47 protein-coding genes, 1 tRNA gene and 1 riboswitch (1 of these 49 cut by a window edge) are annotated in these 57,056 nt (G+C 71.7%); of the genes, 18 read left to right on the plus strand and 30 right to left on the minus strand.

Going from position 1 to position 57,056, the window contains the following annotated elements:
* Positions 1-526: 526 nt before the first annotated feature.
* The 3 genes from ACIP6U_RS02290 to ACIP6U_RS02300 form a co-directional block, all read right to left on the minus strand.
* A complete protein-coding gene (locus tag ACIP6U_RS02290; RefSeq protein ID WP_401711657.1) occupies positions 527-883 on the minus strand; it encodes a GNAT family N-acetyltransferase in 357 nt (118 codons plus the stop codon).
* Between the two features lie 156 nt (positions 884-1,039).
* On the minus strand, positions 1,040-1,612 hold the full coding sequence (locus tag ACIP6U_RS02295; RefSeq protein ID WP_401711659.1) for a hypothetical protein: 573 nt from the start codon (positions 1,610-1,612) through the stop codon (positions 1,040-1,042).
* 196 nt (positions 1,613-1,808) lie between these two features.
* Positions 1,809-3,707, minus strand: coding sequence for an ABC transporter ATP-binding protein (locus ACIP6U_RS02300; RefSeq protein WP_401712883.1), 1,899 nt, complete (start codon positions 3,705-3,707; stop codon positions 1,809-1,811).
* 207 nt (positions 3,708-3,914) lie between these two features.
* Between ACIP6U_RS02300 and ACIP6U_RS02305 the strand changes: the two genes are divergently transcribed.
* On the plus strand, positions 3,915-4,895 hold the full coding sequence (locus ACIP6U_RS02305) for a YbhN family protein (RefSeq protein WP_401711662.1): 981 nt from the start codon (positions 3,915-3,917) through the stop codon (positions 4,893-4,895).
* 25 nt (positions 4,896-4,920) lie between these two features.
* Here ACIP6U_RS02305 and ACIP6U_RS02310 read toward each other — a convergent pair whose 3' ends face one another.
* The 4 genes from ACIP6U_RS02310 to ACIP6U_RS02325 all read right to left on the minus strand — a co-directional run bounded on the left by ACIP6U_RS02310 (position 4,921) and on the right by ACIP6U_RS02325 (position 10,048).
* On the minus strand, positions 4,921-5,634 hold the full coding sequence (locus ACIP6U_RS02310) for an SDR family oxidoreductase (protein ID WP_401711665.1): 714 nt from the start codon (positions 5,632-5,634) through the stop codon (positions 4,921-4,923).
* A gap of 145 nt (positions 5,635-5,779) precedes the next feature.
* Complete coding sequence (locus ACIP6U_RS02315) at positions 5,780-6,994, minus strand: NAD(P)/FAD-dependent oxidoreductase (RefSeq protein ID WP_401711668.1); 1,215 nt, start codon at positions 6,992-6,994, stop codon at positions 5,780-5,782.
* A 214-nt stretch (positions 6,995-7,208) separates the two neighbouring features.
* On the minus strand, positions 7,209-8,612 hold the full coding sequence (locus ACIP6U_RS02320) for an FAD-dependent oxidoreductase (RefSeq protein ID WP_401711670.1): 1,404 nt from the start codon (positions 8,610-8,612) through the stop codon (positions 7,209-7,211).
* Complete coding sequence (locus tag ACIP6U_RS02325) at positions 8,609-10,048, minus strand: FGGY family carbohydrate kinase (protein ID WP_401712886.1); 1,440 nt, start codon at positions 10,046-10,048, stop codon at positions 8,609-8,611. Before ACIP6U_RS02325 ends, ACIP6U_RS02320 begins: the two co-directional genes overlap by 4 nt.
* Before the next feature lie 379 nt (positions 10,049-10,427).
* Between ACIP6U_RS02325 and ACIP6U_RS02330 the strand changes: the two genes are divergently transcribed.
* The 3 genes from ACIP6U_RS02330 to ACIP6U_RS02340 all read left to right on the plus strand — a co-directional run bounded on the left by ACIP6U_RS02330 (position 10,428) and on the right by ACIP6U_RS02340 (position 14,202).
* Entirely contained in the window at positions 10,428-11,417 is a 990-nt protein-coding gene (locus ACIP6U_RS02330; protein ID WP_401711673.1) for a hypothetical protein, read from the plus strand.
* A gap of 26 nt (positions 11,418-11,443) precedes the next feature.
* Positions 11,444-12,958 (plus strand): amino acid permease, encoded by a 1,515-nt coding sequence (locus ACIP6U_RS02335; RefSeq protein ID WP_401711676.1) that lies wholly within the window; start codon positions 11,444-11,446, stop codon positions 12,956-12,958.
* A 149-nt stretch (positions 12,959-13,107) separates the two neighbouring features.
* Complete coding sequence (locus ACIP6U_RS02340; RefSeq protein ID WP_401711679.1) at positions 13,108-14,202, plus strand: mechanosensitive ion channel family protein; 1,095 nt, start codon at positions 13,108-13,110, stop codon at positions 14,200-14,202.
* Positions 14,203-14,212: 10 nt separating this feature from the next.
* Here the strand turns inward: ACIP6U_RS02340 and ACIP6U_RS02345 are convergent, their stop codons facing one another.
* On the minus strand, positions 14,213-15,763 hold the full coding sequence (locus tag ACIP6U_RS02345) for a M1 family metallopeptidase (RefSeq protein ID WP_401711682.1): 1,551 nt from the start codon (positions 15,761-15,763) through the stop codon (positions 14,213-14,215).
* Positions 15,764-16,037: 274 nt separating this feature from the next.
* Between ACIP6U_RS02345 and ACIP6U_RS02350 the strand changes: the two genes are divergently transcribed.
* From ACIP6U_RS02350 to ACIP6U_RS02360, 3 genes are all read left to right on the plus strand, one after another.
* The gene (locus tag ACIP6U_RS02350; protein WP_401711685.1) at positions 16,038-18,254 is read left to right on the plus strand and encodes an NADP-dependent isocitrate dehydrogenase; all 2,217 of its coding nucleotides are present in this window, start codon (positions 16,038-16,040) and stop codon (positions 18,252-18,254) included.
* Positions 18,255-18,604: 350 nt separating this feature from the next.
* A complete protein-coding gene (locus ACIP6U_RS02355) occupies positions 18,605-19,963 on the plus strand; it encodes a bifunctional o-acetylhomoserine/o-acetylserine sulfhydrylase (RefSeq protein WP_401711688.1) in 1,359 nt (452 codons plus the stop codon).
* Positions 19,964-21,121 carry a homoserine O-acetyltransferase gene (locus tag ACIP6U_RS02360; RefSeq protein ID WP_401711690.1) on the plus strand — a complete coding sequence of 386 codons (1,158 nt, stop codon included), beginning with the start codon at positions 19,964-19,966 and terminating at the stop codon, positions 21,119-21,121.
* A 64-nt stretch (positions 21,122-21,185) separates the two neighbouring features.
* On the opposite strand, the gene ACIP6U_RS02365 is transcribed toward ACIP6U_RS02360, so the two are convergent.
* Positions 21,186-21,527 (minus strand): DUF5713 family protein, encoded by a 342-nt coding sequence (locus ACIP6U_RS02365; RefSeq protein WP_401711693.1) that lies wholly within the window; start codon positions 21,525-21,527, stop codon positions 21,186-21,188.
* A 68-nt stretch (positions 21,528-21,595) separates the two neighbouring features.
* Here ACIP6U_RS02365 and ACIP6U_RS02370 point away from each other — a divergent pair, with 68 nt between their 5' ends.
* Positions 21,596-22,441, plus strand: a complete 846-nt coding sequence (locus ACIP6U_RS02370) for an N-formylglutamate amidohydrolase (protein WP_401711696.1) — start codon at positions 21,596-21,598, stop codon at positions 22,439-22,441.
* Positions 22,442-22,522: 81 nt separating this feature from the next.
* Positions 22,523-23,746: a cytochrome P450 gene (locus ACIP6U_RS02375; protein WP_401711700.1), complete on the plus strand. Its 1,224-nt coding sequence runs from the start codon at positions 22,523-22,525 to the stop codon at positions 23,744-23,746.
* Positions 23,747-23,824: 78 nt separating this feature from the next.
* Here ACIP6U_RS02375 and ACIP6U_RS02380 read toward each other — a convergent pair whose 3' ends face one another.
* The 3 genes from ACIP6U_RS02380 to ACIP6U_RS02390 form a co-directional block, all read right to left on the minus strand.
* Positions 23,825-24,313 carry a hypothetical protein gene (locus ACIP6U_RS02380; RefSeq protein WP_401712888.1) on the minus strand — a complete coding sequence of 163 codons (489 nt, stop codon included), beginning with the start codon at positions 24,311-24,313 and terminating at the stop codon, positions 23,825-23,827.
* A 32-nt stretch (positions 24,314-24,345) separates the two neighbouring features.
* Complete coding sequence (locus ACIP6U_RS02385) at positions 24,346-24,921, minus strand: RNA polymerase sigma factor (protein ID WP_401711703.1); 576 nt, start codon at positions 24,919-24,921, stop codon at positions 24,346-24,348.
* Between the two features lie 80 nt (positions 24,922-25,001).
* On the minus strand, positions 25,002-26,417 hold the full coding sequence (locus ACIP6U_RS02390; RefSeq protein WP_401711706.1) for a S8/S53 family peptidase: 1,416 nt from the start codon (positions 26,415-26,417) through the stop codon (positions 25,002-25,004).
* Positions 26,418-26,567: 150 nt separating this feature from the next.
* On the opposite strand from ACIP6U_RS02390, the gene ACIP6U_RS02395 reads away from it, so the two are divergent.
* Positions 26,568-29,132 (plus strand): CHAT domain-containing protein, encoded by a 2,565-nt coding sequence (locus ACIP6U_RS02395; RefSeq protein WP_401712890.1) that lies wholly within the window; start codon positions 26,568-26,570, stop codon positions 29,130-29,132.
* Between the two features lie 147 nt (positions 29,133-29,279).
* Here ACIP6U_RS02395 and ACIP6U_RS02400 read toward each other — a convergent pair whose 3' ends face one another.
* Complete coding sequence (locus ACIP6U_RS02400; protein WP_401711708.1) at positions 29,280-31,130, minus strand: LuxR C-terminal-related transcriptional regulator; 1,851 nt, start codon at positions 31,128-31,130, stop codon at positions 29,280-29,282.
* A gap of 95 nt (positions 31,131-31,225) precedes the next feature.
* Here ACIP6U_RS02400 and ACIP6U_RS02405 point away from each other — a divergent pair, with 95 nt between their 5' ends.
* Both ACIP6U_RS02405 and ACIP6U_RS02410 read left to right on the plus strand, forming a co-directional pair.
* The gene (locus ACIP6U_RS02405; protein ID WP_401711711.1) at positions 31,226-32,311 is read left to right on the plus strand and encodes a M12 family metallopeptidase; all 1,086 of its coding nucleotides are present in this window, start codon (positions 31,226-31,228) and stop codon (positions 32,309-32,311) included.
* Between the two features lie 299 nt (positions 32,312-32,610).
* On the plus strand, positions 32,611-33,144 hold the full coding sequence (locus ACIP6U_RS02410; RefSeq protein WP_401711714.1) for a VOC family protein: 534 nt from the start codon (positions 32,611-32,613) through the stop codon (positions 33,142-33,144).
* A gap of 71 nt (positions 33,145-33,215) precedes the next feature.
* Here ACIP6U_RS02410 and ACIP6U_RS02415 read toward each other — a convergent pair whose 3' ends face one another.
* From ACIP6U_RS02415 to ACIP6U_RS02470, 12 genes are all read right to left on the minus strand, one after another.
* Entirely contained in the window at positions 33,216-34,340 is a 1,125-nt protein-coding gene (locus tag ACIP6U_RS02415) for an MsnO8 family LLM class oxidoreductase (RefSeq protein WP_401711717.1), read from the minus strand.
* Positions 34,333-35,427, minus strand: coding sequence for an LLM class flavin-dependent oxidoreductase (locus ACIP6U_RS02420; RefSeq protein ID WP_401711719.1), 1,095 nt, complete (start codon positions 35,425-35,427; stop codon positions 34,333-34,335). The genes ACIP6U_RS02415 and ACIP6U_RS02420 overlap by 8 nt, the downstream gene beginning before the upstream one ends.
* A complete protein-coding gene (locus ACIP6U_RS02425; RefSeq protein WP_401711722.1) occupies positions 35,424-36,797 on the minus strand; it encodes an NtaA/DmoA family FMN-dependent monooxygenase in 1,374 nt (457 codons plus the stop codon). Before ACIP6U_RS02425 ends, ACIP6U_RS02420 begins: the two co-directional genes overlap by 4 nt.
* Before the next feature lie 22 nt (positions 36,798-36,819).
* Positions 36,820-38,028, minus strand: coding sequence for an LLM class flavin-dependent oxidoreductase (locus ACIP6U_RS02430; RefSeq protein ID WP_401711725.1), 1,209 nt, complete (start codon positions 38,026-38,028; stop codon positions 36,820-36,822).
* 76 nt (positions 38,029-38,104) lie between these two features.
* Positions 38,105-38,194: a putative leader peptide gene (locus ACIP6U_RS02435; protein WP_401711728.1), complete on the minus strand. Its 90-nt coding sequence runs from the start codon at positions 38,192-38,194 to the stop codon at positions 38,105-38,107.
* Positions 38,195-38,241: 47 nt separating this feature from the next.
* Entirely contained in the window at positions 38,242-38,979 is a 738-nt protein-coding gene (locus ACIP6U_RS02440; protein WP_401711730.1) for a GNAT family N-acetyltransferase, read from the minus strand.
* A gap of 80 nt (positions 38,980-39,059) precedes the next feature.
* Positions 39,060-40,088 carry an ABC transporter substrate-binding protein gene (locus tag ACIP6U_RS02445; RefSeq protein WP_401711732.1) on the minus strand — a complete coding sequence of 343 codons (1,029 nt, stop codon included), beginning with the start codon at positions 40,086-40,088 and terminating at the stop codon, positions 39,060-39,062.
* Positions 40,089-40,140: 52 nt separating this feature from the next.
* Positions 40,141-40,938: an amino acid ABC transporter ATP-binding protein gene (locus tag ACIP6U_RS02450; protein WP_401711735.1), complete on the minus strand. Its 798-nt coding sequence runs from the start codon at positions 40,936-40,938 to the stop codon at positions 40,141-40,143.
* On the minus strand, positions 40,935-41,915 hold the full coding sequence (locus tag ACIP6U_RS02455) for an amino acid ABC transporter permease (protein WP_401711738.1): 981 nt from the start codon (positions 41,913-41,915) through the stop codon (positions 40,935-40,937). The genes ACIP6U_RS02450 and ACIP6U_RS02455 overlap by 4 nt, the downstream gene beginning before the upstream one ends.
* 338 nt (positions 41,916-42,253) lie before the next feature.
* A riboswitch (SAM riboswitch) is annotated at positions 42,254-42,363 on the minus strand.
* Between the two features lie 97 nt (positions 42,364-42,460).
* Complete coding sequence (locus ACIP6U_RS02460) at positions 42,461-43,324, minus strand: glutathione S-transferase C-terminal domain-containing protein (protein WP_401711741.1); 864 nt, start codon at positions 43,322-43,324, stop codon at positions 42,461-42,463.
* A 154-nt stretch (positions 43,325-43,478) separates the two neighbouring features.
* Complete coding sequence (locus tag ACIP6U_RS02465) at positions 43,479-43,589, minus strand: putative leader peptide (RefSeq protein WP_401711743.1); 111 nt, start codon at positions 43,587-43,589, stop codon at positions 43,479-43,481.
* 133 nt (positions 43,590-43,722) lie between these two features.
* Positions 43,723-45,570, minus strand: coding sequence for an ABC transporter ATP-binding protein (locus ACIP6U_RS02470; RefSeq protein ID WP_401711744.1), 1,848 nt, complete (start codon positions 45,568-45,570; stop codon positions 43,723-43,725).
* Positions 45,571-45,770: 200 nt separating this feature from the next.
* On the opposite strand from ACIP6U_RS02470, the gene ACIP6U_RS02475 reads away from it, so the two are divergent.
* Complete coding sequence (locus ACIP6U_RS02475; protein ID WP_401712893.1) at positions 45,771-46,775, plus strand: glycoside hydrolase family 43 protein; 1,005 nt, start codon at positions 45,771-45,773, stop codon at positions 46,773-46,775.
* 23 nt (positions 46,776-46,798) lie between these two features.
* The gene (locus ACIP6U_RS02480; protein ID WP_401712896.1) at positions 46,799-47,749 is read left to right on the plus strand and encodes an amidohydrolase; all 951 of its coding nucleotides are present in this window, start codon (positions 46,799-46,801) and stop codon (positions 47,747-47,749) included.
* 38 nt (positions 47,750-47,787) lie between these two features.
* Here ACIP6U_RS02480 and ACIP6U_RS02485 read toward each other — a convergent pair whose 3' ends face one another.
* Both ACIP6U_RS02485 and ACIP6U_RS02490 read right to left on the minus strand, forming a co-directional pair.
* The gene (locus ACIP6U_RS02485; protein WP_401711747.1) at positions 47,788-48,639 is read right to left on the minus strand and encodes an oxidoreductase; all 852 of its coding nucleotides are present in this window, start codon (positions 48,637-48,639) and stop codon (positions 47,788-47,790) included.
* A 62-nt stretch (positions 48,640-48,701) separates the two neighbouring features.
* Positions 48,702-50,150, minus strand: coding sequence for an aldehyde dehydrogenase (locus tag ACIP6U_RS02490; protein WP_401711750.1), 1,449 nt, complete (start codon positions 50,148-50,150; stop codon positions 48,702-48,704).
* Positions 50,151-50,285: 135 nt separating this feature from the next.
* Between ACIP6U_RS02490 and ACIP6U_RS02495 the strand changes: the two genes are divergently transcribed.
* Positions 50,286-50,825, plus strand: coding sequence for a TetR/AcrR family transcriptional regulator (locus ACIP6U_RS02495; protein WP_401711753.1), 540 nt, complete (start codon positions 50,286-50,288; stop codon positions 50,823-50,825).
* Between the two features lie 98 nt (positions 50,826-50,923).
* Positions 50,924-51,841, plus strand: a complete 918-nt coding sequence (locus tag ACIP6U_RS02500) for an SDR family NAD(P)-dependent oxidoreductase (protein ID WP_401711756.1) — start codon at positions 50,924-50,926, stop codon at positions 51,839-51,841.
* A gap of 40 nt (positions 51,842-51,881) precedes the next feature.
* Here ACIP6U_RS02500 and ACIP6U_RS02505 read toward each other — a convergent pair whose 3' ends face one another.
* The gene (locus ACIP6U_RS02505) at positions 51,882-53,174 is read right to left on the minus strand and encodes an MFS transporter (protein WP_401711759.1); all 1,293 of its coding nucleotides are present in this window, start codon (positions 53,172-53,174) and stop codon (positions 51,882-51,884) included.
* 245 nt (positions 53,175-53,419) lie between these two features.
* Positions 53,420-54,766 carry an alpha/beta hydrolase-fold protein gene (locus tag ACIP6U_RS02510; protein WP_401711762.1) on the minus strand — a complete coding sequence of 449 codons (1,347 nt, stop codon included), beginning with the start codon at positions 54,764-54,766 and terminating at the stop codon, positions 53,420-53,422.
* A 270-nt stretch (positions 54,767-55,036) separates the two neighbouring features.
* Here ACIP6U_RS02510 and ACIP6U_RS02515 point away from each other — a divergent pair, with 270 nt between their 5' ends.
* Complete coding sequence (locus ACIP6U_RS02515) at positions 55,037-56,425, plus strand: hypothetical protein (protein ID WP_401711765.1); 1,389 nt, start codon at positions 55,037-55,039, stop codon at positions 56,423-56,425.
* A gap of 82 nt (positions 56,426-56,507) precedes the next feature.
* Here ACIP6U_RS02515 and ACIP6U_RS02520 read toward each other — a convergent pair.
* A tRNA-Pro gene (locus ACIP6U_RS02520) sits at positions 56,508-56,581 on the minus strand.
* 165 nt (positions 56,582-56,746) lie between these two features.
* Between ACIP6U_RS02520 and ACIP6U_RS02525 the strand changes: the two genes are divergently transcribed.
* On the plus strand, positions 56,747-57,056 hold the 5' portion of the coding sequence (locus ACIP6U_RS02525; RefSeq protein ID WP_401711768.1) for an excalibur calcium-binding domain-containing protein. 173 nt of this gene lie beyond the right edge of the window; 310 of the gene's 483 nt are visible here — the first part of the coding sequence; it begins with the start codon at positions 56,747-56,749; its stop codon lies beyond the right edge, outside the window.

The raw sequence follows: 57,056 nt of genomic DNA on the forward strand, positions 1-57,056 counted from the left end.
CAAATGGACGGCGGTTCCCCCCCGCTGGGGGGGGGCCACCGCGCTGTGGTCACCGCGTCCCGCGCGCGCGCGGCGCCAAGGGGTAAAACAATCGGCGCGGGTGGACGCACCCCCTCCCGGGGCGCCCCACCACCGTCTTTTCGTGCGTGTCCGCTCAGGTCAGCGGTGGGCCCGGCTCCGGGGTCGGCAGCGGTTCCGGGGCCGGCATCGGGTCCGGGCGGACCGGATCGGGGGTCGGGGCCGGGCCCGGAGGTGCCGGTGCCGGAGGCGGCGGGGTGGGGGTCGGCGGCGGCGGGTTCGGCGTGGGGGCCGGGCCGGGAGGAGCCGGCTCGGGGCCCGGGGAAGGGTACGGGTCCGGCACGGGGGCCGGACCGGGTGTGGGGCTGGGGTAGGGCTCGGTCATCGAGGCCTCCTCGGTGCGTGCGGGTGGATGTCTGCTCTGGACTACTCCCCCGCGTACCCGACACCCGCCTTCACACTCGCGCTCCCGTGTGACGGTACGAGGACCAAGTGGGCCGAGGGGCGGTCAGAACCGTCCGGGGTGCGCCACCAGCCACTCCTTCGCCGCGCGCAGCAGCTCCGGGTCGGACTGCGGGGCGACCTCGGGGTGACGGGCGGCCCATTTGACGACGTACGGGCAGAGCGGGGCGACGACGATTCGCTCGCGCTCGGCGATGGCGTACACCTCGCGTGCGAGCTGGCCCGCGATGCCCTTTCCCTCGTGGGCCGGCTCCACGATCGTGTGGACCGGGACCAGGGCGCGCTCGGGGGACTCGAGGACGAAGTACTGGATGTGGCCGACGACTTCGCCGTCCGCGCCGCCGTCGCCGAAGGCCTCCAGGCGGCCCGCCGTCCGGTCGTCGCGGATCTCGATGTCGCTCATGAACACGCTCCTGGGAATCGGCGGATCAGGCCGGTACGGCCGGCGTCGGTCTCCCGAGCGTAACGGACGATGATCACTCGATCACAAGGAATCCGCGATGGGCGACGGCCGCCCGGCGAGGGGTCCCGCCGGGCGGCCGTCGTCGCCGAGGTCCCGCTACTGAGCCGGGCTCCCCGGTGCGGGAAGCGCGGGCAGGGGCGGGAGCGCCGGCAGCGGCGGCACCGCGCTGCCCAGGACGCCGGTGACCAGGGAGAGCACCGGCGACAACAGGCCGGTGACCGCGCCCAGTACCGCGCCCAGGTCGAGGGAGGACAGCGCCGAGACCAGCTTGTCGACCGCCGACTGGAGCTGGGCCACGGCGTCGGAGATCGGGTCGGCGGCCAGGGCCGTCGCGCCGGCGGGGGCGGCGGGCCGCTCCTGCACGCGCTGCCTGAGCGAGGCGTACGCGGTCTCGACGGCCTTGGTGTACGCGGCGGCCTCCGTCGCGTCGAGCGGTCGGCCGGTGCGGTCGGTGAGGTCGCTCAGCACGCCGAGCAGGGGGTCGGCCGCGGCGGTACCGCGGACCTCCCGCAGGTCGTCGAGCCATACGCCGAGGTCCTGCGCCCCGGCGGCCGTGGACGCCCCGGGGACGGACGACTGCGCGGAGGCGGTGCCGACGACGGGGCCGAAGACCAGCGCGGCGCAGAGGAGGGACGGCAGGAGCAGTCCACGGGAAACCAGGGGGGACATGCACATTCCTTTCGGGGGCTGTCAGGTGCAGCTCTCTAGGGCTCACCGTGAGAACCCCGTCGGCACCCCGCAACCGGCCGCGCGCCGGGCTCCCCGCCCCCTTGTGCCTTCGAGAAAGCGCCTACCTGCGGGTTCTCGCCCACGCACACCGTCTTCCGTACCGCCCGCGCGTTCGGCCGTCAGGGTACGGGCCCCCTCACGCGGCCGCCTCACGAGAGGTGTCCGCGACCGCGTCCTCGGGCTGCCGCTCGAACTGGGTCCGGTACAGCTCGGCGTACCGTCCGCCGGCCGTCAGCAGCTCGTCGTGCGTGCCGCGTTCCACGATCCGGCCCGACTCGACGACCAGGATCTGGTCGGCCGAGCGGACGGTGGAGAGGCGGTGGGCGATGACCACCGCGGTGCGGCCTGACAGTGCCTCGGCCAGGGCTTCCTGGACGGCGGCCTCCGAGGTGTTGTCGAGATGGGCGGTGGCCTCGTCGAGGATGACCACGCGCTGACGGGCCAGCAGCAGCCGGGCGATGGTCATGCGTTGGCGTTCGCCGCCGGAGAGCCGGTAGCCGCGCTCGCCGACCACCGTGTCGAGGCCGTCGGGCAGGGACCGGACGAGGTCGTCGAGGCGGGAACGGCGCAGGGCGTCCCACAGGTCCGCCTCGGTCGCGCCGGGCCTGGCCAGTTGGAGGTTGGCGCGGACGGTGTCGTGGAAGAGGTGGCCGTCCTGGGTGACCATGCCGAGCGTGGAGCGCAGGGAGGCGCCGGTCAGGTCGCGGACGTCGGTGCCGCCGATGCGTACGGCGCCCTCGTCGACGTCGTACAGGCGCGGCAGGAGTTGGGCGATGGTCGACTTGCCCGCGCCGGAGGAGCCGACGAGCGCCACGGTCCGGCCGGGTTCGGCGCGGAAGGAGATGCCGTGCAGGACCTCGGCGCCGCCGCGGGTGTCGAGGGAGGCGACCTCCTCCAGGGAGGCGAGCGAGACCTTGTCGGCGGACGGGTAGCCGAAGCGGACGTTCTCGAACTCGACGGCGACCGGGCCCTCGGGCACCTCGCGGGCGGTCGGTTTGTCGGTGATCAGGGGCTCCAGGTCCAGTACTTCGAAGACGCGCTCGAAGCTGACCAGTGCGCTCATCACCTCGACCCGGGCGCCGGCCAGCGAGGTGAGCGGTGCGTACAGACGGGTCAGAAGGAGGGCGAGGGAGACGACCGCGCCCGGCTCCAGGGTGCCGCGCAGGGCGAACCAGCCGCCCAGGCCGTAGACCAGGGCGAGCGCCAGGGAGGAGACGAGGGTGAGGGCGGTGATGAACGCCGACTGGGCGGTCGCGGTGCGGACGCCGACGTCACGGACCCGGCGGGCGCGGGCCGCGAACTCCTCGGACTCCTCCTCCGGGCGCCCGAAGAGCTTGACGAGGGTGGCGCCGGGGGCCGAGAAGCGCTCGGTCATCCGGGTGCCCATCGCCGCGTTGAGCGTGGCCGCCTCGCGCTGCATGCCGGCCATGCGGCTGCCCATGCGCCGGGCCGGGATCACGAACACCGGGAGCAGCGCGAGCGCGAGGAGGGTGATCTGCCAGGACAGGGTGAGCATGACGGCGAGGGTCAGCAGCAGCGTGACCAGGTTGCTGACCACTCCGGACAGGGTGTTGCTGAACGCGCGTTGGGCGCCGATGACGTCGTTGTTGAGACGGGAGACGAGCGCACCCGTACGAGTACGTGTGAAGAACGCGACGGGCATGCGCTGCACATGATCGAACACAGCCGTCCGCAGATCGAGGATGAGCCCTTCCCCCAGGGTCGCCGAGAGCCTTCGGCCGAGGATGCCGAGCGCCGCCTCCAGAACCGCCATCAAGGCGATGAGCAGGGCGAGGCGTACGACCGTGCCCTCGTCGCCGCCCGACACGATCGCGTCCACGACGCGTCCGGCCAGGACGGGGGTGGCGACGGCGAGCAGTGCGGTCACCACCCCGAGCACCACGAACCGGGCGATGCGCGCCCGGTGCGGACGGGCGTAGGCGCCGATGCGGCGCAGGGTGGCGCGGGCGAAGGGGCGGCTCTCCTGTTGGGCGTTCATGACACTCTGCAGCTGTGTCCACGCCGTGGTCTCCATGCTCATGGGAGAGAACGTAGAACCTCAAGCATCGTTGAGGTCAAGGCGCCTTCAAAGCCACCGCTCCCCAGGAACCCCCACGCCCCCCATTCCCTCAAGGACTCCAAGGACCCCATGACAGCCCCTCCCCAGCCGCTGTCCGCCTGTAAGCCTCTGGCCGTGATTCAGCCACCCGCCGTTGGCGCGGTGCGGAGACCCTCTTCAGATGTGACCACGGTTCAGCTCCCCGAAGGACCACTCCCCGAAGGACGATTCCCCCGACGCGTCCCGGTCCGCCAGATCCTGTGTCTGCTTCCGCTCCTGCTGGTCGTCGCCGTCGCCGTGCAGCACTGGTCGGTACTGGCCGAGGGCTTCGGCCATCTCCGGGAGGCCCAGTTGCCCTGGCTGCTGGCCGCGGTCGGCGCCACCTGTCTGACCTGGGTGGCGGCCGCCTTCACCCGGCAGGGCGCGGTCGTCGACCGGCTGCCCCGACGGCGGCTGCTCGCCACGCAGTTCGCGGCCGGCTCCGCCAACCACCTCCTGCCCACCGGCCTCGGCGCGAGCGCCGTCAACCTGCGGTTCATGTCGGTCTGCGGGATCCCGCTCGCCCGCTCATCGGCCGCGCTCGCCCTGTATCTGCTGGCGGAGTGCGTCGCCAGGGTGGGCCTGCTGGTCGCCCTGCTGCTGGTGTTCCCGGATGCGCTGCGGTTCGGCGAGCTGCTGCCCGAGGGCGCGATCGGCCCGCTGCTGATCGCCGTCGGCGGCGTACTGCTCGTGGCGGGTACGGTGTTCGCGTTCGTACGACGGCTGCGGGCGGCCGCGCTGTCCTTCCTCCGTACCGCGCTGGGCGAACTGCGCTCGGTGCACACCCGGCCCTCCCGCGCCCTCGCCCTGTGGGGCGGCTCGCTCGCCTTCCCCGCGCTCCAGGCGGCCGGACTGGTCCTGGTCGGACAGGCGTTGGGCCTCTCGGTGCCGCCCGCGCACATGGCGGTGGCCTATCTGGCGGCGACGGTCGCGGTCGCGCTGGTCCCGACGCCGGGCGGTATCGGCTCCGTGGAAGCGGCGCTGATCGTGGCGTTGGTGGCGGCGGGCGGCCCGGCGGCCGTGGCGACGGCGGTGGTGCTGGCGTACCGGATCATCACGGTGTGGCTGCCGTTGCTGCCGGGGGCGTTGACGCTGGGTGCGCTGGTGCGGTTGAAGGTGATCTGAGCCCGGTCGGTCACACCGGGTGGTGTCACCAGGGCACGGGCTTGCCGTCCCGGAAGAAGCCGCCGGTGGGCCCGTTGTCGGGCAGGGTGGCCGCCCAGACGATCCCGGCGGCGCCGTCGGCGACGGGCCGGCCACCGCCACCGCCCATGTCGGTGGCGACCCAGCCGGGGCAGATCGCGTTGACGAGGACGCGCTGCCGGCGCAGTTCGCCGGCCAGCAGGCAGGTGAGGGCGTTGAGCGCGGCCTTGGAGACGCCGTAGGCGGGGGTGCCGCCGCTCATCGACTGCAGGGAGGCGGCCTCGCTGCTGACCATGACCACCCGTGGATGCGGGCTGCGCCGGAGCAGCGGAAGCAGTGCCTGGGTGACCCGCCAGGCACCGAACAGGTTGGTGTCCAGGGCGCGTTGGACCTCGGCCAGATCCGCGGACCGGGCCTGGGCCCAGGTGTCGTAGAGGATCGCGGCGTTGTTCACGACGACGTCGACGCGCCCCACCTCCCGGGTGACCCACTCGCCCATGGCGGTCACGCTCGCCGCGTCGGAGACGTCGAGCTGGACGGCGGTCACACGCTCGCCCCGCGGGTCGATACGGGCCGCGGCGGCGCGGCCCTTGCCGAGGTCACGGGAGCCGAGCAGCACCCGATGCCCTCGGTCGGCGAGCTGCCGTACGACCTCGTACCCGATGCCGCGGTTGGCGCCGGTCACCAGGGCGACCGGCGGGGCCGTGCGCTCGACTGCCATCGGCACTCCCTCGGTAAGGGATCGGTACGGGATCCTCAGCGTCGCACAGCGGGTGGATCAACGGACGGACGGTCAACGGGGCGGCGCGGACTGTGCGAGATCCGGGGCGTTCACGCACGACCGGCGCCCACCTCGACCGGAGTGTTCACGGGCGGCCGACCGTCACCTCGACCGGACCGCCCTCCGAATCGACCCCGCCCGCCCAGCCGGCAGCCAGCCGCACCGTGCGGTTCGGGACGGCCGTCCAAACGCGCTGGCGGTGCAGCAGGCGACCGTCCTGGGTGACGTGCAGGAGGGGACGGTTGAGGAGGGTGGCGGTACGCAGGACGTACGGGTGACGGTCAGTCGGAGTGACACGGTTCGGGGCGATCCATCGCAGGGGTGGGGCGACGGTGAGGGGGACGCCGGTCGGCCAGGTCGTACCCGTGAGCCACTCCCGGACAGCACGGGCCGTGTGCGTCCCCTCTTCGGCCGCCGTGGCCGCGCTCTCCACGGCGTGCAGCACACTGCCGGCCGCGAAGACGCCGATGCGGGAGGTGCGCAGGGCACCGTCGACGGCGGGGCCACGGGTGCCGGGGTCCAGGTCGATGCCGCCGCGCCGGGCGAGTTCGTGGTCGGGGACGAAGTCGCCGGTGAACACGACGGTGTCGCAGGGCAGCACGGCCGTACGGCCCGCCCGGTGCCGTACCCGCACGCCCGACAGCCGTCCGTGGCCGAGGAGTTCGACGACGGTCGTGTCGGTCAGGAGAGGGACGCGGTGGCGGAGTCGGGTGGTCTGGGCGCGGACCGGCACGGACTGGGAGTACGCCAACTCCGTGACCATGGCGACGACATCGGCTCCGGCCGCCACCACCGTGTCGGCGGCGGCGTAGGAGACGTCCTCCGCGCCGACGACCACCGCGCGGCTGCCGATCCGCTGTCCGTGGAGGTGGACGGCCTGCTGGAGTTCGCCGGTGGTGAGGACGCCGGCGGGCCGGGTGCCGGGTACCAGCCGGGCGGCGCGGGGGCGTTCGCGGGCGCCGGTGGCCAGGACGATCGCGCGGGCGCGGAGGGTCTCGGGGCCGTCGGGACTCACGGTGGTGAGCGACAGTGGGCCCGCCCAGTCGAGGGCGGTCACTCCCGTGCGGACGACCGCGCCCGCGCGTGCCGCCACCGTGGTGAGCAGGCGGGCGTAACCGGGGCCGGTGAGCGGATGCAGCCACGTACCGAAGCCGCCGTGGGCGCAGTGCCGCGGCACTCCCCCGGCCCGCAACTCACGGTCCAGCACCTCTACTTGACCCACGCCGGCCACGGCCAGGCGAGCGGCGACCGCGAGGCCGGCCGGGCCGGCGCCCACGACGAGGACATCGACGTCCCTCATGCGCGGGCCCCCTCGAAAGCGGCGGTGAGCAGGCGGGCGCAGGTGAGGCGGAGAAGCCGGCACGGCCGACCCCCGAGGCCGCCGGGCACGCGATGCCTCCGCGCTTCCGCGGCCCGCGACTCCCTGTCCAGGACGTCGACGCGACCCGCGCCCGCCACGGCCGGGCGAGCCGCGGCCGCCAGGCCGGTATCCACCATGAGCACCTCCACCGCCCTCACCCCCGCGCCCCCTCGAACAACGCCCGTACGGCCGCACCGCAGTGGAAGCCCTGGCAGCGGCCGGAGCGGGCCCGGGTGCGGCGGCGCAGTCCGTCGACGGTATGGGGCGCGATCGTACTGGTGAGGGCGTCGCGGATCTCGCCGCGGGAGACGCGTTCGCAGTGGCAGACGAGGGTGCCGTACTCGGGGTCCTGGGCGATGAGTTCAGGGCGTTGGTAGGGGCGGGGGAAGGCCTCGCCGAGGTTGGGCATGTGGATCGGGGTCAGGTCACGGGGTGGGGTCAACTCCAAGCCGGTGTCGGCCAGTAGGGCGGTGACGTGGTCCGCGATGGCGAGGGAGGCGGTGAGGCCGGTGGAGCGGATGCCGCCGACGGTGACGGTGGCCTGCTCGGGGTGGGCGAGGATGCGGTAGTCCTCGTGCTCGGTGGCGGCGCGCAGTCCGGCGTAGACGGCGGTGACCTCCTCGTCGAGCAGGTCCGGCAGGATGCGGCGGCCCTGTTCGCGCAGGCGGGACAGGGCGTCGGCGGTGGAGCCGGTGGCGTGCTTGTCGCGCAGGTTCTCGGCGGTCGGGCCGAGCAGGACGTTGCCGTAGACGGTGGGGGCGACCAGGACGCCTTTGCCGAGTGCCGTGGGAACGGGCAGCAGGATGTGGTGGACCAGGGCGCGGGCGAACTTGTCGAAGACGAGGAGTTGGCCGCGGCGAGGGGTGACCGCGAAGTCGTCGTGGCCGAGCCGTCGGTCGAGGGTGTCGGCGTGCAGCCCGGCCGCGTTGACGAGCCGGCGGGCGCGGAGCGGGCCGCGGGTGGTGCCGAGGCGGTGGACGCCGCCCTCCCGACCGACCTTTTCCACCCGGGAGTTGAGGTGCAGGTCCACTCCGTGCCGGACCGCCTGGGTGGCGTACGCCAGAGTCGTCGTCCAGGGGCAGATGATGCTCTCGCCGGGGATGTGCAGGGCACCGAGGGCGCCGGGGCCCAAGTGCGGTTCTCGTGCGTAGAGTTCGGCGGGTCCGAGCTCGCGTGCGTCCGCGTAGGCGTTGCGCTCGGCCTTCTCGGCCAGGCCCGGCAGGGCGGCGAGTTGGGTCTCGTCCCAGGCGACCAGCAGCGCGCCGACTGGTTCGACGGGGATGCCCGACTCGGCTGCGTAGAGCGCGAGTTGGCGGGACCCCTCCCGGACCAGCCGCGCCTCCAGCGAGCCGGGGACCGCGTCGAACCCGGTGTGCAGGATGGCGGTGTTGGCCTTCGAGGTGCCCTGGCCGACGTCGTCCTGGGCCTCGACGAGGGCGATCCGGAGATCCGCGTGGCGGGCCAGCCGGCGGGCGATCGCGCAGCCGACGACCCCGGCGCCGACGATCGCGACGTCGTACACGGTCCGGGGCAGCAGCCCGCTCGCGGTGACCGTCACGCGGGGGCCCGGTCCAGCAGTGCGGCGACCTCACGGCGGAAGCCGGCCAGGCGTTCGGCGGCCTCGTCGGCGGTGATGCGCGGCTCGTAGACGGCGGCCGGCTTCCAGTCCGGCAGTGCGTCGGCGACCGTGAGCCCGGGCCGGGCACCGATGCGGGCCAGGGTGCCGACGCCGAGCGCGGTGGCGTCGGGCAGGGCGGACACCTCGACGGGGCGTTGCAGCAGGTCGGCCTGGGTCTGCATGAGCAGGGCCGAGCGGGTCAGGCCGCCGTCGACGCGCAGTTCCCGTAGGGGTTCCCCGAGGTCGGTGGCGGCCGCCTCGGCGAGTTCGACGACCTGGGCGGCGAGTCCTTCGCACAGGGCGCGCACCAGGTGCCCGGGGGTGGTGTCGAGACCGAGTCCGGTGAGCGAGCCGCGCAGGTCGCCGCGCCACCAGGGGGCGGCGAGCCCGGCGAGGGCCGGGACGAAGGTGACGCCACCACTGTCGGGAACAGCACCGCCGACCGTGTCGAGGTGGCCCGCTCCCTTGATCACGCCGAGGTCGGTGAGCCAGCGCACCGCGGAGGCGGCCGTGTAGACCTGGCCGTCGAGGCAGTAGCCGGTGCGGCCGGCCACCCGCCAGGCGACACAGCTGACCAGTCCCGAGGTGCCGTGCCGTGGTGCGTCGCCGGTGTGGGCGAGGAGGAACGCGCCTGTGCCGTAGGTGCACTTGGCGCTGCCGGGGGCGGTGACGCGCTGGGCGAGCAGGGCGGCCTGCTGGTCGACAGCGAGGCCGGTGACGGGCAGCTCCGGTCCCAACTCGCGGGTGATGCCGACCGGTTGAGCGTTGTCGACGATCTCGGGGAGCCGTTCGTCCGACAGCCCGTACAGGTCCAGGGCGCGCGGCGACCACCGTACGCGGTCGAGGTCGAGGAGTTGGGTGCGCCCCGCGGTGGCCGCGTCGGTGACGAAGGCGCCGGTGAGGCGGTGCACGAGCCAGGTGTCGCTGGTGGTGACGACGCCCTCTCGGGTGAGGTGGCGGCGGATCCAGGCCATCTTCGGGGCGGCGAAGTACGGGTCCAGGGGCAGGCCGGTCAGGGCGCGCAACTCGTCGGCGTGCGGGGCTAGTTCGGCGCTGAGGGTCTCGGCGCGGCGGTCCTGCCAGACCAGGGCGTCGGTGAGCGGGCGGCCGGTGTCCGGGTCCCAGGCCAGGACGGTCTCGCCCTGGTTGGCCAGGCCCAGGGCGACGACGGGTTCACGGGCCTCGGCGAGGGCGCGGGAGCCGGCGTCGAGCACCGAGCGGTACAGCTCCTCCGGGTCGACCTCCACTAGGCCGCCGGGCAGATGGCGGGGGTGCACGGCGGCGAACCCGGTGCCGATGACGCCGCGTTCGGGGCACAGGACGAGTGCCTTGGTGCCGGACGTGCCCTGGTCGACGGCGAGTACCGCACCTGTCATCGCTGCGTCTGCCAACGAAGTCTCCTGTCCCGACGAAATCCCTTGCACATCCCGAAAAGACAGAACGCCCGGTATCCCGAACCCCTTCGACTCCCCCGTCCCGGTTCCCTCATCCCGGCTCTCGGCTCAGCTCTCCCGGCGATCACTGCGCGCCAGACTGCCGCCGCGCCGCCTACCGCGTCAAGCAACGCTGACGACTGGTCAACTCCCTTTGGACCCACGGGTATACGCCAGCATCAGGGAAACCGGTGGAGCGAGGGGACCCGCACCCCTACAGTGGCCGCCGTCCGATCGCACACCCCTCGATCGTCGCCCGCAGGAGGGCTGTTTGTTACTCCACTCCGCCAGGCCCCGCCCCCACCACGGGGCGGGCGGCTGAATGGCCCGAGAAGGAGCACGTCCCACCTACGACCCCGCCGGGCACGACCCGGCCCTGCGCGCCGCCCTCCAGGACCTGCGCACCGGACGCTGGATGTCCATGCGCGGCCTGCTCGCCGACACCACCACATGGTGGCGGTGGACCCAGCGCACCCAGGTGCTCGCCACCGCGGCGGCCGGCACCGACGTCGTGCGGACCTGGCTCGACGAGGAACCGCACAGCGTCCCGGCCCTCGTCATGCACGCCCGGGTCGCCGTGGAGCGGGCGCTGCGGGCGCACCGGGAGGACCACGGCCGCACGCGTGAACTGTGGCGGGAGGCCTGGCAGTCGTGCGACGCGGCGGCCCGGGCAGCACCGCAGGACCCTGTCCCCTGGGTGTGTCTGCTGGCCCTCGCCCCGCTCGACCGGGAGCAGTTACGGCCCGAGCACCGGGTGGCGCCGCCCGAGGCGATGCTGCCGCCGGGGCCGTGGGGGCTGCTGGCGGAGGCCGGCAAGCGGGACCCGTACAACCGCGAGGCGTACCACCGCATGCTGCAGTTCCTGTACGCGCGCGGCCCCGCCGGACGCCTCGCGGAGGCGACCGGGTTCGCCCAGTGGGCCGCGGACACGGCACCGCCGGGATCCGCCCTGCACGTCCTGCCGCTGTACGTACGCGTCGAGCGCTATCGCCGCACGGGCGCCCGGGACGCCGCGCTCGATCTGCACTGGGTCGCCGAGGACGCCGGCCGTGAGACCCGGCAGGCCCTGCACTCCTGGTTCGAGGTCACCCGCAGCGACGAGCGCTCCCCGCTCGACCTCAACCATCTCGCCCACGCTCTGTGGGGCGCCCTCCAATTCCCTGACGCGGCCCGGGTGTTCGACGCGCTCGGCCCGTACTGGACGCCCGTCCCCTGGATCCACCGCGCAGCCGACCCCGGCGACCGTGCCCAGGCATTGGAGGTCTTCCTCCAGGCCCGGACGCGCAGTTCGGCGGCGCGCAAGCAGTCCTGACCGTCCTTCCCTCCGGAGGTTTCCGCATGTCGAGCACGAGCAGTCCCCACCCGCACGACGAAGAAGAGCGCCTCCGCGAACTCGGCTACCGGCCGGTGCTGGCCCGCCGGATGGGCGGCTTCGGCAACTTCGCGATCAGCTTCTCGGTGATCTCGATCCTGTCCGGCTGCATGACCCTGTACGGCTTCGGCATGGGCGCCGGCGGCCCCGCCGTGATGCTGTGGGGCTGGGCGGGCGTAGGCCTGTTCGTGCTGTGCGTGGGGCTCGCGCTGGCCGAGGTCACCAGCGCGTACCCGACCTCCGGCGCCCTCTACTACATGGCCGACCGGCTCGGCGGCCGGCGTTGGGGCTGGTACACGGGGTGGCTGAATCTGCTCGGTCTCTTAGGCGCGATCGCCGGCATCGACTACGGGGCCGCCCTGTTCACGGGCGCGTTCGCCAGCATCCAGTGGGGGTTCGAGCCGACACCGGGCAAGACCATGCTGATCTTCGTGGCGATCCTGCTGCTGCACGGCGTGCTGAACCTGTTCGGGGTCCGGCTGGTCAGCGTGCTCAACTCGATCAGCGTGTGGTGGCACCTGGCCGGAGTCGCCGCCATCGTCGGCGCGTTGGCGATCGTCCCCGACCACCACCAGTCGCCGTCCTTCGTGTTCACCGAGTTCGTGAACGACACCGGCTGGTCCAACCCCCTCTACGTGGCGGCGATCGGCCTCCTCCTCGCCCAGTACACCTTCTCCGGCTACGACGCCTCGGCCCATCTCTCCGAGGAGACCTCCAACGCCTCGGTGTCGGCGGCGAAGGGGATCGTGCGCTCCATCTGGGTGTCCTGGATAGCGGGCTTCGTGCTGCTCGCGGGTCTCACCTTCGCCATCCAGGACTACGCCGCCACCAGGGCCAGCGACACCGGGGTGCCGCCCGCGCAGATCCTGCTCGACGGTCTGGGCACCGACGGCGCGAGCGCGCTGCTGCTCGTGGTGATCGTGGCCCAGCTCTTCTGCGGCAACGCCGAGGTGGCCGCCGCCAGCCGCATGGTGTTCGCCTTCAGCCGGGACGGCGCCCTGCCCGGCTCCGGCCTGTGGCGCAAGGTCAGCACCCGCACCCAGACCCCGGTGGCGGCCGTCTGGCTGGCCGTGGTGGTGGCCGGTCTGCTCGCGCTGCCGTCCCTGTACTCGGCGACGGCGTACGGCGCGGTCACCGCCATCAACGTCATCGGCATCACCCCGGCGTACGCCATCCCCGTCCTGCTGCGGCTGCGCGCGGGCGACCGATTCACGCCCGGGCCCTGGCAGTTGGGCCGGTGGAGCAAACCGGTCGGCTGGGTCGCCGTGGTGTGGGTGGCCTGCGTGACGGTGCTGTTCTGCCTGCCGCAGTCGTCGCCGGTGACGGTCGACTCGATGAACTACGCGTCCGTCGCGCTCGCCGTCGTACTCGTCCTCGCCACGGTGTGGTGGTATGTCGCCCGCCGTTCGTACGGAACGCCCAGGACGGCCGCGTACGGATCGGACCACGAGCAGGCCGAACTCGCGGAGGGTATTGTCTGATCCGCGCTGGTCAGGTACGAACTGCCGTGCGGGATAGGGCACGATGAACGCTCGCACTTCCCGTATCGAGCAGGTGGCAACGTGACGACACTTCACATCCGGTTCCCGGCGGCAACTCGCGCCGCGCACAAGCTGGTCGGAGGTGACCGGTGACCCGAGGGCTCACCCTGGACGACTGGGTCCATGCCGGAATCGCCCTGGCCGCCGGTCTGTTGACCGCGTTCCTGTTGCGCATGCTGCTGCGGTGGCTCGGTCGGCACGCCGACCGCACCCGCTGGAGCGGCGACGACGTCATCGTGGAGGCGCTGCGCACCGTCGTGCCGTGGGCGGCGTTCCTCGGCGGCGTCGCGTCGGCGGGCGCCGCGCTGCCGTTGACGAAGTCGGTGCAGCACCACGTCAATCAGACGCTCACCGTGGTGCTCATCTTCGTCGTCACGCTGGCGTCGGCCCGGGTGATCGCCGGTCTGGTGCGGGCGGTCACCCAGTCCCGCTCCGGGGTCGCCGGGTCGGCCACGATCTTCGTGAACATCACCCGCGTACTGGTCCTCGCCATCGGCTTCCTGGTGGTCCTCCAGACGCTGGGCATCTCGATAGCCCCGATGCTCACCGCCCTGGGCGTGGGCGGTCTGGCGGTCGCGCTCGCCCTCCAGGACACCCTGGCGAACCTCTTCGCGGGTATCCACATCCTCGCCTCCAAGACCGTGCAGCCCGGCGACTACATCAAGCTGAGCAGCGGCGAGGAGGGCTATGTCGAGGACATCAACTGGCGTCAGACGACGGTCCGGGCGCTGTCCAACAACCTGGTCGTGATCCCCAACGGGCAGCTCGCGAAGACGAACATGACCAACTTCATGCGTCCCGAGCAGGACCTGACGATCCTGGTCCAGGTCGGAGTCGGCTACGACAGCGACCTGGAGCACGTCGAGCGGGTCACCCTTGAGGTCATCGCGGACGTGATGACCGGGATCAGCGGCGCCCTTCCGGAGCACGAACCGGCGGTCCGCTTCCACACGTTCGGGGACTCCCGGATCGGCTGCACCGTGATCCTGGGCGTCGGCGAGTTCAGCGACCAGTTCCGCATCAAGCACGAGTTCATCAAGCAGTTGCACCGGCGCTACCGCGACGAGGGCATCCGGATCCCGGCGCCCACGCGGACGGTGGCGCTCCAGCAGGGATCGCTGTCGATTCCGCAGCAGCGCAGCTCGGCGGAGGTGGGCGACATGACTGCCGCCCACCCCGAATGAGCCAGGTGACCTACAGGGTCGCCGAGTTGTCGTGGTGCCCGCTCGTCCGCTTGCGCGGCGCGAGCGTGGAGCTCGCGGGCGTGACCGTCCAGTCCGGGTGACCGGGCATCCGGGGGGTCTTCGTGCCGTAGAGCCAGTCGCGCAGGAAGCCCGACAGGTCCTGGCCGGAGACCTCCGAGGCGACGGCGATGTAGTCGTCCGTCGTCGCCGAGGAGTTGCGGAAGCGGTTCAGGAAGGTGCTCTCGATGTTCGCGAAGACGCTCTCGCCGACCAGCTGGCGCAGGGCGTACAGCACCAGCACACCGCCGAGGTAGCGCTGGTTGTCGAACAGGTTGGCCTCGTTGGGCGCGGCCACCGGCCCCGAGTCACGGCGCCACTGGTCGCCGAGCGCGTAGGTGTTCTTCATCCGGGCTTCCATCGTGGTCAGGCCGATGGAGTCGGCCCAGCCGCGCTCGTAGCGGTACAGCAGCCCGTAGAAGTCGGCGTGTCCCTCGTTCAGCCACAGGTCGGCCCAGTTGCCGGGGCTGACGAGGTTGCCGAACCAGGAGTGGACCAGCTCGTGCATCATGTGCGAGCCGATGGCCTTCTCCGCCTGGAGCAGGAAGTTCGGCTTGTACAGGGTGAGGGTCTGCGTCTCCAGGCCGGTGAAGTCGAAGGCGTCCGCCTTGTCGGTGTTCGCCGGCAGCAGGCCGTACGTCTCGAACGGGAAGGCGCCCAGGCGCGCTTCCAGCCACTGGACCAGGTTCGGGGTGAGCGCGAGCGCCGGTTCGAGGGCGGCGGCGCGGGCGGCCGGGACGACATCGCGCAGCGGCAGGCCGTTCGGGCCCTGCCGGTCCTTGATGACGTAGTCGCCGACGGTGATCTGCGCCAGCTCGGTGGCCATCGGCTCACGGGACTTGTACGAGTACGCCGTGCGGCCGTCGGCCAGCGCCTCGGTGCCGGTGAGCAGGCCGTTGGCGACACCGCGTGTTCCCGCGGGTGCGGTGACGCGGAAGGTGAAGTCCGCCTTGTCCGACGGGTGGTCGTTGCACGGGAAGACGGTGTGCGCCGAGTTGGGCTGCGGGCAGATCGCGAAGCCGTCCGGGGTGACGACCCAGGCGGTGTGCGCGAGGGCGCGGGCCGGGTCGGCGCCGTACTCGACGCAGATCGTCGTCCGGGCCTTCGTGGGCAGCGGACGGGCGGGGGTGATCCGCAGCTTCTCGCCCACCTGCTCGAAGGTGGCGGCGCGGCCGCTGACGCGGACGGCGCGTATGTCCAGGCCCAGGGCGTCCAGGGAGAGCCGGGTGAGGGCCTGGGTGGTGGTTATCTTCAGGGTCGCCTTGCCCTCGACCAGCTTGGTGGTCGCGTCGTAGGCGAGGTCGAGGTGGTAGGCGGAGACCCGGTAGCCGGCGTTGCCGAGGCTCGGGTAGACGGAGTCCCCCAACGTCTCGGGCCCGGGCGTCCCCCCGCCCGTGGTGCCCCCGTCCCTGGTGGCCGCCGAGGCCTGGGTGCCGATGGTCATGGCTGCGGCGGTGCCGATCAGGGCGGCAGCCGGGGCGGTCACTCTGGTGCGATATCTCATGATCCGCTTTCGCTCGGGCGGCCGGGTGGTCGGTCCGGCCGTCGGATGAGTCGTGCGCTGGCGTCGCACGACCCGGGTCATCCACCCGAGTAGTGCGATCACCCCTCTATGACTCCAAGATCGTGCGCGGAGGTTGCATCGCGAGAGCAGGATGTTGTCCGGACGTCGGGAGCGGGATGTTGTCCGGAAGTCCGGACGGACCGCTGTCGAGCCGACGTCGGTCACGAGATATCTTGATGTCGAGCAATGTTGCAGACGTGGAGCGGAGCACCCGGTGACTGACTCGACCATCTTCTATACGCACACTGACGAGGCCCCTGCCCTGGCAACGTATTCCTTCCTGCCGGTGGTCCAGGCGTACGCCTCGCAGGCGGGGGTCGCCGTGGAGACGCGGGACATCTCGCTGGCCGGGCGGATCATCGCCCTGTTCCCGGAGTACCTGACCGAGGACCAGCGGATCCCGGACGCCCTCCATGAGCTCGGCGAGCTGGCCAAGACGCCCGAGGCCAACATCATCAAGCTGCCGAACATCTCGGCGTCCATCCCGCAGCTCAAGGCCGCCGTCGCCGAGCTGCAGAGCCAGGGCTACGCGCTGCCGGACTACCCGGACGACCCCAAGACCGACGAGGAGCGGGACGTCCAGTCCCGCTACGACAAGGTCAAGGGCTCCGCCGTGAACCCGGTGCTGCGCGAGGGCAACTCCGACCGGCGCGCCCCCGCCTCGGTCAAGAACTACGCCAAGACCCACCCGCACCGCATGGGCGCCTGGACCCCCGAGTCCAAGACCAACGTGGCGACGATGGGCGTGGACGACTTCCGCTCCACCGAGAAGTCCGCGGTGATCTCCCAGGCGGGCTCGCTGCGGATCGAGCTGGTCGGCGACGACGGCTCCACCACGGTGCTGCGCGAGTCGGTACCGGTCCTCGCGGACGAGGTCGTCGACGCGTCCGTGCTGCACGTGGCCCCGCTGCGCGAGTTCCTCACCGCGCAGATCGCCCGCGCCAAGGCCGAGGGCGTGCTGTTCTCCGTGCACCTCAAGGCCACGATGATGAAGGTCTCCGACCCGATCATCTTCGGTCACGTGGTGCGCGCCTTCTTCCCGAAGACCTTCGCCGCGTACGGCGAGACGCTCGCCGCGGCCGGCCTGACCCCGAACGACGGTCTGGGCGGTATCTACAAGGGCCTGGAGGCGCTGCCCGAGGGCGCCGCGATCAAGGCCTCCTTCGACGCCGAGCTCGCCGAGGGCCCGGCGCTCGCGATGGTCGACTCCGACAAGGGCATCACCAACCTGCACGTGCCGTCCGACGTGATCGTCGACGCCTCGATGCCGGCCATGATCCGCACCTCGGGCCACATGTGGGGCCCGGACGGCGCCGAGGCCGACACCCTCGCGGTGCTGCCGGACTCCTCGTACTCCGGCGTCTACCAGGTCGTGATCGACGACTGCCGTGCCAACGGCGCCTACGACCCGGCCACGATGGGTTCGGTCCCGAACGTCGGTCTCATGGCGCAGAAGGCCGAGGAGTACGGCAGCCACGACAAGACCTTCGAGATCCCGGCCACCGGCACGGTCCGCCTCGTCGACCAGGCGGGCAACGTGGTGATCGAGCAGGCCGTCTCGGCCGGCGACATCTTCCGCGCCTGCCAGACCAAGGACGCGCCGATCAAGGACTGGGTGAAGCTGGCCGTCACCCGTGCCCGCGCCACCGGCAGCCCGGCCGTCTTCTGGCTGGACGAGACCCGCGCGCACGACGCCAACCTGATCGCCAAGGTCAACGCCTACCTGACGGAGCACGACACCGAGGGCCTGGACATCCGGATCCTCAACCCGGTCGAGGCGACCAAGCTGTCGGTCGAGCGCATCCGCCGCGGCGAGGACACCATCTCCGTCACCGGCAACGTGCTGCGCGACTACCTGACCGACCTCTTCCCGATCCTGGAGCTGGGCACCAGCGCGAAGATGCTGTCGGTGGTCCCGCTGATGGCGGGCGGCGGCCTGTTCGAGACGGGCGCCGGCGGCTCCGCGCCCAAGCACGTCCAGCAGCTGGTCAAGGAGGACTACCTGCGCTGGGACTCGCTCGGCGAGTTCTTCGCGCTGGTCCCGTCCCTCGAGCAGTACGCCGAGTTCACGGGCAACGCGCGGGCCAAGGTCCTCGCCGACACCCTCGACCGCGCCACGGCGACCTTCCTCAACGAGGACAAGTCCCCGACCCGTCGCGTCGGCGGCATCGACAACCGCGGCAGCCACTTCTTCCTCTCCCTGTACTGGGCGCAGGAGCTGGCCGCGCAGACCGACGACGCCGACCTGGCCAAGGCCTTCGCGCCGCTGGCCGAGACGCTCGCCGCCAACGAGGAGAAGATCGTCGGCGAACTGCTCGCCGTCCAGGGCTCCCCGGTCGACATCGGCGGCTACTACCAGCCCGACCCGGCCAAGGCGGCCAAGGTCATGCGCCCCTCGACCACGTGGAACGAGGCGCTCGCGTCCCTGTGACGCCCGCTTGATCTCGTACGCCGCCCCGGCCGGGTTCTCCCGGCCGGGGCGGCTGCGTTGCGGGCCCCGGGCCCCACCGCCGCACCGGATCACCAAAAGCCCCGTACCGGTTCATGAAGGCTCTGTGTCACGCGCGACGAGACGCTGGTCCGCGCCGATCATCCGTGGTTCGCTCGTCGTATGACGGTGCTCGTGACCCGGCGCCACGTCGACTACGTGCGCGTGACCACCACTGCGTGTAGTGCCGTGAGCTGACGCTCCCCTCCGGCCCTTCCCCCGCCTTCCGCTGCCGTGCTCCCGCGTGTCCGCACGCGTACGCCGGCATGCCCCTTTGCACGAGGAGCAGCACCATGAGCCAGCCCATCGACTCCGTCACCGCCGGTCACACGCCCGAGGACGAACCCGCGGGCCCCGACACCTCGGCCTGGTCCTTCGAGACCAAGCAGATCCACGCGGGTGCCGCGCCCGACCCGACCACCGGTGCCCGCGCGACGCCGATCTACCAGACCTCGTCGTTCGTCTTCCGGGACACCCGGCACGCCGCCGACCTGTTCTCGCTCGCCGAGCCCGGCAACATCTACACCCGCATCCACAACCCCACCCAGGACGTCTTCGAGCAGCGCGTGGCCGCGCTGGAGGGCGGTGTGGCGGCCGTGGCCCTGGCCTCCGGACAGGCCGCGGAGACCCTGGCGATCCTCACCCTGGCGAGCGCGGGCGACCACCTCGTCTCCAGTACGTCGCTGTACGGCGGCACCTACAACCTGTTCCGGCACACCCTGCCGAAGCTGGGCATCGAGGTCTCCTTCGTGGACGACCCGGACGACATCGAGGCCTGGCGGGCCGCGATCCGGCCCAACACCAAGGCGCTGTTCGCGGAGACGCTGGGCAACCCGCGGGGCAACGTGCTCGACGTGCGGGCGGTCGCGGACGCGGCGCACGAGGCGGGCGTACCGCTGATCGTCGACAACACCGTCCCGACTCCCTTTCTCCTGCGGCCCATCGAGCACGGCGCGGACATCGTCGTGCACTCGGCGACCAAGTTCCTCGGCGGACACGGGACGACCATCGCGGGGGTCGTCGTGGACGGCGGCACCTTCGACTTCGGAGCCCACGCGGAGCGGTTCCCGGACTTCACCGAGCCCGACCCGAGCTACCACGGCCTCCAGTACTGGCCGGCGCTCGGCCCGGGCGCCTTCGCGATCAAACTGCGGGTGCAGCTGCTGCGCGACCTCGGCCCGGCGCTCTCCCCGCACTCCGCGTTCCTGCTGCTCCAGGGCGTGGAGACGCTGAGCCTGCGCATCGAGCGGCACTCGTCGAACGCCCAGGCGCTGGCCGAGTGGCTGGAGCAGCGGGACGAGGTGGCGGCCGTCCACTACCCGGGCCTGCCGTCCAGTCAGTGGTACGAAGCCGGGCAGACGTACCTGCCGCGCGGGGCCGGCGCCGTCGTCTCCTTCGAGCTGCGGGACGGCGTCGAGGCGGGCAAGCGGTTCGTGGACGCCGTGGAGCTGTTCAGCCACCTGGCCAACATCGGTGACGTCCGCAGCCTGATCATCCATCCGGCGTCCACGACCCACAGCCAGCTGGACGAGGGGCAGTTGGCCGCCACGGGGACCTCGCCGGGCCTGGTGCGCCTGTCGGTCGGCATCGAGAACCTCGCCGACCTCAAGGCCGACCTGGAGGCCGGATTCCGCGCGGCCAAGGGCGCGTAGGTGCCGGCGGCCGCCACCGCTGCTCCTGATGGTCCCCTCCCGCCGGCCACCGGGGCCTGGCGGGAAGGGGACCCGCCCGGGCGGCGCCGGTGGCACACCCCGGAGAAGCCGCTCCCGCTGGAGGCGGGCGGTGAACTGCCGGGCGCGCGGCTGGCGTTCGAGACCTGGGGGCGGCTCGCGCCGGACCGCGCCAACGCCGTCCTCGTCCTGCACGCCCTCACCGGCGACAGCCATGTCGTGGGCCCGGCCGGGCCCGGGCACCCGACCGCCGGCTGGTGGGACGGGCTGGTCGGCCCCGGGCTCGCGCTCGACACCGACCGCTGGTTCGTCGTCGCCCCGAACGTCCTGGGCGGCTGCCAGGGCAGTACGGGACCGGCGTCGACGCGTCCCGACGGGCGCCGGAGCTGGGGCGGCTCCTTCCCGTTCCTGACCCAGCGCGACCAGGTCGCCGCCGAGGCCGGGCTCGCCGACGCGCTGGGCGTCGAGCGGTGGGCACTCGTCGTCGGCGGGTCGATGGGCGGGATGCGGGCCGTGGAGTGGGCGGTGTCCCACCCCGAGCGCACCGGCGCGCTGCTGCTGCTCGCCACCACGGCGGCGGCGAGCGCGGAGCAGATCGCCTGGTCGAACATCCAGCTGCACGCCGTCCGTTCGGACCCGCACTGGCAGGGCGGCGACTACCACGACACCGCCCGCGGACCCCGCACCGGCCTGGGCCTCGCCCGCCGACTCGCCCACGTCACCTACCGCAGCGAACCCGAACTCCGGCTCCGCTTCGGCCGCACACCCCAGGGCACCGAGGATCCCTGGAACGGCGGCCGCTACCAGGTCGAGTCCTACCTCGACCACCACGCCGCCAAGCTGGTCCACCGTTTCGACGCGGGCAGTTACGTGGTCCTGTCCGAGGCCATGAACGCCCACGACGTCGGCCGGGACCGCGGCGGCACCCGGTCCGCGTTGAGCCGGGTCACCGCGCGCACGCTGGTCGCGGGCGTCGACTCCGACCGCCTCTACCCGCTCGCACAGCAGGCCGAGTTGGCCGCGCTGATCCCGACCGCCGACCGGTTGCGGGTGATCGAGTCGCCGTACGGGCACGACGGGTTCCTGATCGAGACGGAGCGGGTCGGGGAGCTCGTTCGGGAACTCCTGGGCCCCGGCTGACAGTTGGCGCCGGCTCGCGGGCCCGGCTGTTGTCCCGGGCCGGCTGCTGCTCCGGGCCGCCCGCTCACCAGTCCCGCGTGCCGATCAGCTCCTCCACGTCCGCGTTCTCGAAGCCGTAGGTCTTCGCGACGAACCAGAAGTCCTCGGCTATCTCCTCGCGGGCCACGGTCTCGATCTCACTGCCGGCCTCCTCGAAGGCGGTCTCGAGGTCGTTGAACTCGTCGGTGGCGGCCTGGGTGAGGACGTACAGCGCGTCCAGGTCGGCGGGCCGCTCGGCCTCGATGCGCTCGCACAGCCGCAGCAGGATGTCCCGGCCCCGGTCCACCACGTGGTCGGGGTAGTAGGCGTCCCTGTACAGCGCCTTGAGAAACGCGTGTGCGGCCGCCTGCTGGTTGCTGATGGGCATGGTGCTCCCCCGGGTTCGTGCCCACGGACGTCTCGCGGATGTCCGTGCCTGTCGATGTGGCACCTTTGATGCTGCCACGCACCACTGACAACGCCCCCTTCCAAGTCTCTTGGAGCAGCCCAGTGCCGCCCGCGCCGTTCGAGCTTCTGCCCGGCCCCGCCGACTCCCCCGTGATCCTGCACGTACCGCACTCCTCACGGGTCGTTCCGGCCGAGGTGCGCGCGGGGATCGTGCTGGACGACGCGGCGCTGGAGCGGGAGTTGGACCACATCACCGACGCGCACACCGCCGAACTGGCCGAGGCCGCGGCCGGGTTGTCGGCCGTCATGCCCTGGCGGTTCGTCAACCGGCTGTCGCGGCTGGTCGTCGATCCGGAGCGGTTCCCCGACGAGCGGGAGGAGATGCTGTCGGTCGGGATGGGCGCGGTGTACACGCGGACCACGCACCGGGGCGAGCTGCGGCCCGCGGACAGCGACCCCGAGCCGCTGATCGACCGCTGCTTCCGGCCGTACGCGCAAGCGATGACGGACGCGGTGGCCGGCCGGCTGGCCGCCACCGGGCGGGCCGTCGTCATCGACGTCCACTCCTATCCGTCCGCGGCGCTGCCGTACGAGCTGCACGGCGAGGGCCCCCGGCCGCCGGTCTGCCTGGGCACCGACCCCTTCCACACGCCGCCCGAGCTGCTGACGGCCGCGCGGGAGGCGTTCGCCGGGTGCGGGGAGACGGGGGTGGACAGCCCGTTCGGCGGGGCGTACGTACCGCTGGAGTTCTACGGGAAGGATCCGCGGGTGGCGGCCCTGATGGTGGAGATCCGCCGGGATCAGTACATGGCCGAGCCGGGCGGGCCCGCCGGTCCCGGGCTGACCCGGCTGGCGACCGCGCTGGCCGCCCTCGTGGACGCCGTACCGCGCTGATCTCCTCGTGGCGCCTCACTCCGGCCTCCGGCTGGAGCACTCCCGCGCGACAGGCGGCCGGGGGCCGGTGAGGGTGGGGGCATGACCGAGGATCCCACCCTGCTGACCGCCCAGGCACCGCCCCCGGTGCGCGACTGGCCCGCGCTCGACCTCACCGGTCCCGACGACTTCGACCCGGTGCTCGCGGAGCTGATGCGCGAGGGCCCGCTGACCCGCATCCGGCTGCCGCACGGCGAGGGCTGGGCGTGGCTGGCCACCCGGTACGACGACGTGAAGGCGATCACCAACGATCCGCGGTTCGGCCGCGCGGAGGTCACCCGCCGTCAAGTGACGCGGCTGGCCCCGCACTTCAAGCCGCGTCCCGGTTCGCTCGCCTTCGCCGACCAGCCCGACCACAACCGGCTGCGCAAGCCGGTCGCCGGTGCCTTCACGGTCGGCGCGATGAAGCGGCTGCGGCCGCGGGCGCAGGAGCTGCTCGACGAGCTGGTGGACGGGGTCGTACGCGACGGGCCACCGGCCGATCTGATCGAGCGGGTCCTGGAACCCTTCCCGCTCGCCGTGGTCAGCGAGGTGATGGGCGTGCCCGTCGAGGACCGGGAGCGGGTGCACTCCTGGACCCGGCAGATCATCTCCACCTCGGGTGGCGCCGAGGCCGCCGACCGGGCCAAGAACGGCATGTACGGGTGGATCACCGACACCGTCCGGGCCCGCGCGGACAGCACCGGCCAGGACGTGTACTCGCTGCTCGGCGCCGCGGTCGGGCGGGGCGAGATCAGCGAGGAGGAGGCGGTCGGGCTCGCCGGACCGCTGCAGATCGGCGGCGAGGCCGTCACCCACAACTGCGGCCAGATGCTGTTCCTGGTCCTCACCCGGCCGGAGTTGAGGGAGCGGATGCGGGAGCCGGAGGCCCGGGGACCCGTCCTCGACGAGCTCCTGCGCCACATCCCGCACCGCACCTCGGTGGGCCTCGCCCGTATCGCCCTGGAGGACGTGGAGCTGCACGGCCACCGCATCAGCGCGGGCGACCCGGTGTACGTGTCCTACCTGGCCGCCAACCGGGACCCGGCCGTCTTCCCCGACCCGGACCGCATCGACCCGGACCGCGACCCCAACCCGCACCTGGCCTTCGGGAACGGATCGCACTACTGCACCGGCGCCGTCCTGGCCCGGATGCAGACCGAACTGCTGGTCGGCACGCTCCTGGACCGGCTGCCGGACCTGCGTCTGGCTGTCCCCGCCGATCAGGTGGTCTGGCGCCGCCGGACGATGATCCGGGGACCCCGGAACCTGCCCGTCACCTGGTGACCGGCGCCGGGTAGCCGGCGGGCGGCCTCGGGCGTGCGGTGAGCGGTGTCGGGCACCTGGTGAGGGGCGCCCGACCGCTCAGGCCGTCAGCCAGTCCGTGACGACGGTCCCCTCGTCGGTCCGCAGCCGCAGGGCGAACGGGCCGGCGGGGGACTCCACGGACGTGAAGCGGCCCATGTCGTCCGTCGTCAGCGCGGAGCCGCCCTGCGGTCCTCTCAGGACCTCGATCCGGGCCGTCTGCGGCGGCAGCACCTGGCCCATCAGGCCCTGCGCGGTCAGTTCCACGTCGACGGTCAGCCCGCCCACGTGGAAGGTCAGCATCCGCGGAACGTCCACCGCTCCCCTGACCGGAATGGCGTCGGTGACCGAGTCGAAGGTCAGCTCGGCGATCCGGGCGTCGAGGTCGTGCAGGGCGAAGGCCTCGACGGCGAGCTGCTGGAGCTGCGCGGGGATCGGGTCCAGGATGCCCGCGGCCCGGCGCAGTTCCTCCTCCAGCAGGTCGAGGTCGAAGTCGTCGTCGTGGGCGTCGTCGCCGCTCATGTCGTCCAAGTCATCCAGGTCGTCCATGCCGTCCGGGCCACCCGTGCCGTAGTTGTCCGTCACACCGCACCTCGTGCTTCGAGTCGTGCCCGCAGGCGGCGCAGACAGCGCTGGCGCAGCGGTCCGATGCTGCCGACGGCGATGCCCAGTGAGGCGGAGACCTCCTGGTAGCTGGGCGGCTGCGTGGCCATCAGGACGCGCAGCAACTGCCTGCACCGGTCGCCGAGTTCGGCGAACTCCTGCCAGAGATGGCGGACGCGCTCGCTCTGGGCGGCGGCCTCCTCCGAGTCCAGCAGGGACTGCTCGGGCGTACTGTCCTCGCTGACCCGGTCGAGGAGCTGTGGATCGTCCGTCGGGGTCAGCCTTTTCAGGCTCCTGATGACCTTCAGGCTCTCGTGCCGCGCGGTGCTCGCGAGCCAGGAGCCGGCCTTCTCCGGTTCCCGGATCCGGCCCAGGTGCTGGGCGAAGCGGAACCACACGGTCTGGTAGACCTCGTGCGCGTCGGCGTCGGAGAGCCGGTACGCGCGCACGACGGACCACACCAGTGGGCTCAGCCCTTCAACGAGCGCTTTCCAGGCCGCCGCATCACCGTCGACGGCGGACTGGACCAACGCGCCGACATCTGCTCGGTCCACGGCTCCACCCCTCGTGTACGGCATGTCATCGTACGCCGTGAGAGGGGTGGCCCTGGACCGTGACCTCCAGTGGATCGCGTTCATGCCGACGTGGTGGGGATCGCGCGCCACGTGGGTGGCCGGAGCGCCGGGACGTGCGCCCCCCGCACCTCCGCGATCTCCGTGTTGGCGGCGAGCAGCAGCCGCGCGGCGGCGCGCGGGTCCTGCTCCTTGTGCGCGGTCATGTAGGAGGCGACCAGGCCTGCGGCGACGGGCGTGGCGAAGGACGTGCCGCTCCACTGCGCGAACCCTTCGAAGAGCACCTGGTCCGGCGTGGGGTGGGAGCCGTCGTCGCTCAGCACGCCCGCGTGGCTCGGGTACTGGCAGGTGCAGTGGTAGGTGAAGCCGAAGCGGCAGGCGTCGTAGGTGGAGTGCTGGTAGATGTACGGGACGGGCACGTCGAAGCCGGTGAGGGCGCTGGTGAGGCGCTCACCGGGGGCGAAGACCTTCACCCAGGCGCCGTGGTTGCTGAAGCAGGCGCCGAACTCGCCGTCGCTGCGCAGCGCGCCGACCGACAGGACGGCGTCCGCGTAGTCGGGCAGGGAGGCGTAGGCGGCGGGCCAGAACGGGGTGGCGCTGGCGTTGTTGCCGGCGGCGGCCACCAGCAGGGTGCTCTGGTCGAGCAGGGCGGACATGAACCCGTCCAGGCCCAGCAGTCCGTCGACGCGGCCGTTGGAGGTGCCGGCGGAGAGGCTGAGGATGTCCGGCCAGCCGTCCCGCTCGACGGCGTCGAAGAGCAGCTCGCCGAACTCGGACTCCAGGACCGCGCCGGCGTCGTTGAGCGTGTTGCGCACGGTGATGTCGGTGTTGGGCGAGACGGCCGCGAGGAGTCCGGCGATGAACGTGCCGTGTCCGACGTACTGCTGGAGGATCCCGTTCGCGTCGGTCTCCTGGAGCTGCGGGTCGCCCTGGGTGTTCGCCAGCAGCGGGTACGCGGCGAAGTCGTGCGTGAGGCCGTTGTCTATCACCAGGACACGGACGGCGGTGTCCTCGTGGGACTCCTCGGCCGCGGCCGGGTTGGGCGGCTGGGTGAGGGGGGCGGGCACGGGCTCGTCGCCGGGGCAGGAGTTCACCGCGATGGACACGATGTGGTTACGGCTGACCAGGCGGCGTCCCTGGCGTCCTTCCTGCTCCCGCAGCGCGCGCAGGGCGCCCGCGACCGCGCGGTCACCGCGGCCGTCGCCGTGGCCGGGGTCGCCGACCTGGATGCGGGTGATGCCCGAGCGGTTGGTCTGCGGGCTCACGCGCTGCACCCGGTCCGCGACCAGCCCCGTGGTCCGGTCGAAGTGGGTGCGTACGGTGTCCTCGACGAGCTGGGCCTCCTCGCCGTCCCGGGCGAGGACGACACCCTTCTCGTAGATGAACTCGGCCGCGTCGTCCGGGCCGAGGGCGAGCGGGGTGTCGGGCATCGAGCGTTGGATCTGGTCGAACTGCTCGTGGAAACGCTGAGGTGCCATGGCGTGTCCTCCTCCACTGAGGCGGTGGTCGTCAGTCAGAGCCGCCGGGTCGTCGTTTGATACAGCGCCAAACCGGTGTGGTGTGCAACCGGGACCACTACCATCCTTTGAGTGACAGCGGGAAGCGACGCGGTCCTGGAACTGCTGCCCATGGTGTTCGCCGCCCCTCAGGACGCGCTGGCGAGGGCGGAAGGTGTGCTCGACGCCGATCCGTCGCTGCTCCACGCCTCCATCGCCCACCAGGTGATCGGCATCTGGCAGCGGGACTGGGGCGACATGAAGATCGCCCTCCATCACCTGCGGCGGGCCCGGGATCTCGCGGCGCGCGCGGACTCGGCCGACCGGGAGGCGGATGTCCTGGCCGCGCTCGGGGTCGCGTTGGTGCACTCGGGGCGCACTCAGCAGGGTCTGGCCGCGCTGGAGCGCGGAGTGGAGCGCGGCACCGGCCACACCCGCGCGCGCGTGCTGTTCCGGCGGGCCTACGCCGGCTGGGTGCTGGGCCGGCACCGGGAGGCCCTGGAGGACGTACGCAAGGCGATTCCCGTGCTGCGGCAGGCGGAGGACACCATCTGGGTGGCCCGGGCGCTGACGCTGCGGGCGACCGTGCACCTGGCGCTGGGCGCGGTGGACCGCGCGGACGCCGACTTCACGGCCGCCGAGACGCTGTGGGACACCACCGGCCAGGAGCACGACAAGGCCGACATCGTGGAGAGCCGGGGCCTGGCCGCGTTCCGGTCGGGCGACATCCCGGTGTCGCTGCGGCTGTTCGACGAGGCCGAGGAGCGGTACGCCAAGCTCGGTACGCCGTCCTTCATGCTCTACATCCGGCGCTGCGAGGTCCTGATGGCGGCCGGGCTCGCCCCGGAGGCACTGGCCGAGGCGGACGCGGCGATCGGGGTCCTCGACGGTATCGGCGGCCAGGCCACCCGCAAGGCGGAGCTGCTGCTGGTCGCAGCCCACGCGGCCCGGCGGGCGGGCGATCCGCATACGTCGATCGCGCGCGCGGAGCTGGCGGTGCGGCTGTTCGCCGGGCAGCGACGCCCCTGGTGGGAGGCGCACGCCCGGCTGGTGCTGATCCAGGCGCGGGTGGCCGCGGGGCGGGGCTCGGGGCGACTGGTCGCCGACGCCGCCGCGGTCGCCGAGAAGCTCGCGTCCTTCGGCGCTCCGGTCGCGCCGGAGGCCTCCCTCCTCGCGGGCCGGATCGCGCTGGGCCTGGGCTGGACGGCGGACGCGGAACGGCATCTGGCGGTGGCCGCCCGCAGTCGGCACAGCGGGCCGCCGCTGGCGCGGATGACGGGCTGGGCGGCGCAGGCGCTGCGGGCCCGGTCCGCCGGTTCGAGCCGGGGTGTGCTTGAGGCCTGTCGGCGCGGCCTCGACGTGCTGGACGACCACCGGATGACGCTCGGTGCCTCGGAGCTGCGGGCCCGTGCCACCGAGCAGGGCGCGGAACTGGCCGCGTTGGCGCAGCAGGCCAGCGTGGAGTCCGGCGGGCCGCGCCGGTTGCTGGTGTGGAGCGAGCGCTGGCGGGCCACCGTGCTGTCCGCGCCGCCGACCCGGCCGCCGGCCGATCCGGGGCTGCTCGGCGACCTGACCTCGTTCCGGGTGATCGCCGCCCAGGCGGAGGAGGCCCGTATGGAGGGCCGTCCACTGCCCGCCCTGGAGCGCGAACAGCGGCGCCTGGAGCGGGAGATCCGCTCCCGCACCCTGCACATGCGCGGCGACGCCCCCGGCGACGAGACCCGCTTCGACCCCGCCCGGCTGCTGGCCCGCCTCGGCGAGGTGCGGCTGGTGGAACTGGCCGTGCTGGACGGGCGGGTTCAGGTGCTGCTGTGCGCGGAGGGCCGGGTCCGGCGGTTCGAGGCGGGACTGGTCGCCGACGCCGAGCGCGAGGCCGAACACGTCCAGGCGGGACTGCGGCGACTGGCCCATCCCGGGGCGGATGCACGGCTTCCGGTGGTCGAGGCGATGGGACACCGGCTGGAGGAGCTGCTGCTGGGACCGGCGGCCGCGCACCTGGGCTCCGGGCCCGTGGTCGTCGTGCCGCCAGGGCGGTTGCACCGCGTGCCGTGGGCCCTGCTGCCGTCGCTGCGCGAGCGGGTGCTCAGTGTGTCGCCGTCGGCGAGCAGTTGGCTGCGCGCCCGGGAGACCGAGCCACCGCCGGGTGGACGCCATGTGCTGGTACGAGGTCCCGGTCTGGCGACCGGTGGTGCCGAGGTGCCCGAGCTGGCAGACCGGTACGGCAGGCCGATCCTGCTGGAGCACGACGACGCGCGCGTGCCGCGGGTGTTGCGGGAGTTGGACGGCGCGGCGCTCGCGCACATCGCCGCGCACGGGGTCTTCCGCGCCGACAGCCCGCTGTTCTCGTCGTTGCGGATGGCCGACGGTCCGCTGATCGTCCACGACTTCGAACGGCTGGACCGCAGCCCGTACCGGATCATCCTGTCCAGCTGCGACACCGCCCGCCTCGCCTCGGTCGGCGCTGACGAACTGCTCGGCCTGGTCACGGCGTTGCTGCCGCTGGGCACGGCCGGGGTGGTGGCGAGCAGCGCGCCGGTCAACGACGCGGCCGTGGTCCCGCTGATGCTCGCCCTGCACAAGGGCCTCAGCGTCGGCCTCTCGCTGGCGGAGGCCCTGCGCGACGCCCGGGCCGCGCTGCCGGGCGACGCGATGCACCAGGCGACGGGGTGGGCGTTCGCGGCGTTCGGGGCGGCCTGAGCGGAAGGCACCGGTCGCGGGTTGTCCCTCCGATGGCCGAACTCCCGCACCGCAGCACGGAGTTCACGAAGAAGATCCCGGGCGCGGGGAAGCGGCCTGACCCCTCCCCCGAATACTGGGGGTCAGACCGCTGCTCCGGTGTGCGGCTCAGGCCGGCTGGGCGTCCGGTACCGCCGTGAGCCAGGGCAGCGCCCCGCGGTCGCTGGCGCCGAGCCGGGCGTACGCGCTGTAGAGGTGGTTGCCCACGGTGCGGATGGACAGGGTGAGCTGTTCCGCGATCTGACGGTTGCTCAGGCCGGCTGCCGCCAGAGTGACGATCTGCCGCTGGCGGGCGGTGAGTTCACCGAGGACCAGGCCGGACAGGGCCGGAGTACGGGCGCCCTGACAGCGGCGGGCGAGGGCGACGGCACGGGTGCGTGAGGTGCGGGCGGCGCGCGGGTCGCGGTGGGCCCGTACCGCCTGGGCGTGCGCCTCGGCGGCGAAGAGCAGCAGGCCGCGCCGCTCCAGCGCCTCGGCCGCCCGGTCCAGATCGGGACCGTCGCCGCGGGCGAGCGCGTCGGCGTGCAGGGCGAGGACACCGTCGGCGGGCAGCCGGTCGGCGACCGCCTCCGGGGCGCCGAGACGAACGGCCTCGTACAGTTCGTACGAATCTCCCGCTCCGATCGTCTCGAGCGCCCCGTCGACGTCCCCCCCGGACACCGCCAGCCACACGGCCGCGCCGCCCCCGAGCGGTCCCCCGGCGGCCGTGTGAGCGGTGCCCGTCTCCCCCGACTGGGCGGTGGCCAGGGCGAGTTCGGTACGGCAGGACAGATCGCCCCCGTCGTCCCGCAGTCCCTCCCTCGCCCAGGCCGCCGCCTCGCGCAGCTCCCCCCGGAGCCGCGCATACCGGGCGCGTACGGCGGCGTACCCCGCCGGCACCGACGCGCCCTCTCCGACCAGCCAGTCCCCCACCGGCGTGGTCGTGGTCCTGACGTCCGCCCGCTCGATCCGCCCGGTCAGCTCGGCGGCCTCGGCGTCGAGGGCCGGCCGCCACTGCTCGGGCCGCCGGGCCAGCCGCCGCGCCCGCAGCCGACCGGCCGCGGCGCGCAGCACCGGGCCGTACAGGGGGTGGGCGAGGCGGACGGTGGTGGGGCCGGCGGGAGTCTCCTGGTGCTCGTCGATACGGACCAGGCCCTCGGCCTCCAGGTGTTCGAGGACATGGAGGTCGAAGTCGTCCGTGTCCTGCCCCAACGGCTCCCCGAAGGCGAGGCGTTGCAGGGTCTCGCGTTCGTCCGCGTGCGGCCGGTCGAGCACACGCGCGGCGCGCTCACGGACGGTGGTCGTGACGGGCAGCGGGCCGCGCCAGGACCAACTCTCCGTGTCCGGGCGACGGTCGAGCAGTCCGCGCTCGCGCACCGCGTCCACCAGGTCGCGCAGCAGGCGCAGGTCGCCGCCGCACAGGCGGAGCAGTCGGTTGAGGGTGAGCGGCTCCGGGTCCGCGCCGAGGCCGGCCGCCAGGAGCTGTTCGGTGTCCTCGCGGGGCAGCGGCTCCAGGGCGAGGCGGGGCAGCAACTCGCCTGTCCACAGGCGGGAGATCGCGCCGAGTAGCGGCGTCTCGTCGGCCGCGACGACGACCAGGCGGGTGCGGCCGTGCACGGCGAGCTGGTGCACGAGGGCGGCCGAGGCGTCGTCGAGCAGGTGGGCGTCGTCGACCAGCAAGAGCCGTAGGCCGGAGAGGAGTTGGACCGCCCGGTGCAGGGAGACCGTCTCGGGCAGGAGGTGCGCGAACGCGGCGAAGGAGAGGTGACGGGTCTCGGGTGTTCCGGCCGCGCGGGCCCGGTCGCTGCCCCGCAGTGCCTCGGTGACCAGCCGGGTCTTGCCCGAGCCCGCGGGGCCGGTGACCACGATGCCGTGGTGGCTCGCGGTCAGGGACCGGCGGATCAGCTCGAGCTCGTCCTCTCGTCCGGTGAACGGCCAGGGCAGTTCAAGGGTCTTCGCCTCGCGTTCGAAAGTCGTCACGGGAGTATGAGCGCGAGTACTCAGTCCTGATACAGGGCGACTTGAGTAGACCCCGACTCAGGCGCCCGTGACCTGGATCGGGGCAGGCTGTGCGCATGACCGGACGCTACTGCTCCCTCGCGCAGCAGTCGGCCCCCGCCTTCGCGGCAGGGCTGACCGCCGAGCGGCGCAGCGCGCTCATCTCGGGTAACCGGATGTGGGTCAACGGCACGGTCCTGCACTACTGCTTCTTCGACGGCGAGGGCGACGCCTCCGTCATCCCCGTCCCGGGTACCGGGGCGATGCGGCGGGTTTCGTGGGTCGGCGCCAAGGAGCAGCGGGACGTGGTGCGCGAGTGCTTCCAGGAGTGGCGGGATCTCGGGCTCGGCGTGTCCTTCGTCGAGGTCGCGGACCGCACGGAGGCCGAGGTGCGCATCGGGTTCCAGCTCGGCGACGGCTCGTGGTCGACGGTGGGCCGGGACGCGTTGCAGGTCGGCGTGCACGACCGCACGATGAACTTCGGCTGGGACCTGACCGCGCCCGGGGAGCGCGGGACGGCCCTGCACGAGATCGGGCACGCGCTCGGGATGCTGCACGAGCACCAGAGCCCGTTCGCCGGGATCCACTGGGACGACGAGGCCGTCTACGCCGATCTGGCGGGCTCGCCGAACTTCTGGAGCCGGGACAAGACGTTCTTCAACATTCTGCGCAAGCTGGACCCGGACGAGGTCAACGGCTCCGTCTGGGACCCGCAGTCGATCATGGAGTACCCGTTCTCGGGCGGGCTGATCCTGGAGCCGGAGCAGTTCCGGGCGGGTCTGAATCCGCCGGGTTCGCTGTCGCCGGCCGACAAGGAGTTCGTGCTGCGCTGGTATCCGCCGGCGGATCCGCCGCAGCCGCCCGCGCTGGTGCCCTTCCGGTCGGCGCCGCTCGGTCTCGGACCGGGCGAGCAGGCGGACTTCGTGATCGATCCGCCGGAGACCCGCGAGTACACCGTGGGCACCTTCGGCGACAGTGACACCGTCGTCGTGGTCTTCGAGGAGCGGGACGAGGAGCCCCGCTATCTGACCGGCCGCGACGACGGCGGAACACCGCACAACGCCACCATCAGGGCCCGTCTCGTCAAGGGCCGCCGCTACTACGTCCGTGTGCGTCTGTACTCGGCTTGGGGACCGGGACAGACAGCGGTCATGTGCTGGTAACAGCACGGGAAACCGCGCCACTCGGGCGTCGCTGGACCACCTGTCCGGCGCCGGGGGAGCGGTCGGGCACGGTCACCTTCGGGGGAGGGAGACCGTGCCCGGCCTCGCCACATGTCCCGGAAGCGGCCGTGATCGCCGTACGGTCCACCCGGCACTCGCAGAGCAGCGTCGCCCTCCTCGACGTCCTCGCCTCCGGCCTCGCGCTCCCGGTCCGGCGCGGCCTGTCGATATAGGACAGAAACCGACCTAGTCCGCTCCTATCGTCGTCCACGACAGCCAGTACGAGTGGAGGGACCGCGATGTCCGAGCAGGCCGGCGTCACGCCGCAGGGATACACCACCGTCGCGCCCTGGGTCGTCACCGACGACACCGGGGCCTTTCTCGACTTCGTCGCCGGGGCCTTCGGCGGTGTGGAGCTCGCGCGGGTCGCCACCGAGGACGGTCTGATCGGGCACGGTGAGATCCGGGTCGGCGACACCGTAATACTGGCCTTCGACCGGCGTACGGACTGGCCGGTCCTACCCAGCCTGCTGCGGGTGTTCGTCGCCGACGCGGACGAGGCGTTCTCCCGGGCCGTCAAGGCCGGTGGCAGTGTGGTGACGCCCGTGGCCGACGACGCCTTCGGGACCCGCGGCGGGCGGATCAAGGACCCCTTCGGCAACATCTGGTGGGTGGTCGCCCGGGTCGAGGACGTGTCCGAGGACGAGATGTGGAAGCGGCTGCGCGACCCGGGCTACGCCGAGATCATGCGCGTGGCCCAGGAGACGCTGGACGCGGAGCTCAGCGGCCGGCGCCAGGGACGCAGCAGCGCGCCCGTGGGGCCGACCGGCTGAGCTCACTCCAGTCACTCAGCTCCGGTGCTTCGGCTCCGATACCTCAGCTCCGATACCTCAGCTCCGGTACTTCAACGTCGGCCCCACTCCTGTGCAAGCAGCTCGTACGACCGCACCCGGTCGGCGTGGTCGTGGGTGATCGTCGTGATGAGCAACTCGTCGGCGCCGGTGGCCTCTTGGAGCTGTTCCAGCTGGTCGGCGACCCGGCCCGGCGAGCCGACGAACTGGGTGTCGAGGCGGTCCTGGACCAGTTCCCGGTCCTCCTCGCTCCAGACGTGCGCGCGGGCCTCCTCGGGGGTCGGGAACGCGATCGCGCCCTCGGCCGTGCGGATGCTGCGGACCCACAGACCGTAACCGGTGGCGAGTTCGCGGGCGGTGGCGTCGTCCTCGGCGACGACGACGTCCGCGGAGACGCTGACGTGGGGTTTGTCGAGGTGGTCGGAGGGCTGGAAGTGGGCGCGGTAGCCGTCCACCGCCTCCAGCACCGTGGCGGGGCTGACGTGGTAGTTGGCGGCGAAGCGCAGGCCCCGGGCGCCCGCGACCTCGGCGCTCTGGCCACCGCTGCTGCCGAGGATCCACAGCTCCAACTCCGCGCCCTCGCCGGGCACTACGTGTGCCTCGACGCCCTCCGGGGAGCGGTAGGTGCCGGCCAGTAGGGCGAGGATGTCGTCGATCTGCTCGGCGTAGTCCTGGGACTCGGCGTTCGGCAGCAGGAGCAGCCGGCGTTGCAGGGCGATGCGGGGTGAGCCGAGGAGGCGTTCGAAGGAGAAGCGGGGCGGGATGAGCAGGCCGTTGGGGGCGCGTCCGTCGACGACGGGTGTGGCCGTCGGCCCGGTGGCCCGCTCCGCCGGCGGACGGCCGCCCGAGCGGCCGAGGCCCAGGTCGAAGCGGCCGGGGTGCAGCGCGTCGATCAGCCCGAACTCCTCCACCGTCGACAGCGCGGTGCGGTGCCCGAGTTGTACGGCGCCGGAGCCGAGGCGGATCGTGGAGGTGGCGGCCGCGGTCAGGGCCAGGACGACCGCCGGAGAGGTGCCCGCGACCCCGGGGTTGAGGTGGTGCTCGGCGAACCAGTAGCGGGCGTAGCCGAGTTGCTCGGTCTGTCGGGCCAGGTCGATGGAGTTGCGCAGGGCGTCGGCGGCGGTCGAACCCGACGAGACCGGAACCAGGTCGAGGACGCCGAGGGGGATGTCAGACACGGACCGGCTCCTCGCTGCTGGTCGACGGTGTCGGCAGGACCGGGCCCCAGTCGAAGGGCGGGTCGGGGATGTCCTTGCGCAGGACGGGGGCGACCGCCGACTGGAAGAGTTCGAGCGAGTCCCGGTGCTGTGCGTCGGACAGACCGCTCGCGTCCGCGTGCAGATGGACCACCGTGTGCCCGAACTGCTCGTGATAGCGGTGCACTTTGTCGATGACCTGCTGCGGGCTGCCGATCAGCGCAGAGCTGCGCTCGACGTAGTCCTCCAGGGTCTCGAAGACCACGGGCAGGCCCGCCTGCTTGAAGAATGCCAGGTTCGACTCGAAGATCGGCCGGTACGCGGCCGACGCCTCCTGCGAGGTGGGCGTGACGAGGACGCCCGCCGTGCCGGCGCCGATCGCGATGTCGGCCGGGTCGTGGCCGTGGTGCTCCCAGCGCTCGCGGTAGTAGCGGATCAACTCGGCATACGGCTCTATGGGGTTGGTGACGTTCGCCGAGAACAGCGGGTCGCCGTAGCGGGCGGCGAGGTCGACGGACTCCTTGCTGGTCGCGCTGCCGTGCCAGACCCGGACCGGCTTCTGGTAGGGCCGCGGCCACACCTCCGCCTCCTCCAGCGGCGGGCGGTAGCGGGTCGCCGCCGTCACCTTGTCCTGCCGCCAGATCTGCCGGAACACCTCGTAGCTCTCGGCGTTGCGGTCCCACTGATCCTCGGGCGTGACCTGGAACAGGTCCCGCTGGGCGGCGCCGTTGCCCTTGCCGATGATCAGGTCCAGGCGCCCGTCGGAGAGGTGGTCGAGGGTCGCGTAGTCCTCGTACGCGCGGACCGGGTCCAGCAGGCTGAGGGTCGTGACGGCGGTGAACAGGCGGATCCGCTTGGTCAGGGCGGCCACATGGCTGAGGACGACGGTCGGGGAGGAGGAGATGAACGGGCGCTCGTGCCGCTCCCCCACCCCGAAGCCGTCGAAGCCCAACTCCTCGGCGAGCACCGCGTTGTCGAGGACTTCGCGGAACCGCTCGTGGGTCGGTTTCAGCACCCCGGTGACCGGGTCGGGGCGGTGCACGATGAGCGTGATCGCGAGGAACTTCACGACGCGGCCCGCTCGGCCGCCGTCTCGTCCGGGTGGGCGAGACCGAGCTGGTGGCGCAGCGTCGGGCCCTCGTACTCGGTGCGGAACACGCCCTGCTCCTGGAGCAGGGGGACGACCTTGTCGGCGAAGTCGTCGAGGCCGGTCGGGGTGATGTGCGGGACGAGGATGAAGCCGTCGCTGGCGTCGGCCTGGACGTACTCGTTGATGGTCCTGGCCACCGTCTCCGGGGAGCCGATGAAGTTCTGCCGGTTGCCGGTCTCGATGACGAGGTCGCGGATGGACCAGTTGTTGGCGGCGGCCAGCTCACGCCACTCGCGGGCGGTGGCCAGCGGGTCGCGGTACATCCGCACCTGGGCGCGGCCCTTGGAGATGTGGTTCTCGCCGAGGTCGGGATCGATCTCGGGCAGCGGACCCTCCGGGTCGTACGAGGACAGGTCCCGGTTCCAGACGAACTCGAGGTGCTTGATGGCGGTGGCGCCGCTGACCTGCTGGCGGCGCACCTCCTTCGCCAGTACCTCCGCCTCGGCGTCGGTGTCGGCGAGGACGAAGCTCGCGGCGGGCAGGATCAGCAACTCGTCATGCCGACGGCCGTACTTGGCGAGGCGGTTCTTGACGTCGGTGTAGAAGGCCTGCCCCGATTCCAGCTGGGCGTACCGGCTGAAGATGGCGTCGGCGGAGGAGGCGGCGAACTCGCGGCCCTCGTCGGAGTCGCCGGCCTGGAAAATGACCGGGCGGCCCTGCGGGGAGCGCGGGACGTTGAACTGGCCGTGGATGTCGAAGTGTTGTCCGTCGTGGACGAAGGATCCGGCCTTCGCGTCCCGTAGGAAGGTGCCGCTCGCCTGGTCGGCGACGATCTCGTCGCCGTGCCACGAGTCGAAGAGCTCGTTGGTCGTGGCGAGGAACTCCTTGGCGCGGGAGTACCGCTGGTCCTGCGGCAGGAAGCCGCCGCGCCGGAAGTTCTCGCCGGTGAAGGCGTCCCAGGAGGTGACGACGTTCCACGCGGACCGGCCGCCGGAGAGGTGGTCGAGGCTGGCGAACTGGCGGGCCACCTCGTAGGGCTCGTTGAAGGTGGAGTTGATGGTGCCGGTCAGGCCGAGGTGCTCGGTGACGGCGGCGAGCGCGGCCAGCACGGTGAAGGTGTCGGGGCGGCCGACGACGTCCAAGTCGTAGATTTTTCCGCCCTGTTCGCGCAGGCGGAGTCCTTCGGCGAGGAACAGGAAGTCGAACTTGGCGCGTTCGGCGGTCTGCGCGAAGTGCACGAAGGAACTGAACTCGATGTGGCTGCCGGCCTTGGGGTCGCTCCACACGGTGGTGTTGTTGACGCCCGGGAAGTGCGCGGCCAGGTGGATCTGCTTCAGCGGCTTGCTCATGGGTGCGGTCGGCCCTTCCGGCTCAGGCTGCGGCGTAGCGGTTGGCGGGGCGGGCGAGGCCCAGCAGGCCGCGCAGGGTGTCGGCCTCGTAGGCGGTGCGGAAGGCGCCGCGGCGCTGGAGTTCGGGGACCAGACCCTCGGTGATGGCGGGCAGGTCGTGGCCGAGGACGGCGGGCCGGAGTCGGAAGCCGGTGAGCCCCTCCCCCGCCAACTCCTGGAGCAGGTCGGCGAGTTGGGTGGGCGTACCGGCGAAGATCCGTGCGTCGCTCTCGTACGGCTCCCCCGCGAGGGCGTCCAGACGGGCGCGTCGGTCCTCCGCCGCGGCCTGGTCGTCGTCGAGGAAGACCACCAAGTCGCCGAAGACGTGCACGAGTTCGTCCGCGCGGCCGGCCGCTTCCTGCTCGGCGCGGATCTCGGCGACGATCGCGCGGGCGTCGTCGGCGTCGCGCGGGGTGACGTAGCCGATGTCGGCCTGGCGGGCCACCAGCCGGTAGGGGACGGTCTGGTGCGCGAGCGCGGTGACGAGGGGCTGCCCCTGCGGCGGGCGCGGGGTGATCGAGGGGCCCTTGACGCTGAAGTGCGCGCCCTCGAAGTCGATGTAGTGCAGCTTGTCCCGGTCGACGAAGCGGCCGGTGGCGGTGTCCCGGATCTCCGCGTCGTCCTCCCAGCTGTCCCAGAGCCGGCGCACGACCTCGACGTAGTCGGCAGCCTCGTCGAAGAGGTCGGTGAGCCGCTGCTGTCCGGCCGGGGTGCGCAGCTCCGCCAGGTCCAGCGGCGGGAAGGTGCGGCGGCCGAAGTGGTCGGCCTCGTGCGGACGGGCGCTGACCTGCACCCGCAGGCCCGCGCGGCCGCTGCTCACGTAGTCGAGGGTCGCGATCGCCTTGGAGAGGTGGAAGGGCTCGGTGAGCGTGGCGATCACGGTCGGTACGAGGCCGATGTGCCGGGTCAGGGGCGCGATGCGGGACGCCGTGAGTACGGCGTCGAGACGTCCGCGGACCTGGTCGGTGCGGCCGTCCAGCTCGGCGTGGTGCGAGGGCTGGAGGCCGAGTCCGTCCTCGAAGGTGACGAAGTCGAGCAGGCCGCGCTCGGCCTCCGCGACCAGGTCGGCCCAGTAGCCGGCGGTGAACAGGTCCCGGGGGCGGGCCACTTGCTCGCGCCAGGAGGCAGGGTGCCAGCCGGTGCCGTCGAGGGCCACGGCGAGATGCAGATGCGAAGGGGAGGTCGATGACACGAGTAGGTGCCTTCCTGGAGGTCCGTACGAGATCGCCAGCCCAGGGAAATGGGCTCACGGCGCTGGGGCAACGGCGTCAGGGGCGACAGAGCGCGCCGGCGACACGCAGCAGATCGATGTGCTGCCGCGTGGTGAGACACACGTGCACGAGGGACGCGCCGCTCATGTGCTCCACCTCCACGGAGTCCGGCTTCATTGAGGACAACGGCACGGCTATGCCGTTTCTTCCGGATCCGGGGCAGCGGTCGGCCCGGTGAACCGTACGAGCGAGAAGACCGTACGGGCGCGCAGCGTGAAGCCGATCGATTCGTACAGCCGGATCGCGTTGGTGTTGTTCGCCGCGGCGTGCAGGAAGGGCTGCTCGCCGCGTTCCTTGATGCCTGCGGCGACCGCGCGGACCAGCCGGGTGGCAAGGCCCCGGCCGCGGTGCTCGGGGTCGGTGCACACGGCGCTGATCTCGGTCCAGCCCGGCGGGTGCAGGCGCTCGCCCGCCAGCGCGACGAGCCGGCCCTCGTGGCGGATGCCCAGGTAGGTGCCCAGTTCGACGGTGCGGGGCAGATAGGGGCCCGGTTCGGTGCGGGCGACCAGGTCGAGGATCTCGGGTACGTCGGCGGGACCCAGGCGTACGGCCTCGGGGTCGGGCTCGGCCCACAGCGCGGTGTCGACGAGCTGGACGCCCTGGCCTGAGCGGACGATCTCCCAGCCCGCCGGGGCCTCGCCCACGCCGCGCACCGCGGCGGTGCCGCCGGGGCCGATGAGCGTGGCCAGGTCGGCCCAGGCGCGCGGGTCGTCGTTGTCGGTGATGGCGTGGAAGCCGGCCACGTCGACGGGGTAGCGGACGGCGCGGCCGACGCGCTCGGCGAAGTGGGCGTGCGGGCCGGTGAGCGCGGCCCAGGCCGGGTTGTCCAGGACGTGGGACGTGGTGGTTTCGAGACTGGCGGTGGAAGACATCGGGTGACGGCTCCGGTACTGGTCGCACGGGTCGGGGACCCCGCCGGGACACGGCGGGGTCCCCTTGCTGAGAGGGTGGGTCAGGAGTCGCTGAGCGGCAGTCCGGGCGGGTTGATCTCGGACTTGGCGACGGCCTCGTTGGAGAGGTTCCAGGCGGCCAGCCACTTGGCGTACTGCCCGTTCTTGATCAGGTAGTTGATCGCGTCGGCCAGCGGCTTGGCGAGGCCGCTGTCCTTCTTCGCGGTGGCCGCGATCAGGCCCTGGAGGGAGGATCCGGCGCCTGAGTAGGTGCCCGCGTTGCGGATCGCCTTCGCCGTGCCCTTGGTCGAGGAGACCTGGTAGGCGACCGAGGGGTTCGGGGAGAGGTAGGCGTCGATCTTCCCGGAGGTCAGCGCGAGGTAGGTGCTGTTGTTGTCCTGGAAGTACTTGACGGTGAGCGCCTTCTTGCCCTCGGCGGCCAGCTTCTTCTTCCACTCCAGGAGGATCCGCTCCTGGTTGGTGCCGGCGCCCACGGCCACGGTCTTGCCCGCGAGGTTCTCGTAGTTGCTGTCGAAGTTCCAGGAGTTGTCGGCCTTCACCGCGAAGCCGAGGTTGTCCTCGCGGTAGGAGGCGAACTCGTACTTCGCCTTGCGCTCCTCGGTGTCGGTGACGTTGGAGAAGGCGACGTTCACCTTGCCGCTGTCCAGACCGATGAAGAGGTTCTCCCAAGTGGAGTTCTTCAGCTCGGGCTTGAGGCCGAGGACGGCGGCGACCAGGCGGGCGATGTCGGTCTCCGAACCGGTGAGGGTCTTCTGGTCGGAGCCGACGTAGCCGAGCGGCGGGGAGCCGGCGGGCAGGAAGCCGACGCCGATCTCCAGCTTGCCGCTCTTGGCTATGTCCTTGGGCAACTCGGCGCTGATCGACTTCACTTCGGAGACCTTCAGCGTGGTCTCCTTGGCGGCGCCGAGGGACAGGGCACCCACGGTGACCGAGCCGGCGGCGGCGTTGTCGGTCGTGGTGGCCGCGTCACTGTCTCCCCCGCAGGCGGCGAGCCCGCCGGCGAGGGCGGCGACCACGGTGCCGGCGGTGAGTCCGCGAGTGAGTCTGCTGCGAAGGCTGAGGGGAGACATGGCTGTTCCTAGGCTCGGTGTTCAGGACTATTGGGGGTGAGAAGGGTGAGGCTCAGAGGACCTTGCTGAGGAAGTCGCGGGTCCGTTCGTGCTGGGGCTTGTCGAGGACCTCGTGCGGCGGGCCCTGCTCGACGATCTTTCCGCCGTCGATGAAGACGACCCGGTCGGCGACCTCGCGGGCGAAGCCGATCTCGTGGGTGACGATGACGAGGGTGGTGCCGCTGGTCGCCAAGTCCTTGATGACGGCGAGGACTTCGCCGACGAGTTCGGGGTCGAGGGCGGAGGTCGGCTCGTCGAAGAGGATGACGCCGGGGCGCAGGGCGAGGGCGCGTGCGATGGCGACGCGTTGCTGCTGGCCGCCGGACAGCTGCCTCGGATAGGCGCCGGCCTTCTCGCCGAGACCGACCCGGCCGAGCAACTCGCGGGCCAGTTCCAGGGCTTCGGGCTTGCCGAGCCGGCCGGTGGCGACGGGGGCCGCGGCCACGTTGTCGAGGACGGTCAGGTGCGGGAACAGGTTGAAGTTCTGGAAGACGAAGCCGATCCGGCTGCGCTGGGCGAGGATGGCCCGCTCGCTCAGCTCCTTCAGCCGCTCCCCCTGGCGCTTCACGCCGATCAGTTCGCCGTTGACGCTGACGTAGCCGATCTCCGGCTTCTCCAGGTGGTTGATGACCCGCAGCAGCGTGGACTTCCCGGAGCCGGACGGGCCGAGGATGACGGTGACCTCGCCGGGCCGCACGGTCAGGTCGACGCCGTCCAGCACCCGGTGGGCGCCGTACCACTTGTGCACGTCGTGCACCTCCACGGCGGCGGGCGTGATGTCGGTCGGCGCTTCGAGGGTCTTGGCGCTCATATCGCGGCCTCCCGGCGGATGCGGGCCCGCAGATCGGTGAGGCCGGTGCGGAGCTTCTGGATCGGCGTCGGCGGCAGCGAGCGCGTGGCGCCCCGGGCGTAGTACCGCTCGACGTAGAACTGGATGACCGACACGACACTCGTCAGGATCAGGTACCAGACGGTCACGACGAGGAGCAGCGGCACGATGTCGCCGGGGTAGGTGGAGCCCATCGTCTGCGCGGAGCCGAACAGGTCGAGCAGGGAGACGTAGAAGACCAGCGAGGTGCTCTTGATCAGGCCGATCAGCTGGTTGACGTAGTTCGGGGTGATGGAGCGCAGCGCCTGCGGGAACACGATCCTGCGGAACTGGTAGCTCTTCGGCAGGCCGAGGGCGGAGGCCGCCTCGTGCTGGCCCTGGTCGACGGAGAGGATGCCGCCGCGGACCACTTCGGCCGCGTAGGCCGCCTCGTTGAGGCTGAGGCCGATGACGGCGACGACCATGTCGGTGGCCAGCTTCGACTCGTCGAAGGAGAAGAAGGCCGGCCCGAAGGGGACGCCGACGCTCAACGTCCGGTACAGGGCGCTGAAGTTGTAGAGGAAGAGCAGCACCACGATGAGCGGGATCGAGCGCAGCGCCCAGACGTAGGTCCAGCTCACCGCGCGCAGCACCGGGGACCTGGAGAGTCTGGCGAGGGCGAGCAGGATGCCGCCCAGGAGGCCGAGGACCGCGCTGTAGGCGGCCACTTCCAGGGTGATGAGCAGTCCGTCGAGGATGGTCGGCCGCAGGAACCAGTAGCCGAAGCGGTCCCACTGGTAGAACGGGTTGGTCGCCAGGCCGTGCACGAACTGGGCCGCGAGGACCAGCACGACCGCGGTGGCGATCCAGCGCCCCGGCCGACGCAGGGGCTGAACTCTCTGTGCCGTGAGGGGTTTTGACGGTTCGTCGGCAGGCGGTGCCTCGGCGAGGGACACGGCGGCGCCAGGGGGTTCACTCATGGTGGGCTCCGGCAGGTTCGGACACCCCGGACCCCGGCGGTGGACGCGCGACGACGGGCGGCGCGCGCGGCTGCGCGGGACTGGGGGCGGGGAGGGGAACTGCACACCGGCGGAGGCGGGTGTGCGTCAGAGGTGCGCGGGCTGGCTGGTCGTCAGCCCCGACAGCGGGCACGGCCCGGTGCGGTACACAGTGCGCTGCTGACCCGGAGCAGATCGACGGCACGGTCGGCGACGAACAGGTTCGCGTACGACAGTACGCAGCTCTGTGGGCGGCATGCGGCCGTCCTGAGAGCTGCGTACATGGCGTCACCTGTCACTGTCGGAGGCCCCCGGAAGGGGCCGCGCGCTTACCGAAACGTCATCCGGTCCGGTCGTCACCTGGGGCACCCCACCGCGGTGCGAGGGTTGCCGGTCAGCAAGCCAGGGCTTGTCGCTGACACTCATGACCGTTCTGGGCGATATTCAAGACACTTGCCCGAACGAATGTCAACGCCGGTCCACGAAGTGGAACGACTGTGGAGCTGCCGTGGACGGACGGTGAGCGGCTATCGGGCCGCGTGGGCCGCCCAGTCGAGGATCTGCACGGCCGCGCCGGCCGCCTCCAGGCCTCGGCAGTGGGCGTGGTGGCGGCGGGCGATGCCGTCCAGGTCGAGATGGGTGCCGAAGGCCGGGTGCGCGGCCAGCCGGCGGGCGTACGCCCACAGGGTCGGGCGGTCGGCGATGCGCTCGACCGCGCAGGCGTCCAGGTGATGGCGGTGCACGGTGTCGAGTTGGACCAGGGTGACCCACAACTCGACGTCGGCGGCGGTGATCTGATCCCGGATCATGTAGTCGCGTCCCACGAGCCACCGATCCAGCGCGCCCAGCGACTCCAGCAGTGCCTCAAGGGCCGCGTCCCGCTCCGCCTGCTCGCCCCCGGACTGTCCGGCGCGCTGGGCGGCTCCCTCGATGTCCTGGGCGCACATCCGCTCGACGGCCTCGATCTCCGACTCGGCGCCGCACGGGTACAGCGAGAGCCGGTCGGCGCCGAAGCGGCGGGCGAGGTCGCGGGTGATGTCCGGGGCGTGGGTGCTGACGATCCGCCCGGACCAGTCGTCGCTGAGCACCGGTCCGACGGCCGGTCCTGAGTACCGGTGGGCGCTCGCCTCGTACAGCGGGCGCAGCACGGAGTGGCCGCCCTGCGGGGAGTCGGGGACGGCGGGCAGGTAGGTCGCCGGACAGACGGTGTCCAGGCCGAGCAGGCTGTGGGTGACGGCGATGCGCAGGCCGTCGGGACACGCGGTGGACAGATGGAGGCGGTAGCGGCGCGGAACGGCGTAGTGGCCGCTGCGCGGATCGCCGCCGATGCGGCCCCGGAAGGCGGGCGTGGACGGAGTGGTGGTGTGGGCGGCCAGCGGTGTGACGGACATGACTCTCCCCGGGAGCGGGCGCGGACGTACGCGCGGCGGAAGCGACGTCGGACGGGAAGGGGCCGGGCTCAGCCGTGCGCGGTGGACGGACGACGCCGGTGGCGTCCGGTCGCGGGACGACGCGTGGGCGTCGCGGGCACGGGAGGGGCGCGGCTCAGCCTTGGCGGCTGATCGCGCTGCAGACGCGCAGCAGATCGATGTGGCGGCGGGAGGTGAGGAGAGGCGAGCGGCTCACGCGTACGGTGACCGGTCCAAGGCGCCTCATGTCATTCCCTACCTGTTCACTAGGATTCCCTTCTGGAGTGTCGATCCCCCTGGCTGCGGCGTCAAGAGGGCGTCCACCGACCGGTCGGTGTCCCGTTCGGTTTCGGTGTGCCGTTCGGTTCACATCGGCCCGTTCAGTTCACGTCGGCCCGGGCGGCGCCGTCGTCCAGGGCGGCGTCCTCCTCCGCCGGGCTGTCGGAGAGGAAGCCGCCGGACTGGTGGCGCCACAGCTTCGCGTAGGTGCCTTCGGAGGCCAGCAGTTCCTCGTGCGTGCCCTGCTCGACGATCCGGCCGCGGTCCAGGACCACCAGGCGGTCCATGCCGGCGACCGTGCTCAGCCGGTGCGCGACCACGAGCGCGGTGCGCCCCTCCATGAGCCGCCACAGCGCCTCCTGGACGAGCAGTTCGCTCTCCGAGTCGAGGGCGCTGGTCGCCTCGTCTAGGAGCAGGATCGGCGCGTCGCGCAGGATCGCCCGGGCCAGCGCGACCCGCTGGCGCTGGCCGCCGGAGAGCTTGATGCCGCGCTCGCCGACCATCGTCTCGAAGCCTTCGGGCAGCGCGTCGGCGAACTCCGTGACGTGCGCGGCCTCGGCCGCCCGGCGGATCTCGGCGTCGGTGGCGTCCGGGCGGGCGAAGGCGATGTTGTCCCGCAGGGTGCGGTGGAACATGGCCGGGTCCTGGGGCACGTAGGCGATCAGACCGCGCAGGTCGGCCTGGCGGAGCCTGCTGATGTCCTGGCCGCCGATCAGGATCCGGCCGGCGTCCAGGTCCGTCATCCGCAGCAGCAGCCGGGTGAGGGTGGTCTTGCCGCCGCCGGACCGCCCGACCAGGCCGATCTTCGCGCCGCCGGGCACGGCCAGGTCGAGTCCGTCGAAGAGCGGGGCGCCGGGTCCGTGGGCGAAGGTGATCCGCTCGAAGCGGACCGAGGCGGCCCGCGCAGGCAGCGGGTCCGGCTTCGCCGGGTCGAGCACGGTCGGGGGCGAGTGCAGCAGCTCGGTGAACTGCGCGGCCTCCGTCATCGAGCTCTCCAGCCGCCGGTAGATCTGGTTGAACTCGAACATGATCCGGGTCGCGTTGGTGTAGTACGTGAACGCGACCACGACCGCCTCCACCCCGTGCCCGCCCCGGCTCAGCGTCACCGCGAGCAGCAGCCCGAGCGCGTTGGTCGCCACAGACAGCGGCGCGACCAGCGTGTCGATGCGCAGATTGCCGTAGTCCCACGACATCAGCGTCAGTCGGCGGGACGTGGCGACCCGGGAGCGGTGCTCGGCGGCCTCGCGCTCCTCGGCGGCGAACGCCCGCACGGTGTCCATGTTCATCAGGCTGTCGGCGACATGCCCGGACACGCGCGCGATGGCCGCCTCGCGCTGGTCCACCAGCCGCTGGCGACGCCGGATGAGGGGCGCCACGCACAGCGCCGTCACGGTGATCATCGTCAACAGGCCGACGACCAGCAGGGGTTCGTAGCGCCACAGCACAACGGACCCGAACAGCAACGGAATCAGGCTGCCCATGATGTTGAACGTCAGCGTGTCGACGAACTCCTCGAACCGCGAGGCGAAACTGAGGACCCGCTTGGTCAGCGAGCCGGCGAAGTTGTCGTGGAAGAACGAGGCGTCCTTGGCGAACAGTTCGTCCAGACCGATCACGTAGAGGTGCTCGATACCGAGGGCGTCCAGGCGGTTGAGGCAGTGCAGTCCGATCCGCCAGAGCGTCTCCGCGAGCAGCAGGACGACGGTGAAGGCGAGGACGTACGGCAGTGTCGCGCGTACGCCGATGCCGTCGTCGTCGGCGATGCGGCCGACGAGCTTGGCGACGACCAGCGGCGCGATGTAGGCGATGCCGACGTTGCCCAGCGCGGGCAGCAGCATGGCGGGCAGCGTCAGCCGCCGCAGCCGCGCCAACTCCCGCCCGTAGAACCGAAGTGCGAGCAGAACCGAGCCGCGGCCCGGTACTCCGTCGTGCGATGCAGGCGTTCCCATTCCCACCCTGTCGTCGTGTCCCCGCGTACGGCCAGGCATGGCAGTGTCCTGCGACCGGTACGGCCCGGTCCATGCGTTTTTTCCGGCCTGCGGCGGGCGGTGTCCGGCTGTCGGCGGGTGGTGGGACGGCAGCGCGCGTATGCGGCTCAGGAGGTGTCAGAGGTCGGCCGTACGCTGGAAAGGTGCCCCCGAACGCGCCGATGCGCCTGCCCGACATGCCGTTGCACGACCCCTTCGTGGTCGCCGACGACCTGACCCGCACCTACCACCTCTACACGTCCAACGACCCGTCCGTGTCGGGCGTGGACGGCACCGGCACGATGGTCTACCGCAGCCACGACCTGCGCGACTGGACGCCCCCGGTCGTCGTCTTCCGCACCGAGGACCAGCCGGGCATCTGGGCGACCGACGGCGCCTGGGCCCCGGAGGTGCACCGACGGGACGGCAGGTACTACCTGTTCACGACCCTGCACAACACGGACAGACCGCTTCCGGTCCCACCGCCCGGCCGCTGGGGCACGCCGTTCCGGCTCCCCACCCACATGCGGGGCACGGTCACAGCCGTGTCCGACTCCCTGCTGGGCCCCTTCACCGTCGTCGACCCGTCCCGCCCCACCCCGCCCGAGCACCTCATGACCCTGGACGGCACGCTGTACGTAGACCCGTCCGGGCAGCCGTGGATGGTGTATGCGCACGAGTGGCTCCAGACGCTCGACGGCACCATGGAGGCGATCCGGCTCGCTCCGGACCTGACCCGGACCGTCGGGGACCCGGTGCTCCTGTTCAAGGCCTCGGACGCGTCCTGGATCACCGAGCAGCTCCCCGCCGGCGTCCCGCACCAGCTCGCGCCCTACGTCACCGACGGCCCACAGCTCCACCGCACACCCGACGGCACCCTGCTCATGCTGTGGTCGACGTACGAGAAGAACGTCGCCGCGGAGGACGGCACGCTCAGCGGCGGCTACGTGCAGACGTACGCCGTCTCCGAGTCCGGCGACCTCACCGGACCGTGGCACCAACGTCGGCCCCTGGTCCGGCAGGACAGCGGCCACGGCATGCTCTTCCACACCTTCGACGGACAACTGATGATGATCCTGCACCGCCCGTTCGAGAACGCGCGGGGGAAGCTGTACGAGATGGAGCCGGCCGGCGCGGAACTGCGCGTGCTGCGCCAACGCACCGACCTGGACGGTGAGTTGGCGTGACGGACATCGATGCCCTTCAGCGGCTGTCGCCTGTCGATGTCCATCAGCATCTGTGGGGCCCCGCGTTCCTGGCCGCCCTGCGCGCCCGCACCGAACCGCCGCACCTCGACGGCTGGACCCTCCACACGGTCGGTGAGCCGCCCTACGAGGTCTCCGCCGCCGATCACGACATCGCGCGGCGCGCCGAACTGGCCGCCACCGACGGCCTAGGCCGGGCCCTCGTCTCGCTGTCCGCCCCGCTCGGCATCGAGTGGCTGCCCGCCGAGGAGGCACGGCCACTGATCGACGCGCACCACGAGGACGCGGCCGGTCTGCCGGAACCGTTCGGGGCGTGGGCGGCGGCCGGTGTGCGGGACATCGACGCGGAGGCGACGGCCGAGGCCCTGGATTCGGGGCTGGGGCCGGCCGGGCTTCAGCTTCCGGCCAACTCCCTTGCCGACGCGGCCGGTTACGCCCGGTGCGCCCCGCTGCTCGACCTCCTCGAAGAGCGTGATCTCCCGCTGTTCGTGCATCCCGGGCCGGCGCTGTCGGGGTCGTCGGGCTCGGGAGCATGGGGCTCAGGGTTGGCGGGCCCCGTGATGCCAGGGCCCGGCTGGTGGCCCGCGATGGTCCCCTACGTCCAGCAGATGCACGCTTCTTGGTTCGCGTTCCGCGCCTTCGGGCGACCCCGGCACCCCCGGCTGCGGGTCTGCTTCGCCCTGCTGGCCGCGCTCGCCCCGCTGCACGGGGAGCGCTTCGCGGCGCGGGGTGACGGCGCGGACGAAGTGGACCGGAACGTGTTCGTGGAGACGTCCTCGTACGGTCCGCGCGCGGTGGAGGCGATCGTGGCGGCGCTCGGCGCGGATGCCGTCGTCCAGGGCACCGACCGGCCCTACGCCGGGCCACCGGAGCGGCCGGGCTTCGGTCTGGGCGGGGCCGCGGAGCGGGCGTTCCGGGTCGACAACCCGTGGCGGCTGCTCAACGGGAAGGGGTGACCGGTCGACTGGTCGCTTGCCTGCCGCCCACGGCTTGCCTACCGCTCGTCGGGCGTGGGGAAGTCCGTCGACCGGCTGACCTCGGCCCACTTCTCCGCTTCCGCGGAGCGCTCCGCACCTGACTCCAGCGCGATGCGCAGCGCGTCCGAACCGAGCAGCAGGCGCCGCGGCGGCTCTTCGGTGTCGACGGTCTCCGCGATGACCTGCGCCGCCCTGGCCGGGTCACCGGGTTCGTTGCCGTTGTACTGGGCGAACATGCGCGCCCACTCGCCGACGGTCCGGTCGTAGTCCTCGCCGATCGGAACGGGCGAAGTGGCGGCTCCCGCGACCCAGTTGGTGCGCAGTCCCCCGGGCTCGACGATGATCACCTTGATGCCGAGGGGGGCCACCTCGTTGGCGAGCACCTCCGAGAACCCCTCCACCGCGAACTTCGCGGTCTGGTAGGCGCCCAGACCCGGGGTGCCGCCCACCCGGCCGCCGATCGACGAGATCTGGACGATGTGCCCGGAGCGCTGCCGCCGCATCACGGGAAGCACCGCCTTGGTCACGTTGACCACGCCGAACAGATTGATGTCCAGCTGGGCCCGGAACTCGCCGTCCGGGATCTCCTCGATCGCCGCGCTGGTGGCGTAACCGGCGTTGTTCACCACGACGTCCACGGTGCCGAAGCGTTCGACGGCCGTTGCCACCACCGCGCGGGCGTCGTCGGGATCGTTGACGTCGAGCGCGACGGCGAGCAGTCGGTCGCCGTGCTCGCGCGCGAGGTCGTCGAGGCGTTCCGGCCGGCGGGAGGTCGCCACCACGCGGTCGCCGCGGTTCAGCGCGGCCAGCACGAGTTCGCGTCCGAGTCCGGCGGAGGCGCCGGTGATGAGCCAGGTCCTGGTAGTCATCGTGATCTTCCTTCTTCTTCGCAGGTCGTGCTTCTTCTGTGCGGGTCAGGTGAGGTGGGTGATCAGGCCGGCACGGTGATCGTCTTGTGCTCGACGTACTCGGTGAGGCCGACGGCTCCGTACTCGCGCCCGGTGCCGCTCGCCTTGTAGCCGCCGAACGGGCCGTCGAAGCCGATGGGCGCGCTGTTGACGGTGAAGGTGCCGGTCCTGATCCGGCGGGCGAGCTCGAGGCCGTGCTCCACGTCCGCCGTCCAGACGCCACCGCTGAGGCCGTACTCGGAGTCGTTGGCGATGCGCACGGCGTCGTCCTCGTCGTCGAAGGGGATCACCACCAGGACGGGACCGAAGATCTCCTCGCGTGCGATCCGCATGCTGTTGTCGACGTCCGCGAACAGGGTCGGCCTGACGTAGTTGCCCTGCTCGAGACCGGCCGGCGACTCGGGTCCTCCGGTGACCAGGCGGGCGCCTTCCTCGATACCGAGCCGGATGTAGGACCGCACCCGCTCCTGCTGTTCGGCGCGGACCAGCGGGCCGACGAAGGTGTCCTCCGCCGACGGGTCGCCGACCTTCAGTCCGTCGAGCAGGTCCTTGAGGGCGGTCACCACGTCCTCGTAGCGGCTGCGCGGCGCGAGAACTCGCGTCTGCGCGATGCACGCCTCGCCGTTGTTCATCAGCGAGGCGAACCGCAGTGCGGGCACGGCCTCGGTCAGGTCCGCGTCGGGCAGGATGATCACCGCGGACTTGCCGCCCAACTCCAGGCTGACGCGCTTGAGTTGGCGGCCCGCGACGGCCGCGATGGAACGGCCCGCGCCGGTCGAGCCGGTGAAGGCGACCTTGTCGACGCCGGGATGGGCGACCAGGTACTCGCTGGTCTCCCGGTCGGCCGGGAGGATGCTGACGACGCCCTCGGGCAGCCCCACCTCGTCGAAGAGGTCGGCCAGCAGCATCATGCTGAGGGAGTTCTCCGGCGAGGCCTTCAGGACCACGGTGTTGCCCGCGAGCAGCGCCGGGATCATCTTCGCCAGCGCCGCCGAGAACGGTGAGTTCCACGGGATGACGGCGGCCACGACGCCGATGGCCTCGCGGCGTACCACGCTGCGGAAGGCGGCGCCGGGGACGGACGGGTCGAGCGTCTCCTCCCAGCCGAACTCGCGGGCGGCCTTGAGGTAGCCGAGCGCCTGCCGGGTGAGTCCGCCCTGACCCGCCCTGTTGAACCAGAGCGGATTGCCGCGCTCGGTGGTGATCAGCCGCGCGATCTCCTCGGCCCGCTCCTCGCGCAGCTTGTTCAGCCGCACGATCAGGTCCTGGCGCTGCTCCGGAGTCGTGTGACTCCAGGGCCCTTCGTCGAAGGCCGCCCGGGCCGCCGCGACCGCGCGGTCGATGTCGGCCGGCCGGGCCTGCACGGACCGGCCGACGAGCGACTGGTCGTGGGGTGAACGGATGTCGAGCGGGGTGGTGTCGCTCGGGTCGGTCCAGAGACCGCCTGTGTAGAGCTTGTCGCGCACGATCATGGCGCCGTCTTCTCTCTGTCCCTGTCGTGTAGAGGTTGACGCAACAAACGCTATGTTGATGTGACAGTTAATGCAACAAGCGCAATGTTATTGTGGCGCTACAGCACTCTGGAACTACGGAAGGTGATCACCGCGATGAGAGCCGACGCGGCCCGCAACCTGGACGCGGTCCTGCAGACGGGGGCACGGCTGCTCGCGCGGGACCCGGCGACGACCATGGCCGCGATCGCGGCGGAGGCCGGGGTGGACCGGCGCACGGTCTATCGCCGGTTCGCGAGCAGGGAAGCCCTGCTGTCCGCCGTCTACGCGGCGAAGCTCGACGCCGCCGAGGTGGTCATGGACGCGGTCCGCCTGGAAAAGGCGCCGGTCGCGATCGCGCTGCACGGATACGTCGAGTCGATCATCCCGGTCAGCCGGCGCTGGCCGGTGGACATCCGGCGGATGATGCAGGAGGACCCCGAGGCCGAGCAGCGGGCCGAGGCGCTGCGCGAGCGGCTGGAGGCGTTCCTGCGGCGCGCGGCCGACGAGGGGTTGGTCCGGCGGGACCTGCCGCCCGGGTGGGCGACGGCGCTGCTGAGCAACCTGGTCGACACCATGGCCCATGTGTTCGTCGACATCGAACCCGGCCCGGCCGCGGACCTCGTGGTGGCCTCGCTCCTGCACGGCGTCGGATAGGGCCTGTTGGTTCTCCGCGCGGACGTGGTCAACTGCTGATCCGGAGCGGCGTCACGCCGGCGCCGGACATGGCCGCGGCCGATCATCCTGGAGGAATCGTGGTCGACAAGTGGACCGCCGAGGACGTGCCCGACCAGCGGGGCCGCGTCGCCGTGGTCACCGGCGCCAACACCGGGATCGGTTTCGAGACCGCCAAGGTCCTCGCCGCGCGCGGTGCGGCGGTGGTGCTGGCGGTACGGGACACGGCCAAGGGCGAGCGGGCCGCCGGCCGGATCACCGCCGCCGCTCCCTCCGCGGACGTCACGGTGCGGCACCTCGACCTCACCTCGCTCGACTCGGTGCGCGCCGCGGCGGACCAACTGCGGGCCGGGCTCCCGAGGATCGACCTGCTGATCAACAACGCCGGGGTGATGTACACACCCAAGAGCACGACCGCTGACGGGTTCGAACTCCAGCTGGGCACCAACCACCTCGGCCATTTCGCCCTCACCGGGCTGCTGTTGGACCGGATGCTGACGGTCGAGGGCTCCCGAGTGGTGACGGTCAGCAGCCTGGCCCACGACCTGCGGGCCGCCATCGACCTGAACGACCTCCAGTGGGAGCGCCGTTCCTACAGCCGGGTGGGCGCGTACGGCCAGTCGAAGCTGGCGAACCTTCAGTTCACCTACGAGCTCCAGCGCCGGTTGGCGGAAAAGTCCCCGACCGTCGCCGTCGCCGCGCACCCGGGCCTCGCGTCCACCGAACTGATCCGCAATTCGGTGTTCGTCGTACGCACCTTCGTCAGGGCGTTCAACCCCCTGATCTCACAGCCCGCGGACCGCGGCGCGCTGCCCACCCTGCGCGCGGCGACCGACCCCGACGTGCGAGGCGGCGAGTACTACGGCCCACGCGGACTCCGGGAGCTCAGGGGTTATCCGGTGCGGGTGCGGTCCAACCGGCTCTCCCACGACGAGTTCCTCCAGCGCGGTCTGTGGGCGGCGTCGGAGGAACTGACCGGAGTGACCTTCCCGGTCTGACGCGTCGCCGTTCGCGCTGCCGGTTTCGTCTGTTCTGTCGTCACGCACGCTCCGAGGTGGATTCAACAGGCGCGGCCGGACCGTGGTGCCGGGCCCCCACCGCGACGGTGGCCAGCAGCGCCAGCACTACCGCGGTGAACCATGTCGTCGCGTTCCCCAGGCTCATGTGGAGGCTGGCGACGCCGAGTCCGACGGGCAGCAGGGCCAGTCCGAGGTAGGAGACGAGGAACAGCCCGGCGAGGGCCTCACCGCGCTGGGCCGGGGCGGCCGTGGCGGCCACGTGCCCGACGGCCGACTTGAACAGCACCCCCGCACCCGCTCCGGCGAGAACGCCGGCCAGCAGGAACACGGGCAGGCCCGCGAGGTGTACGCCGATCGCGAGTACGGCCATCCCCGCGGCCTGGGCGAGGAGTCCGACGTACCAACGCGTCCGGTCGCCGAGCCGGCCGGTGCCCGTCTGGGCCGCGGCGGCGGCACCGAACACCGCGAACACGACCAGTCCCGCCAGCGCGTGGGACGGGTGGTGCAGGGTGCCGGCGACGAATCCGGGCGCGACCGAGGTGAACAGGCCGAACACGGCCATGGAGGTGAAACCGGCCGCCGCCGCGGCGAGGTATCCGCGGTCGCCGCCGGCCACGCCGACCCGCTGCGGCCGGTACGCGGGCCGCACGGCAGGCTTCCGGACCGTCTCGGGTGTCAGGGCGACGGCGACCGCACCGATCAGCAGCAGCACGACGAAGACGGCGTACGGCAGCCGCAGCGGCGCCCCCAGGTACTCGGCGAGCGCGCCCGCGACCAGGGGCCCCACTCCGAGGCCGCCGATGTTCGCCGCGGTCGACACGATCTCGAACCGTCGCGTCGAGGCGCCGGGCCGGTGCGCGGCGTGCAGTTCGTGCAGATACGCCGTCGCGGTCGCCGTCAGCATGCCCACGCCGAGGCCGGTGACCAGTCGGGCGACGATCAGCACCGGGAGCGAGGCGGTGGACAGGAACAGCACGGCGGCGAGCAGTTCCAGCGCCAGCGCCGAGGTCAGGACCTTCTTGCGGCCCAGCCAGTCCGACACGTGCCCGGCGAGCAACAGACTCGTCAGCACACCGACCGCGTAGACGGCGAACACGACGGTCACCGTGAACGTGGAGAACCCGTCGCGGGCCTGGTACAGCGGATACAGCGGGGTGGGGACGGTGGAGAACGCCATCGCCGTCACGAACACCGCGGCGACCGTCCAGAAACCGCGGCCGTACCGGCGGACGGTGTGCGGAGCCCGGGCGGCTCCGTCCTTCGGGGCGGGCGCGGGATCCGTGCGCGGACCCTTGGCCGACGTCGACAACATCGCAACACTCCGATCCCTTGACGGTGGATTCCGTCGGCGGCGGACCGGCCGGCCAGTGTCGCACCGACCGGCCCTGGTTCACCGTCTGGTGTTGCCAACATGCGGGCGGAGTGGTTGTTTCCCGTTCGGCGGAGATGGTTGGAGATGGCGGTTATCTGTGTCGGAGATGGCCGCGCAGGCATGGCCATCCGTCAACGCACCCGGCACCGCAGGAGCCCCTCGTCGGGGGCGTCACCGGCGCGGCCTCACCTCGACTGCCGCATGATCCAGTCCCGGATGCCGGGGATGGTGTAGGCGATGCGCCAAGTGGCCATGTGGGCGCTGGTGTTGGAGCCTGCCGGGACGGTCGTGCCGGTCTGGAAGGAGGCGTAGTTGACCGGGGCCTTCTGCGCCTTGAGATGGCGTACGTCGGCGGCGAACTGCGCGTCCGTGGACTGGCCGTCCCACGCGGCGGTGGCGACCTCGGTGCCCTGGTCCTTGATGACCTGCGTGATGGCGTTCTCGCCGGGGAAGGCCTTGTCGTCGTCCTGGGAGACGACGATCCAGAGCTTCTTGTCGGCGAGCGGGGCGGCCACGTCGGAGGGCCACTGGCCGGCGACGATGTAGGCGGCCGCGAACAGGTCCGGGTACTTGATGTTCAGGCCCAGCGACATCATGGCGCCCATCGACTGGCCGGTCGTGTAGCGGCGGTTCTCGTCGATGGCGTACTTCTCCGTCACCGCCTCGACGAGGTTGGCGGTGGCGTCGAACAGCGACGAGGGTACGTAGGTGTCGTCGACGACCACCGAGCCGTACTCGGGGGCGAGGACGAAGCACTCGTGCCTGGCCTGGTCCTCCGGGCCGGCCCAGCACACGGCGCCCAGTCCCTGGACCAGCGGCCCCTCGGTGGCGACGTTGACGACGCTCGCGTCGTGCATGAACAGCACGAGCGGGTAGCGCTTGCGGCGGTCGTGACCCTTCGGGATGAAGAGGTTGTACCTGAGGGTCCGGCCGGTGGCGGGGTCGTCGAAGGTGAACTGCTCGAAGTCGTCGACGATCAGGTTCACCACGGCACTTGTCGTCAGCAAGGTGTCGGTGGCCGCGTAACGGGTCCCGCCGGTCGTGGTGACGGTGCCCTTCTGGAAGAGCGAGGCCTTCGCCGCCACGATCGTCCCGCCCGGCGTGCTGTCGCCGACCTTCGGCCCGCCGGCGCCGGGCGTGCCCGTCGGGGTGCCTGAGCCGCCCTGTTGGGTCACCCACAGGGCCGCCGTGGTGTCGTCGGGAGACAACTCGACGATGACGTAGCGACCGTCGTGGCCCCGCTCGCTGAGGTCGACCGCCGTGTTCGCGTAGACCTTGGTGACCGTCCTGTCGGTGACGGTGAACGTCGAGGTCGACAAAGAGGAGTTGTCGATGCGGCGGTCGTACTCGACGGCGACGGCTATGAGCTTCTGGCCGTCGCCGAACACCTTCGTGATCGCGGTGACACCGCGGACGTGCTCGGCGGTGGCTGCTTCGTCGTCCGATGCGGCCGCCGCACGGAAGGCTCCGGCTCCGACAACGGCCGCGGATCCGGCCACCACGGATCCGGCGATGAACGTACGTCGTTCCACCACAACACACACTCCTGGTTTCGAATGGTTTCGAGCCGGCTGGCGATGGCGGAAACGTTAGGAACATCGGCTCGGGGAAAGCTGTGCGAATTCACGCCATGATGCTGCGGAACGGTTCTTTTTCACAGGTCACGCAGAGGTTTCCTGGTCATGCGCGGTAGTCAGAACGCGCAATCTCAGATTTCACGACGCGCGCTATGTGACCGTCGACTCCCCTTGCAGCATCGGGTGTCTTCCGGATGCCTGACGTGAAGGAGAGTTGTGCATTCCGTGCCTGAGAACGGTGAAAAGCAGGACGGCCCGCTGCGTCGCCGCTCGTTTCTGAACGGTTCGCTCGCCGCGGCGGTGGGGGCCACATCATTGACGGGCGGTACGGGGACCGCGCGGGCGGCCGGCCAGGAAGCGGACCGCGGCGGCGGCGCCGCGGCGGTGCTGAAGGCGGGCGCCGGCCGGGCCGCGATCGCGTTCCCGGCCTCGCTCCTCCCTCTCGACGGCTTCACCACCGTCCACGACGACCTGCACGTGCGCGTGCTGCTGTTGGAGGGCGGTTCCCGGCGCGTCGCGCTCGCCGTCCTGGACCTGACGTCGATCAGCGCGGAGGCGATAGCCGCCATGCGGGCGATCATCTCCGATGCGGCCGGTGTGGCCACGGCCGACATCGTCGTGACCGTCACGCACACGTTCTCCGCGCCGCACGTACAGGCCGTGAGCAGCGGCAGCGGGGCGGCGCGGTACGTGGAGCAGATCAAGAAGGCGACCTCGGCGGCGGTCGCGACGGCGGTCTCGGGCCTGCGGCCCGCGCGGGTCGGCTTCGGCACCGGCACGTGCGATGTGAACGTCAACCGGGATGTCCGTACGGCCGACGGCTGGTGGCTGGGCACGGGCGAGAGCGGCCCGTCCGACAAGAGTGTGGGCGTGACCCGTATCGACGACACCGCCGGCAGGCCGATCGCCGTCCTGGTCAACTACAGCGTCCAGTCGTCCGTGATGATGCAGTCGGTCATGGCCAACGGCGACCTGCCGATCACGGCCGACCTCGCGGGCGCGGCGGCGGGGCACGTGGAGGAGCAGTACGGCGACGACGTCGTCGGGTTCTTCCTGGTCGGCTCGTGCGGCGACCAGTCACCGGCGTTCCGCGCCAAGCGGTACACCATCGACAAGGACCTCGGCTGGTCCCAGGTCGACGCCCAGGACGCGGGCTGGATCCTGCTCACGGTGCAGGGCGAGCGACTCGGCACGGAGGTGGTCCGCGTCAGCGAGACCATCAGGGCGTCCACCGTCGGCGCGTCCCGGCTCCGCCTGCTGACCGACTCCGTCACGGTCGACACGGTCCCCGGCGGACACCCCACCGCACCGACGAAGACCTACGACTTCACACCGACCGGCACGGCCCCGGTACCGATCTGGATCCTCCGCCTCGGCGAGGGCGTCTTCGTCGGAGTCTCCCCGGAACTCTCCACCGACACCGCCCTGACCATCAAGACGCATTCCCCCTTCGAACACACCGCGGTCATGTCGATGCTGGAGGGCGGCGCCAAGAACATGGCCGAATCCCGAAGTTATGCCCGTATCACGTACGAGGCGATGGATTCGTCGTACGCGAAGGGCGCGGCGGAGACGGTGGCGGAGAAAATCGGCGAGATTCTGCATTCCCTTTGAGGAAACCCGCCGCGTCTCACAAAAGAGGACGCCACGCAAAAGGGCCCTCACAGGCTCTCGCCCGTGAAGACCCTTCGCACCGTCGGGACGACAGGATTTGAACCTGCGACCCCTTGACCCCCAGTCAAGTGCGCTACCAAGCTGCGCCACGTCCCGGTGCGGCTCACTCGTCGAAACGTGTGATCACGCAGGTAAACCCTACCGCATGCACACGGCCACCCCGCACGGTCACGGATCGGTCACCGCACCACGGAACGTCTCCTGCCGCATGCTGCGCAGCACTACCGTCCCCTCACGCGAAATACGCAGGGGGGTACGAAAATGACCAATCCGTACAACGCTTCGCCCAACGTCCCGCCCAACCCGCCGGCCGGCATACCGTCGGCCGGTCCGGCGCCGCGGTGGGCGAGAAAGCGCTATGTCATCCCTGCGGTCGGATTCGCCTTCCTGGTGGGCCTGTTGGCCGGTGGAGGCGACGACGGGAAGGAGCCGGCGTCGGCGTCGGCCGCACCCCGGGTCACCGCCACGGTCACGACGACCGCCACGGCGACCGCGACGGTCACCGAAGCCGCGGATCCCGAACCGGCCGCCACGGTCACCGTCCGGGCGACACGGACCGTGAAGGCGACGG

It is taken from the genome of Streptomyces sp. NPDC088794, assembly GCF_044750545.1.
In the GTDB taxonomy this organism is placed as follows: domain Bacteria; phylum Actinomycetota; class Actinomycetes; order Streptomycetales; family Streptomycetaceae; genus Streptomyces.

Bases quoted from the DNA above. Each gene is read 5' to 3' on its own strand.
- ACIP6U_RS02335 (WP_401711676.1), top strand. From the start codon at position 11,444: ATGTCGAGCACGAGCAGTCCCCACCCGCACGACGAAGAAGAGCGCCTC.
- ACIP6U_RS02425 (WP_401711722.1), bottom strand. From the start codon at position 36,797: ATGAGCAAGCCGCTGAAGCAGATCCACCTGGCCGCGCACTTCCCGGGC.
- ACIP6U_RS02355 (WP_401711688.1), top strand. From the start codon at position 18,605: ATGAGCCAGCCCATCGACTCCGTCACCGCCGGTCACACGCCCGAGGAC.
- ACIP6U_RS02380 (WP_401712888.1), bottom strand. From the start codon at position 24,313: ATGGACGACCTGGATGACTTGGACGACATGAGCGGCGACGACGCCCAC.
- ACIP6U_RS02465 (WP_401711743.1), bottom strand. From the start codon at position 43,589: ATGAGGCGCCTTGGACCGGTCACCGTACGCGTGAGCCGCTCGCCTCTC.
- ACIP6U_RS02345 (WP_401711682.1), bottom strand. From the start codon at position 15,763: ATGAGATATCGCACCAGAGTGACCGCCCCGGCTGCCGCCCTGATCGGC.
- ACIP6U_RS02435 (WP_401711728.1), bottom strand. From the start codon at position 38,194: ATGAGCGGCGCGTCCCTCGTGCACGTGTGTCTCACCACGCGGCAGCAC.
- ACIP6U_RS02330 (WP_401711673.1), top strand. From the start codon at position 10,428: ATGGCCCGAGAAGGAGCACGTCCCACCTACGACCCCGCCGGGCACGAC.
- ACIP6U_RS02375 (WP_401711700.1), top strand. From the start codon at position 22,523: ATGACCGAGGATCCCACCCTGCTGACCGCCCAGGCACCGCCCCCGGTG.
- ACIP6U_RS02370 (WP_401711696.1), top strand. From the start codon at position 21,596: ATGCTGCCACGCACCACTGACAACGCCCCCTTCCAAGTCTCTTGGAGC.
- ACIP6U_RS02365 (WP_401711693.1), bottom strand. From the start codon at position 21,527: ATGCCCATCAGCAACCAGCAGGCGGCCGCACACGCGTTTCTCAAGGCG.
- ACIP6U_RS02470 (WP_401711744.1), bottom strand. From the start codon at position 45,570: ATGGGAACGCCTGCATCGCACGACGGAGTACCGGGCCGCGGCTCGGTT.
- ACIP6U_RS02410 (WP_401711714.1), top strand. From the start codon at position 32,611: ATGTCCGAGCAGGCCGGCGTCACGCCGCAGGGATACACCACCGTCGCG.
- ACIP6U_RS02325 (WP_401712886.1), bottom strand. From the start codon at position 10,048: ATGACAGGTGCGGTACTCGCCGTCGACCAGGGCACGTCCGGCACCAAG.
- ACIP6U_RS02405 (WP_401711711.1), top strand. From the start codon at position 31,226: ATGACCGGACGCTACTGCTCCCTCGCGCAGCAGTCGGCCCCCGCCTTC.
- ACIP6U_RS02440 (WP_401711730.1), bottom strand. From the start codon at position 38,979: ATGTCTTCCACCGCCAGTCTCGAAACCACCACGTCCCACGTCCTGGAC.
- ACIP6U_RS02290 (WP_401711657.1), bottom strand. From the start codon at position 883: ATGAGCGACATCGAGATCCGCGACGACCGGACGGCGGGCCGCCTGGAG.
- ACIP6U_RS02485 (WP_401711747.1), bottom strand. From the start codon at position 48,639: ATGACTACCAGGACCTGGCTCATCACCGGCGCCTCCGCCGGACTCGGA.
- ACIP6U_RS02395 (WP_401712890.1), top strand. From the start codon at position 26,568: ATGGTGTTCGCCGCCCCTCAGGACGCGCTGGCGAGGGCGGAAGGTGTG.
- ACIP6U_RS02455 (WP_401711738.1), bottom strand. From the start codon at position 41,915: ATGAGTGAACCCCCTGGCGCCGCCGTGTCCCTCGCCGAGGCACCGCCT.
- ACIP6U_RS02445 (WP_401711732.1), bottom strand. From the start codon at position 40,088: ATGTCTCCCCTCAGCCTTCGCAGCAGACTCACTCGCGGACTCACCGCC.
- ACIP6U_RS02315 (WP_401711668.1), bottom strand. From the start codon at position 6,994: ATGAGGGACGTCGATGTCCTCGTCGTGGGCGCCGGCCCGGCCGGCCTC.
- ACIP6U_RS02450 (WP_401711735.1), bottom strand. From the start codon at position 40,938: ATGAGCGCCAAGACCCTCGAAGCGCCGACCGACATCACGCCCGCCGCC.
- ACIP6U_RS02310 (WP_401711665.1), bottom strand. From the start codon at position 5,634: ATGGCAGTCGAGCGCACGGCCCCGCCGGTCGCCCTGGTGACCGGCGCC.
- ACIP6U_RS02295 (WP_401711659.1), bottom strand. From the start codon at position 1,612: ATGTCCCCCCTGGTTTCCCGTGGACTGCTCCTGCCGTCCCTCCTCTGC.
- ACIP6U_RS02475 (WP_401712893.1), top strand. From the start codon at position 45,771: ATGCGCCTGCCCGACATGCCGTTGCACGACCCCTTCGTGGTCGCCGAC.
- ACIP6U_RS02390 (WP_401711706.1), bottom strand. From the start codon at position 26,417: ATGGCACCTCAGCGTTTCCACGAGCAGTTCGACCAGATCCAACGCTCG.
- ACIP6U_RS02505 (WP_401711759.1), bottom strand. From the start codon at position 53,174: ATGTTGTCGACGTCGGCCAAGGGTCCGCGCACGGATCCCGCGCCCGCC.
- ACIP6U_RS02495 (WP_401711753.1), top strand. From the start codon at position 50,286: ATGAGAGCCGACGCGGCCCGCAACCTGGACGCGGTCCTGCAGACGGGG.
- ACIP6U_RS02460 (WP_401711741.1), bottom strand. From the start codon at position 43,324: ATGTCCGTCACACCGCTGGCCGCCCACACCACCACTCCGTCCACGCCC.
- ACIP6U_RS02300 (WP_401712883.1), bottom strand. From the start codon at position 3,707: ATGGAGACCACGGCGTGGACACAGCTGCAGAGTGTCATGAACGCCCAA.
- ACIP6U_RS02490 (WP_401711750.1), bottom strand. From the start codon at position 50,150: ATGATCGTGCGCGACAAGCTCTACACAGGCGGTCTCTGGACCGACCCG.